This window comes from Mesorhizobium sp. M0340 (assembly GCF_040321535.1).
Lineage (GTDB): Bacteria > Pseudomonadota > Alphaproteobacteria > Rhizobiales > Rhizobiaceae > Mesorhizobium.
Genome location: NZ_JAMYRR010000009.1, coordinates 57672 through 112700, shown reverse-complemented (window position 1 = coordinate 112700; position 55029 = coordinate 57672). Strand labels below are relative to the sequence as shown.

General features: G+C 63.1%; 56 protein-coding genes and 1 pseudogene (2 of these 57 running past the window's edge). 36 read left to right on the top strand and 21 right to left on the bottom strand.

The genetic code is table 11. The annotated features are described in order from the left end of the window. The 6 genes from NKI79_RS15515 to NKI79_RS15490 all read left to right on the top strand — a co-directional run. On the top strand, window positions 1-520 hold the 3' portion of the coding sequence (locus tag NKI79_RS15515; protein ID WP_352802513.1) for a DUF6600 domain-containing protein. The gene continues 842 nt to the left of window position 1, outside the view; 520 of the gene's 1362 nt are visible here — the last part of the coding sequence; the start codon falls outside the window, past its left edge; the stop codon is at window positions 518-520. Between the two features lie 230 nt (window positions 521-750). Beyond that, window positions 751-1806 carry a LacI family DNA-binding transcriptional regulator gene (locus NKI79_RS15510; RefSeq protein ID WP_352802510.1) on the top strand — a complete coding sequence of 352 codons (1056 nt, stop codon included), beginning with the start codon at window positions 751-753 and terminating at the stop codon, window positions 1804-1806. A gap of 69 nt (window positions 1807-1875) precedes the next feature. Beyond that, a complete protein-coding gene (locus NKI79_RS15505) occupies window positions 1876-3129 on the top strand; it encodes an ABC transporter substrate-binding protein (protein WP_352650371.1) in 1254 nt (417 codons plus the stop codon). Between the two features lie 621 nt (window positions 3130-3750). Further along, window positions 3751-4677 carry a carbohydrate ABC transporter permease gene (locus NKI79_RS15500; RefSeq protein WP_254817448.1) on the top strand — a complete coding sequence of 309 codons (927 nt, stop codon included), beginning with the start codon at window positions 3751-3753 and terminating at the stop codon, window positions 4675-4677. After that, a complete protein-coding gene (locus NKI79_RS15495) occupies window positions 4677-5534 on the top strand; it encodes a carbohydrate ABC transporter permease (protein ID WP_352802507.1) in 858 nt (285 codons plus the stop codon). Before NKI79_RS15500 ends, NKI79_RS15495 begins: the two co-directional genes overlap by 1 nt. A 27-nt stretch (window positions 5535-5561) precedes the next feature. Next, on the top strand, window positions 5562-7544 hold the full coding sequence (locus tag NKI79_RS15490) for a glycoside hydrolase family 127 protein (RefSeq protein WP_352802504.1): 1983 nt from the start codon (window positions 5562-5564) through the stop codon (window positions 7542-7544). Here the strand turns inward: NKI79_RS15490 and NKI79_RS15485 are convergent. Next, entirely contained in the window at window positions 7531-8271 is a 741-nt protein-coding gene (locus NKI79_RS15485) for a gamma-glutamylcyclotransferase (RefSeq protein WP_352802501.1), read from the bottom strand. The two genes, NKI79_RS15490 and NKI79_RS15485, sit on opposite strands and share 14 nt — an antisense overlap. Window positions 8272-8482: 211 nt before the next feature. Continuing rightward, window positions 8483-9865: an FAD-binding oxidoreductase gene (locus tag NKI79_RS15480; protein ID WP_352802498.1), complete on the bottom strand. Its 1383-nt coding sequence runs from the start codon at window positions 9863-9865 to the stop codon at window positions 8483-8485. Between the two features lie 226 nt (window positions 9866-10091). Here NKI79_RS15480 and NKI79_RS15475 point away from each other — a divergent pair, with 226 nt between their 5' ends. Next, window positions 10092-11099: an AraC family transcriptional regulator gene (locus NKI79_RS15475; RefSeq protein WP_352802496.1), complete on the top strand. Its 1008-nt coding sequence runs from the start codon at window positions 10092-10094 to the stop codon at window positions 11097-11099. Between the two features lie 121 nt (window positions 11100-11220). On the opposite strand, the gene efp is transcribed toward NKI79_RS15475, so the two are convergent. Then, window positions 11221-11787, bottom strand: a complete 567-nt coding sequence (efp, locus tag NKI79_RS15470; RefSeq protein WP_023674374.1) for an elongation factor P — start codon at window positions 11785-11787, stop codon at window positions 11221-11223. Between the two features lie 114 nt (window positions 11788-11901). Between efp and epmA the strand changes: the two genes are divergently transcribed. Together epmA and NKI79_RS15460 are read left to right on the top strand one after the other, a co-directional pair. After that, window positions 11902-12948 (top strand): EF-P lysine aminoacylase EpmA, encoded by a 1047-nt coding sequence (epmA, locus tag NKI79_RS15465; RefSeq protein ID WP_352802493.1) that lies wholly within the window; start codon window positions 11902-11904, stop codon window positions 12946-12948. Between the two features lie 322 nt (window positions 12949-13270). Next, window positions 13271-13945, top strand: a complete 675-nt coding sequence (locus NKI79_RS15460) for a DUF8692 domain-containing protein (RefSeq protein ID WP_352802491.1) — start codon at window positions 13271-13273, stop codon at window positions 13943-13945. A 12-nt stretch (window positions 13946-13957) separates the two neighbouring features. Here the strand turns inward: NKI79_RS15460 and NKI79_RS15455 are convergent, their stop codons facing one another. Together NKI79_RS15455 and NKI79_RS15450 are read right to left on the bottom strand one after the other, a co-directional pair. Further along, window positions 13958-14269, bottom strand: a complete 312-nt coding sequence (locus NKI79_RS15455) for an ABC transporter permease (RefSeq protein WP_352479932.1) — start codon at window positions 14267-14269, stop codon at window positions 13958-13960. Further along, on the bottom strand, window positions 14263-14403 hold the full coding sequence (locus tag NKI79_RS15450; protein WP_352479933.1) for a hypothetical protein: 141 nt from the start codon (window positions 14401-14403) through the stop codon (window positions 14263-14265). The genes NKI79_RS15455 and NKI79_RS15450 overlap by 7 nt, the downstream gene beginning before the upstream one ends. Window positions 14404-14423: 20 nt before the next feature. Here NKI79_RS15450 and NKI79_RS15445 point away from each other — a divergent pair, with 20 nt between their 5' ends. The 7 genes from NKI79_RS15445 (at window position 14424) to lpxK (ending at window position 20674) form a co-directional block, all read left to right on the top strand. Then, window positions 14424-14915: an FAD-dependent oxidoreductase gene (locus tag NKI79_RS15445; RefSeq protein ID WP_352802489.1), complete on the top strand. Its 492-nt coding sequence runs from the start codon at window positions 14424-14426 to the stop codon at window positions 14913-14915. Window positions 14916-15077: 162 nt separating this feature from the next. Next, on the top strand, window positions 15078-16421 hold the full coding sequence (locus tag NKI79_RS15440) for a TldD/PmbA family protein (protein ID WP_352479936.1): 1344 nt from the start codon (window positions 15078-15080) through the stop codon (window positions 16419-16421). Beyond that, window positions 16408-17214, top strand: a complete 807-nt coding sequence (locus NKI79_RS15435; protein ID WP_352802486.1) for a 3'(2'),5'-bisphosphate nucleotidase CysQ — start codon at window positions 16408-16410, stop codon at window positions 17212-17214. The genes NKI79_RS15440 and NKI79_RS15435 overlap by 14 nt, the downstream gene beginning before the upstream one ends. 74 nt (window positions 17215-17288) lie before the next feature. Then, window positions 17289-17534, top strand: a complete 246-nt coding sequence (locus NKI79_RS15430) for a DUF4170 domain-containing protein (protein ID WP_023674378.1) — start codon at window positions 17289-17291, stop codon at window positions 17532-17534. A 5-nt stretch (window positions 17535-17539) separates the two neighbouring features. Beyond that, entirely contained in the window at window positions 17540-18319 is a 780-nt protein-coding gene (locus tag NKI79_RS15425; protein ID WP_023717166.1) for a lysophospholipid acyltransferase family protein, read from the top strand. Then, entirely contained in the window at window positions 18316-19632 is a 1317-nt protein-coding gene (waaA, locus tag NKI79_RS15420) for a lipid IV(A) 3-deoxy-D-manno-octulosonic acid transferase (RefSeq protein WP_254817457.1), read from the top strand. Before NKI79_RS15425 ends, waaA begins: the two co-directional genes overlap by 4 nt. A 1-nt stretch (window position 19633) precedes the next feature. After that, a complete protein-coding gene (gene lpxK, locus NKI79_RS15415) occupies window positions 19634-20674 on the top strand; it encodes a tetraacyldisaccharide 4'-kinase (RefSeq protein ID WP_352479938.1) in 1041 nt (346 codons plus the stop codon). Between the two features lie 248 nt (window positions 20675-20922). On the opposite strand, the pseudogene NKI79_RS15410 reads toward lpxK, so the two are convergent. Both NKI79_RS15410 and NKI79_RS15405 read right to left on the bottom strand, forming a co-directional pair. After that, window positions 20923-21150, bottom strand: a pseudogene (locus NKI79_RS15410) (DUF2093 domain-containing protein); the annotation flags it as partial. 220 nt (window positions 21151-21370) lie between these two features. After that, window positions 21371-22306, bottom strand: coding sequence for a LysR family transcriptional regulator (locus NKI79_RS15405; RefSeq protein WP_352479939.1), 936 nt, complete (start codon window positions 22304-22306; stop codon window positions 21371-21373). Window positions 22307-22396: 90 nt separating this feature from the next. Here NKI79_RS15405 and NKI79_RS15400 point away from each other — a divergent pair, with 90 nt between their 5' ends. Further along, window positions 22397-23290 (top strand): DMT family transporter, encoded by an 894-nt coding sequence (locus NKI79_RS15400; RefSeq protein ID WP_352479940.1) that lies wholly within the window; start codon window positions 22397-22399, stop codon window positions 23288-23290. Window positions 23291-23414: 124 nt separating this feature from the next. Continuing rightward, complete coding sequence (locus NKI79_RS15395) at window positions 23415-24170, top strand: hypothetical protein (protein WP_352479941.1); 756 nt, start codon at window positions 23415-23417, stop codon at window positions 24168-24170. A 34-nt stretch (window positions 24171-24204) separates the two neighbouring features. Here NKI79_RS15395 and mutL read toward each other — a convergent pair whose 3' ends face one another. Beyond that, the gene (gene mutL / locus NKI79_RS15390) at window positions 24205-26055 is read right to left on the bottom strand and encodes a DNA mismatch repair endonuclease MutL (RefSeq protein WP_352802664.1); all 1851 of its coding nucleotides are present in this window, start codon (window positions 26053-26055) and stop codon (window positions 24205-24207) included. 602 nt (window positions 26056-26657) lie between these two features. After that, on the bottom strand, window positions 26658-27560 hold the full coding sequence (locus NKI79_RS15385) for a LysR family transcriptional regulator (RefSeq protein WP_352479942.1): 903 nt from the start codon (window positions 27558-27560) through the stop codon (window positions 26658-26660). A 103-nt stretch (window positions 27561-27663) separates the two neighbouring features. Between NKI79_RS15385 and NKI79_RS15380 the strand changes: the two genes are divergently transcribed. After that, window positions 27664-28653 (top strand): zinc-dependent alcohol dehydrogenase family protein, encoded by a 990-nt coding sequence (locus tag NKI79_RS15380; RefSeq protein WP_352479943.1) that lies wholly within the window; start codon window positions 27664-27666, stop codon window positions 28651-28653. Between the two features lie 22 nt (window positions 28654-28675). On the opposite strand, the gene NKI79_RS15375 is transcribed toward NKI79_RS15380, so the two are convergent. Beyond that, window positions 28676-29578 carry a LysR substrate-binding domain-containing protein gene (locus NKI79_RS15375; protein ID WP_254817464.1) on the bottom strand — a complete coding sequence of 301 codons (903 nt, stop codon included), beginning with the start codon at window positions 29576-29578 and terminating at the stop codon, window positions 28676-28678. A 91-nt stretch (window positions 29579-29669) separates the two neighbouring features. On the opposite strand from NKI79_RS15375, the gene NKI79_RS15370 reads away from it, so the two are divergent. The 6 genes from NKI79_RS15370 (at window position 29670) to NKI79_RS15345 (ending at window position 36144) form a co-directional block, all read left to right on the top strand. Continuing rightward, window positions 29670-31220, top strand: coding sequence for a trimethylamine methyltransferase family protein (locus tag NKI79_RS15370; RefSeq protein ID WP_352802481.1), 1551 nt, complete (start codon window positions 29670-29672; stop codon window positions 31218-31220). A gap of 41 nt (window positions 31221-31261) precedes the next feature. Further along, window positions 31262-32911, top strand: coding sequence for an ABC transporter substrate-binding protein (locus tag NKI79_RS15365; protein ID WP_352802479.1), 1650 nt, complete (start codon window positions 31262-31264; stop codon window positions 32909-32911). A 105-nt stretch (window positions 32912-33016) separates the two neighbouring features. Further along, a complete protein-coding gene (locus tag NKI79_RS15360) occupies window positions 33017-33496 on the top strand; it encodes a DUF3828 domain-containing protein (RefSeq protein WP_352802476.1) in 480 nt (159 codons plus the stop codon). A 4-nt stretch (window positions 33497-33500) separates the two neighbouring features. After that, window positions 33501-34052, top strand: a complete 552-nt coding sequence (locus NKI79_RS15355; protein ID WP_352650334.1) for a hypothetical protein — start codon at window positions 33501-33503, stop codon at window positions 34050-34052. Between the two features lie 11 nt (window positions 34053-34063). Further along, the gene (locus NKI79_RS15350) at window positions 34064-35248 is read left to right on the top strand and encodes a mandelate racemase/muconate lactonizing enzyme family protein (RefSeq protein ID WP_352802473.1); all 1185 of its coding nucleotides are present in this window, start codon (window positions 34064-34066) and stop codon (window positions 35246-35248) included. 110 nt (window positions 35249-35358) lie between these two features. Beyond that, window positions 35359-36144 (top strand): alpha/beta hydrolase, encoded by a 786-nt coding sequence (locus NKI79_RS15345; protein WP_352802470.1) that lies wholly within the window; start codon window positions 35359-35361, stop codon window positions 36142-36144. Between the two features lie 14 nt (window positions 36145-36158). On the opposite strand, the gene queF is transcribed toward NKI79_RS15345, so the two are convergent. Continuing rightward, a complete protein-coding gene (gene queF / locus NKI79_RS15340; RefSeq protein WP_023674394.1) occupies window positions 36159-36620 on the bottom strand; it encodes a preQ(1) synthase in 462 nt (153 codons plus the stop codon). Between the two features lie 114 nt (window positions 36621-36734). Here queF and NKI79_RS15335 point away from each other — a divergent pair, with 114 nt between their 5' ends. After that, a complete protein-coding gene (locus tag NKI79_RS15335) occupies window positions 36735-38780 on the top strand; it encodes an oxidoreductase (protein WP_352802468.1) in 2046 nt (681 codons plus the stop codon). A 140-nt stretch (window positions 38781-38920) separates the two neighbouring features. Here the strand turns inward: NKI79_RS15335 and NKI79_RS15330 are convergent, their stop codons facing one another. Further along, window positions 38921-39328: a hypothetical protein gene (locus tag NKI79_RS15330; protein WP_023674396.1), complete on the bottom strand. Its 408-nt coding sequence runs from the start codon at window positions 39326-39328 to the stop codon at window positions 38921-38923. A gap of 117 nt (window positions 39329-39445) precedes the next feature. Between NKI79_RS15330 and NKI79_RS15325 the strand changes: the two genes are divergently transcribed. Both NKI79_RS15325 and NKI79_RS15320 read left to right on the top strand, forming a co-directional pair. Next, the gene (locus tag NKI79_RS15325) at window positions 39446-39874 is read left to right on the top strand and encodes a MarR family winged helix-turn-helix transcriptional regulator (protein ID WP_254817473.1); all 429 of its coding nucleotides are present in this window, start codon (window positions 39446-39448) and stop codon (window positions 39872-39874) included. Next, window positions 39861-40136, top strand: a complete 276-nt coding sequence (locus NKI79_RS15320) for a type II toxin-antitoxin system Phd/YefM family antitoxin (RefSeq protein WP_254817474.1) — start codon at window positions 39861-39863, stop codon at window positions 40134-40136. The genes NKI79_RS15325 and NKI79_RS15320 overlap by 14 nt, the downstream gene beginning before the upstream one ends. A gap of 5 nt (window positions 40137-40141) precedes the next feature. Here NKI79_RS15320 and NKI79_RS15315 read toward each other — a convergent pair whose 3' ends face one another. Further along, window positions 40142-42214: a putative bifunctional diguanylate cyclase/phosphodiesterase gene (locus tag NKI79_RS15315; RefSeq protein WP_352802465.1), complete on the bottom strand. Its 2073-nt coding sequence runs from the start codon at window positions 42212-42214 to the stop codon at window positions 40142-40144. A gap of 263 nt (window positions 42215-42477) precedes the next feature. Between NKI79_RS15315 and NKI79_RS15310 the strand changes: the two genes are divergently transcribed. Together NKI79_RS15310 and tdh are read left to right on the top strand one after the other, a co-directional pair. Further along, entirely contained in the window at window positions 42478-43665 is a 1188-nt protein-coding gene (locus NKI79_RS15310) for a glycine C-acetyltransferase (protein WP_352802463.1), read from the top strand. Between the two features lie 53 nt (window positions 43666-43718). Further along, window positions 43719-44753 (top strand): L-threonine 3-dehydrogenase, encoded by a 1035-nt coding sequence (gene tdh, locus NKI79_RS15305; protein ID WP_352802460.1) that lies wholly within the window; start codon window positions 43719-43721, stop codon window positions 44751-44753. 67 nt (window positions 44754-44820) lie between these two features. Here tdh and NKI79_RS15300 read toward each other — a convergent pair whose 3' ends face one another. Continuing rightward, window positions 44821-45258, bottom strand: a complete 438-nt coding sequence (locus NKI79_RS15300; protein WP_352802663.1) for a MarR family winged helix-turn-helix transcriptional regulator — start codon at window positions 45256-45258, stop codon at window positions 44821-44823. Window positions 45259-45412: 154 nt separating this feature from the next. Here NKI79_RS15300 and hmgA point away from each other — a divergent pair, with 154 nt between their 5' ends. Genes hmgA through NKI79_RS15275 form a run of 5 tightly spaced genes read left to right on the top strand, consistent with a single transcriptional unit; the run spans window position 45413 to window position 49556 of the window. Further along, complete coding sequence (gene hmgA, locus NKI79_RS15295; protein WP_352802458.1) at window positions 45413-46726, top strand: homogentisate 1,2-dioxygenase; 1314 nt, start codon at window positions 45413-45415, stop codon at window positions 46724-46726. Between the two features lie 10 nt (window positions 46727-46736). Next, on the top strand, window positions 46737-47636 hold the full coding sequence (locus NKI79_RS15290; protein WP_352802455.1) for an MBL fold metallo-hydrolase: 900 nt from the start codon (window positions 46737-46739) through the stop codon (window positions 47634-47636). A gap of 48 nt (window positions 47637-47684) precedes the next feature. Then, window positions 47685-48707 carry a fumarylacetoacetate hydrolase family protein gene (locus NKI79_RS15285; RefSeq protein ID WP_352802452.1) on the top strand — a complete coding sequence of 341 codons (1023 nt, stop codon included), beginning with the start codon at window positions 47685-47687 and terminating at the stop codon, window positions 48705-48707. Continuing rightward, window positions 48704-48997, top strand: a complete 294-nt coding sequence (locus tag NKI79_RS15280) for a hypothetical protein (protein ID WP_352802449.1) — start codon at window positions 48704-48706, stop codon at window positions 48995-48997. The genes NKI79_RS15285 and NKI79_RS15280 overlap by 4 nt, the downstream gene beginning before the upstream one ends. A gap of 4 nt (window positions 48998-49001) precedes the next feature. Continuing rightward, window positions 49002-49556, top strand: coding sequence for a DinB family protein (locus NKI79_RS15275; protein WP_352802446.1), 555 nt, complete (start codon window positions 49002-49004; stop codon window positions 49554-49556). Here the strand turns inward: NKI79_RS15275 and NKI79_RS15270 are convergent, their stop codons facing one another. The 3 genes from NKI79_RS15270 to hppD form a co-directional block, all read right to left on the bottom strand. Then, window positions 49557-49934, bottom strand: a complete 378-nt coding sequence (locus NKI79_RS15270; RefSeq protein WP_254817486.1) for a type II toxin-antitoxin system VapC family toxin — start codon at window positions 49932-49934, stop codon at window positions 49557-49559. It lies immediately after the preceding gene. Continuing rightward, window positions 49931-50155: a type II toxin-antitoxin system Phd/YefM family antitoxin gene (locus NKI79_RS15265; protein WP_254817725.1), complete on the bottom strand. Its 225-nt coding sequence runs from the start codon at window positions 50153-50155 to the stop codon at window positions 49931-49933. Before NKI79_RS15265 ends, NKI79_RS15270 begins: the two co-directional genes overlap by 4 nt. 69 nt (window positions 50156-50224) lie before the next feature. Then, on the bottom strand, window positions 50225-51340 hold the full coding sequence (gene hppD / locus NKI79_RS15260) for a 4-hydroxyphenylpyruvate dioxygenase (RefSeq protein ID WP_352802443.1): 1116 nt from the start codon (window positions 51338-51340) through the stop codon (window positions 50225-50227). Window positions 51341-51493: 153 nt separating this feature from the next. Between hppD and NKI79_RS15255 the strand changes: the two genes are divergently transcribed. Further along, the gene (locus tag NKI79_RS15255; RefSeq protein WP_352802440.1) at window positions 51494-51961 is read left to right on the top strand and encodes an Lrp/AsnC family transcriptional regulator; all 468 of its coding nucleotides are present in this window, start codon (window positions 51494-51496) and stop codon (window positions 51959-51961) included. A 9-nt stretch (window positions 51962-51970) separates the two neighbouring features. Here the strand turns inward: NKI79_RS15255 and NKI79_RS15250 are convergent, their stop codons facing one another. The 4 genes from NKI79_RS15250 to aztA form a co-directional block, all read right to left on the bottom strand. Beyond that, window positions 51971-52309 (bottom strand): protein tyrosine phosphatase family protein, encoded by a 339-nt coding sequence (locus NKI79_RS15250; RefSeq protein WP_254817489.1) that lies wholly within the window; start codon window positions 52307-52309, stop codon window positions 51971-51973. 182 nt (window positions 52310-52491) lie between these two features. Further along, a complete protein-coding gene (aztC, locus tag NKI79_RS15245; protein WP_352802438.1) occupies window positions 52492-53433 on the bottom strand; it encodes a zinc ABC transporter substrate-binding protein AztC in 942 nt (313 codons plus the stop codon). A gap of 22 nt (window positions 53434-53455) precedes the next feature. Further along, entirely contained in the window at window positions 53456-54331 is an 876-nt protein-coding gene (aztB, locus tag NKI79_RS15240; protein ID WP_254817491.1) for a zinc ABC transporter permease AztB, read from the bottom strand. Further along, window positions 54331-55029, bottom strand: partial view of a zinc ABC transporter ATP-binding protein AztA gene (gene aztA, locus NKI79_RS15235; protein WP_352802435.1) — the 3' portion only. Its footprint extends 108 nt past the window's final position; only the last 699 of its 807 coding nucleotides appear in the window; its start codon lies off the right edge, out of view; the stop codon is at window positions 54331-54333. The genes aztB and aztA overlap by 1 nt, the downstream gene beginning before the upstream one ends.

Here is a 55029-nt window from a genome sequence, read left to right as displayed (position 1 = left end):
AACGACCGAGCAGGCCAAGCCCGAAGAAACCGCCAAGCCTGAGAAGCCGAAGGTCGGGGAGCAGCCGGCCACCGAGCAGCAGCAGGCCGAGCCCGGCAAGGCGGCCAAGCCTGAGAAGCAGAAGACCAAGAAGCAGCCGGCCGCCGAGCAGCAGGCTGAGCCCGAGCAGGCAGCCAAGCCTGAGAAGCAGAAGACCAAGAAGCAGCCGGCCGCCGAGCAGCAGCAGGGCGAGCCGGAACAGGCGGCCAAGCCTGAGAAGCAGAAGACCAGGAAGCAGCCAGCCGCCGAGCAGCAACAGGCCGAGCCGGAACAGACGGCCAAGCCTGAGAAGCCGAAGACCAAGAAGCAGCCCTCCGCCGAGCAGCAGGCTGAGCCCGAGCAGGCGGCCAAGCCTGAGAAGCAGAAGACCAAGAAGCAGCCCGCCGCAGAGCAGCAGCAGGCCGAGCCCGAGCAGGCGGCCAAGCCCAAGCCGCAGAAAAAGGAAAACAAGGCGTGCGATCCGCAGACTGAGAGCTGCTAGCCATACGGGTAGACTGCGGCACCGCGATTATTCGATCGCGGTGCCCGTCGTGGACTAGGGGAGACATTCAACCATGCCATCCCCTCTTGCCATCCTTGCATCCTTCCCCTAATCTTCCCTTTGAGAAAACCTTTTCCCAACTCTGCCGGCATCCGCTGACTTCACCAATCAGCACCTCGCAGGCCGGTAAGAGAAAAGCTTTTCTCACCTGGGAGGATCATATCCAAATCATGGCGTCCGATGCGCAGCCAACGCCCGCCAAGCAGCCCGTCACCTTGCGTGAGGTGGCAGCCCTTGCCGGCGTCAGCGTTGCCACGGCCTCAAAGGCACTGAACGGGCAGGGGCGGATGACGGCCGAGACGCGGACCCGGATTCGCGAGACGGCGCAGCGGCTCGGCTTTCGCCCGAACAGCCTGGCGCAGAGCCTGCTCAGGCGGCGCTCCTTTACCGTCGGGCTTTTGACCAACGATACCTATGGCCGCTTTTCGCTGCCGCTGATGGCCGGCGTTTCCGATGCGCTGGTCGATGCCGGCGTCTCGGTGTTTTTGTGCAATGTCGAGGACGACCCGCGACTTGCCCAGCTGCATGTCGATGCCATGCTCGACAAGCGCGTCGACGGCATCATCGCCACCGGCAAACGCATCGACCGCCACCTGCCGGTCGACCTCGCCAATCTCGGCATTCCGGCGATCTATGCCTTTACCGAGCCCGATCCAAACGCCATCGCTTTCGTGTCCGACGATGCCGGCGGGGCGCGGCTGGCGGTCGAGCACTTTTGCCGGCTCGGGCGGCGGCGCATCGCCCATGTCAGCGGCCCGGCGAGCTTTGCCGTGGTGCACGCCCGCGCGCAGGCCTATCGCGCGGTGCTGGCCGAGAACGGCCTGCCGATCATGGAGCCGCTGCTCGGCTCGTGGTCGGAGGCGTGGGGGCATGAGGCGGTGGCAAAATTGTTCGACGGCGAGGGGTTCGACGGCACGCGCGAAAAGCCCGATGCCGTCTTCTGCGGCAACGACCAGATCGCGCGCGGCGTCATCGACGCCTTGCGCGAACGCGGTATCGGCGTGCCGGACGAGGTCGGCGTCATCGGCTTCGACAATTGGCAGATCGTCGCCGAGGCGACCCGGCCGCCGCTGACCTCGGTCGACATGAATCTCGCAGCACTTGGCCGCGAGGCCGGCCTTGCCCTGCTTTCGCTCGTCGGCGGCGAACCCGCTTTGCCGGGCATCAGAAAACTGCCGTGCCGGCTGGTGGTGCGTCAGTCATGCGGCCGTCCGCCGGACGGCTGAAACGAAACGGGCCGTGTCGATTGCAAAGCGCTGGGGCGCGGTCGAGTTAAAACCATGTGGAGGAGAAGCATGAGAACCACCATTACCGGGCTCGCCATTGCCGCGAGCATTTTCGGCACGCTGGCGACAGTCGGCCCGGCCGCCGCCGACACCGCCAACATCTGGGTTCGCGCCGACGGCTCGAACTTCATGCCGCGCATCGTCGATGCCTTCAACAAGGGGCATCAGAACCAGATCAAGCTGGACATCATCCCCAACGCCGAAATCATCCCGAAATATGGCGCCGCCGCCGCCGGCGGCACCGCGCCGGATGCACTCTCGCTCGACCTGATCTACACGCCGTCCTTCGCCGCCGCCGGCCAGCTGGAGGACATCACCGACTGGGCGAAATCGCTGCCCTATTTCGCCAGCCTGTCGCCGGCGCATGTCAAGACCGGCACCTATAAGGGCCGCATCTACGGGCTGCCGTTCTCGGCGGATTCCTCGGTGCTGATCTGGAACAAGAAGCTGTTCAAGCAGGCCGGCCTCGACCCGGAAAAGGGCCCGACCAACTGGGCCGAGATCGAGAGCGACGCCGAAAAGGTCAACGCGCTCGGCGGCGACATCAAGGGCTTCTACTTCTCCGGCAATTGCGGCGGCTGCAACATCTTCACCTTCACGCCGCTGATCTGGGCCTCGGGCGGCGACATTCTGACGGAGGACGGCTCCAAAGCGACGCTGGACACGCCGCAGATGCGCGGCGCCATCGACCTCTACCGTTCGATGGTCAAGAAGGACCTGGTGCCTTCAGGCGCGCAGACCGACACCGGCTCCAACTTCTTTGCCGCCTTCGCCACCGGCAACATCGGCATCTCGCCGTCCGGCGCCTTCGCCATCGGCGCGCTGAACACGCAATATCCCGACATTGACTACGGCATCACGTTCCTGCCGGGCAAGGACGGCGGCTGGTCGTCGTTTGCCGGCGGCGACAATTTCGTCGTCACCAAGGGCACCACTAAGGTCGCGGTGGTGAAGGAGTTCCTCGATTTCGCCTATTCGCTCGAGGGCCAGACCATCCTGGCGAAATACGGCAGCCTGCCGGTGCGCGGCGACATCGCCAACGAGGCGCTGAAGGATCTCGACCCGCGCTACAAGGTCGCCGCCGAGGCCATGGCCAAGGGCCGCACGCCCTATTCGGTGGTGTTCAACGACCTGATCAACTCGGCCAACGGTCCGTGGAACCAGATGATGAACGAAGTCTTCTTCGGCGAAGACGTCGACGGCGCCATCGCCAACGCGCAGGAGACCATGCAGTCGATCATCGATTCGGCGCCGCAGAAGTAAAGCGCCACCTCCCCCTCGAGGGGAGGTCGGACCGCAGGTCCGGGTGGGGTCATCGCGGCAGTGCTCGACGCTCCTTTGATGTCGGCGCGCTTCGCGGAGGACCCCACCCCCGGCAACCCCTTAACCTCCCCTCGAGGGGAGGTCGGACCGCAGGTCCGGGTGGGGTCGTCGCGGCAGTGCTCGACGTTCTTTTGATGTCGGCGCGCTTCGCGGAGGACCCCACCCCCGGCAACCCCTTAACCTCCCCCTCGAGGAGAGGTCGGACCGCAGGTCCGGGTGGGGTCATCGCGGCAGTGCTCGACGCTCCTTTGATGTCGGCGCGCTTCGCGGAGGACCCCACCCCCGGCCTTCGGCCGGACCCTCCCCTCAAGGGGGAGGGGGACGTAGCGCCAATGGAACAACAGGCATGAGCACCATCGCAGTACGCCGTTGCAATGCTGGCTCCCCCTTCTCCCCTTGTGGGAGAAGGTGGCCGAGCGAAGCTCGGTCGGATGAGGGGTGCTCCAGCTTGGCAATATGGCTGAAATCGCCGCCGCCTCACTCCTTCCAACACCCCTCATCCGTCTCGGCGCTGCGCGCCGATCCACCTTCTCCCACAAGGGGAGAAGGAGAAGGGAAGCCATGACCACCATCACAGCAATCTCCGCCCCGACGCGCCCCCGCAAACTCGTTGGCGCCGGCCGCCGGCAGTGGATCGGCCTGCTCTATGTCGCGCCGGCCGTTGCGCTTGTCGTCGTCTTCTTCATCGTGCCGCTTTGCATGACGGCCTGGATGTCGCTGCACAACTGGCCGCTGATGGGCGCGCACAGCTTTGTCGGGCTCGACAATTACTGGGCGATCCTGCGCGACACCCGCTTCTGGAACGCGCTGAAGTTCACCGGCTACTACACGGTGGTGGTCACGATCGCGATCTTCGCCGTCGCCTTTCCGCTGGCGCTGTTCATCGAAAGGCCGCGGCAGCTGACCGGCTTTTACCGCACGTCCTTCTTCATGCCGGCGGTCATCGGTTTTGCCTCGGCCAGCCTTTTGTGGTCGTGGCTGCTCAATGTCGATTCCGGCCTGTTCAGCCCGGCCGCCTTCGAGCTTGGCCTGACCGAGAAGAAATTCAACCTCTTGGCGACCTTCCAGCCGGCCTTCTGGTCGATCATCGCCATGGTGGTGTGGAAGGTGGCGGGCTTCACCATGATCATCCTGATGACCGGCCTGCAGTCGATCCCGCCGGATCTACAGGAGGCGGCGATGATCGACGGGGCAGGGCCATTCGCGCGGTTCCGGGCGATTACCTTGCCCTTGATGCGCCGCACGCTGGCGCTGGCGCTGATCCTGTCGGTGGCCGGCTCGATCCTCGCCTTCGACCAGTTCTACATCATCCTGCGCGGCGGCCCGCGCAACCAGACGCTGACCGCCGTCTACTGGATCTTCAACCAGTCCTTCGTGTCGTTCAAGCTCGGCTATGGCGCGGCACTTTCGATGGTCCTGCTGGTCATCCTGGTGGCGCTCAGCCTCATCCAGCTGCGGCTGCTGCGCCAGCCCGAGGGGGTCGACTGATGGCGCAGGCAAGGAGCCGCAAACGCCGCATCGGCATGCAGATTGCCGAGCACTCGACCGGCATCATCGCGTCCATTCTGTTCCTGGCGCCGATCGCCTGGACGGTGCTTTCGGCCTTCAAGCCGGCGCAGGAGGCACGCCAACCGCCGCTGCCGCCCTGGCCGACCAGCGGCATCTCGCTCGAGAACTACGCCACGCTCAACACCTTCGGCGATGGCCTCTGGCTGCCGGCGCAAAACAGCATCTACGTCTCGGTCATGACCGTGCTGCTGTCGGTGATCGTCAGCGTGCTCGCCGGCTACGGTTTCTCGCGCTTCCGTTTTCCGCTGAAGAACCTGCTCTTCGTCGTCATCCTGTCGACGATCATGATCCCGTTCCAGTCGATCCTGACGCCGATCTTCCTGGTGCTGACAAAAATCGGCCTGCACAACACGCTGACCGGGCTGGTCTGCGTCTATGTCACGCTGCAGCTGCCGTTCTCGATCTTCATGATGCGCAACGCCTTCGACGCGGTGCCGCGCGAGATAGAGGAGGCCGCGCGTATGGACGGCGCCAACAATGTCACCATGCTCTTGAGGGTGATGCTGCCGCTGGTCTGGCCGGGCATCGTCACCATCGCGCTGTTCGCCTTCCTCGGCGCCTGGAACGAGTTCTTGGCAGCCCTCGTGCTGATGACCGACCAGTCCAAATTCACGCTGCCGATCATGATGACCGCACTCCAGTCCGGCCGCTTCGGCGCCATCGACTGGGGTGCCGTGCAGGCCGGCGTCACCGTGATGATGGTGCCGTGCCTCGTGCTCTTCCTGCTGCTGCAGCGCTTCTACATCCGCGGCCTGATGGCAGGGGCCGTGAAGTGACCAATCGAACCGAACCGGAGTAAATTGATGACCGCATCGCAATCCGCCAGTCAGGGCGCCAAGCCGAAACTCGCGTTCCGACCGCTGCCGGTGCCGCAGGTCGACGTGCGCGGCTTCTGGGGCGACCGCGTCGATGCCGTCGCCTCGAAGACCGCCGGCATCCTCTATGACCGCTGCGTCGAGGCGCGCATGCTCGAGCAGATCGATCCGGACCGGCCATCGCCGGGCGTCGTCATCCCGTTCCACTCACCCTCGCCGGACGAGGCAGCCACCGCCGGCAACGAGTTCACCGGCTCGACGGTGACCACGCAGATGTTCTGGGACTCGGATTGGGGCAAGACCATCGAGACCGCCGCCTATTCGCTCTACCGTCGCCGCAACGAGGGGCTGGAGAAGAAGATCGACGCCGTCATCGATATGTACGGCAAGCTGCAGCAGCCCGACGGCTATCTGTCGAGCTGGTACCAACGCATCCAGCCAGGCCTGCGCTGGACCAATCTGCGCGACTGCCACGAGCTCTATTGCGCCGGCCATCTGATCGAAGGCGCCGTCGCCTACTACCAGGCCACCGGCAAGCGCAAGCTGCTCGACATCATGTGCCGTTATGTCGACCATATCGCCGAGACGTTCGGTCCCGAGCCCGGCAAGAAGAAGGGCTATTGCGGCCATGAGGAGATCGAGCTGGCGCTGGTCAAGCTGGCGCGGGTGACCGGCGAGCGCAAATATATGGAGCTTGCCAGATACTTCATCGACCAGCGGGGACTTGAGCCGCATTATTTCGACGAGGAGGCGCGGGCCCGCGGCGCCGACCCGAAGGCGTATCATTTCAAGACCTACGAATACAACCAGTCGCATAAACCGGTACGCGAGCAGGACAAGGTCGTCGGCCATGCGGTGCGGGCGATGTATCTCTATTCGGGGATGGCCGACATCGCCACCGAATATGGCGACGACACGCTGCGGGTGGCGCTCGACCGGCTGTGGGACGATCTCATGACCAAGAACCTCTACGTCACCGGCGGCCTCGGGCCGTCCTCGCACAATGAGGGTTTCACCGCCGACTACGACCTGCCCAACGACACCGCCTATGCCGAAACCTGTGCTTCGGTCGGCCTGGTGTTCTGGGCGAGCCGCATGCTCGGCATGGGTCCCAATGCGCGCTATGCCGACATCATGGAGCGGGCGCTTTACAACGGCTCGATCTCGGGGCTGTCGCTCGACGGCTCGCTGTTCTTCTACGAAAATCCGCTCGAAAGCCGCGGCGCCCACCACCGCTGGAAATGGCATCGCTGCCCGTGCTGCCCGCCCAATGTCGGGCGCATGGTCGCCTCGATCGGCAGCTATTTCTATGGCCTGTCGGACGACGCACTCGCCGTCCATCTCTATGGAAACGGCACGGCTCGTTTCGATATCGCGGGCCGGCAAATAGAGCTGACCCAGACCAGCAATTATCCTTGGGACGGTGCGGTCTCGATCTCCGTCGAACCGGAAGCGCCGACCGCGTTCACCTTGCACCTGCGCCTGCCGGGCTGGTGCCGCAAGGCAACGCTCAAGGTGAACGGCGCCGAGGTCGATCTGGATGACATTACCAGCGACGGCTATGCCGCGGTCCGCCGCGAATGGCGCAAGGGCGACCGCGTCGAGCTCGCCCTCGAAATGGCGGTCAACCGTCTATACGCCAACCCCCAGGTGCGGCAGGATATCGGCCGCGTTGCACTGGCACGCGGGCCGCTGATCTATTGCGTCGAGGAGACCGACAATTCCAGCCAGCTGCACCGCATCGCCCTGCCGCGAACGGCCGACATCGAGGCGCATCAGCAGCCGAATCTTCTGGGCGGCGTCGTGACACTTTCGGCGATCGCCAAAAAGGAGGCTTTCGAAAACTGGCAAGAGGGGCTCTACCGCACCGAACCGCCGGCGGTCGAGGAGGCAAAAGTCACCGCCGTGCCGTATTTCGCCTGGGACAACCGCGACCCCGGCGAGATGCTGGTCTGGCTCAGGGACGAATGAAGCCCGGCGGCAGCGCCCGACCGATCTCCTCGGCCACAAGTTCCTGCAACTGCCAGAGATTGCGGTCGCGGATGCCACAGGCGTCGAGATGGCGAATGGTCTCGAACAGATATTCGGCGCCCGAACCCCAATGGCCGACGGCGTTGGCCAGGGTCGCCGCTATCGCTCGCTTGTCGAGTTTGCCGGCATAGCGCGGATTGGCGCGATCGACAACGAAACCAAGCGCTTGGCCCATGCCGTCGGCTGTCCTGACCTGCAGCCAGCGTGGCACGTTGACGGAGGGCAGGATGGTCATCTCGCGGCGCAGCAGCGCTTCGAGATTGGCCGCCACGGGCTCGGCGATCTCGAACACCATGCCCTGGCATTGGCCGCCGCGGTCGAGCGCCATCATCAGGCCGGGCTGCTCGACCGTGCCCCTGAAGCGCTGCACCATAAAACAGAACGAACGGTGCCAGCCCGTCGCCACGGCCCGTTCGCCACCCCTGACCTCGCCGGCCGGCTTCCACAGCAGCGAGCCATAGGCGAACAGCTTCACCGGCCCGGCCGGCGCGCCGGCCAACACCTCGTCGCGAATGCGCGCGTAATCGGCATCCGTCATGTAAACCATGCCCGGCGTCGGCCCGGCATCCTCGACCGCACGCAAGGTACGGGCGACCAGCGCCTCGGTCAGCGCCATCGGCGTCTTGCGCGGCGAACGCCGTGATGCGGCGGAAATGACCTTGCTCATCCTCATGCTCTCAGCCTTGCTGCCATGTTGCCGAAGGCTGAAGGATTCTCAAGGGCCGAGTACACCGGCGCGGTATCGGGATTCGAACTGTCGTGTCCAACAGCTTGACTGGATTCGACGATATACCCAGCGGGCTTAAGCGCGTCGACTGAACCCGTTTCAGCGCGACGCGCTTGAGTGCGGAGGCTGATCTGGCCGGTCGCCGCCGCCGTCAAGCAGCCGGCCGGATGTTTTGGTTCACCCGGAAGAGGTTGTTTGGGTCGTATTTCTTCTTCAGCGAGGCCAGGCGCTCATAATTATCGCCATAAGCCGCCTTGAGCCTTCCTTCGCCCTCGTCATCCATCATGAAGTTCAGGTAGGCGCCACCCAGATCGAACGGATGCACGGCCTCCCAGTAGGCCTTGGTCCAGCGGGTCACCGGCCCGGCTTTCTGTGGGTCCGGATCGATCCCGGCGATGACCATCGACCAGGTCGCATCCCGGTAATTCCAGGGTGTCTCGTCTTTGCCGACGCGATGGACCGCGCCGTCGATCGGGTAGAGGTGCATGAGTGATAGCTCGCTCGGCGTCTTCGCCGCCTGCTCGAGATGGGCGTCGATCGCCTCGTCGGACAGCGTCTTGACGAAATCGCCCCGCCAGTACCACTGCATCCCCTTCGGGTAGAGCCCATCGAACATGCTCTGCACCGCGGGATAGGGCATCGTTCCCATCCAGTTGAACCAGGGCGCGGGCAGCGCATCGAGCAGCGGGGCCAGCGCCTCTCGGCCTTTTTCCTCCGGGCCGTTGTAGCAGCACATCAGCAGGCACATCCGCTTTCCCCAAAACTCTTCCGGGAAGGGTGCGCTCGAGAGGACGGTCTTGAGCCCAAGAAAGATCCCAAGTTCTTCGGGCGCGTTCGGCAGGAACTCGCGATAATGCTGCATGATGGTGCGGGCGTGGCGCTGATCCCATGCGATCGGCCCCGCAAAGACCATGCTGACCTGGTGGAGCTTGAACACAAAGCTGGTGACGATGCCAAAATTGCCTCCGCCGCCGCGAAGCGCCCAGAACAGGTTGGAGTTCCGCTCCTTGCTTGCTGTGACGAAGCTTCCATCGGCAAGCACGACATCGGCTTCGACTAGATTGTCGATGGTCAGGCCATATTTGCGCGTCAGATAGCCGTGGCCGCCGCTCAGCGTCAGTCCGGCGACCCCGGTTGTCGAGATGATGCCCGCCGGTACGGCCAGGCCAAAGGCATGGGTGGCATGGTCGACGTCGCCCTGAGTGCAGCCCGGGCCTACCCGCGCCGTACGGGCATCCGGATCGACGCGCACACCGTTCATCGCCGACAGGTCGATCACCAGACCGTCGTCGCAACTCCCCAATCCTGGTCCGTTATGGCCGCCGCCACGTACCGCAACCAGCAAATTGTTGTCGCGGCCGAAATTCACCGCTGTGATCACGTCGGCGACGTCGACACAGCGGGCGATGATCAGCGGCCGCTTGTCGATCATGCCGTTGTAGAGCTTGCGGGCCTCATCATAGCCGGCGTCGCCGGCGCGGATGACTTCGCCCCGCAGGCTTGCTGCGAATTTGGTGATGTCTTCATCGTTCATGACATTCCTCCCTGTTATTGGACCTGTCGGCCGGCCGACGAAACGCTAATCCCGTCCGCTGTTCCCGCAAATGTCACATCGTCCATTTCTGTTGCCCGATCGTTCAGAGTAGGATTAGACCGGATGGATGGTTGCTCGGGCGGCCATATTGCCGGATAGTTCGAGATGCCTGGCGGAAAAACTCGTTGTCAAAGGGAGTAGCCGATCGTTTCCGGAGGTGTAGTGCATGGATGTCCTTTCCGATGTGCTCCGGGCCGTTCGCCTCACCGGTGCGATCTATTTCGACGTCGACGCCAGTTCTCCCTGGGTTGGCGAGTCGCCGGGCACCGCCGACATTGCCGCCGCCGTCATGCCGGAGGCAGAGCACATCATTTCTTTTCATGCCGTGATGTCGGGGTCGTGCTGGGCCGCGCTGGCGGACGATTCTGTCCCCCCGGTGCTCGTGAACGCCGGTGATGTCGTTGTCTTCCCCGGTGGTGTTCCGAATGTGTTGAGCTCCTCGCCGGGGGCGCGGGGCGAACGCAATATGGCGATGTATTATCGGCCGATAGACGAGAGCCTGCCGTTCGCGGTGATCCATGGGGGCGGGGGAGACGAGCGGACCCGGTTCATTTGCGGGTATCTTGGCTGCGATGCGCGTCCCTTCAATCCTCTCCTCGCCGCATTGCCGGCCATCCTGTGTGCCCGCAAGCCCGCCGATGGAAGCAGCTGGGTTATCGACCTTTTTCGGCTGGCGCTGGCCGAAGGTGGCAGTGGGCGGGCGGGCTGTGAAACGATCCTCGCCAAGCTGAGCGAGCTGATGTTTGTCGAGATCATCCGCCGCCATCTCGAGACCCTCCCCGACGATTCGCGCGGCTGGCTGTCAGGCCTGCGGGATCCACATGTCGGCGAGGCGCTTCGGCTTATTCACGCTCGCCCCAGGGAGGAATGGACATTGGACCGGCTCGCCCGCGAAGTGGGGCTCTCACGCACAGCGTTTGCGAGCCGCTTTACCCACTATGTCGGGGTCTCGCCAATGCACTATCTTGCCCGCTGGCGTCTGCAACTGGCGGGACGTCTGCTCGAACGGCCCGGAATGAGCATCGCCCAGGCGGGTGCCGAGGTCGGCTACGAGTCGGAAGCCGCCTTCAATCGCGCCTTCAAAAAGTTCGTCGGCATTCCACCTGGCACCTGGCGAAAGGGAAGGTCGGCATTGCTCGAGGCTCACAGATTGCCCGCTGGCGCCGTGCAATAGGAAAGAACTGCCAGGGAGTTGACGCTTCGGTCTGCGTGCAGCGTCCCAATACTCGAAAGCCCCTGGCACAAAGCGGTAGACGATGACCGGCCGCCGCGACGCTTTCGGCGAGCTTCGCGCCTCAATCCTTCGCGCGCTCGACATAGGCGCCATCGGCCGTCATCACCACCACGCGGGTGCCGGCGCTGATGTGTGGTGGCACCAGGGTGCGCACGCCGTTGGACAGCGTTGCCGGCTTGTAGGACGAGGATGCCGTCTGGCCCTTGGTCACCGGCTCGGTCTCGACCACCTCGAAAGTGGCACGCTGCGGCAGCACCAGCGAGATGGCGATGTTGTTGTATTGCGAGATCTGCACCGGCATCCCTTCCACCAGATAAGGCGCCATGTCGCCGACCACGCTTTCCGGCACCGCGACCTGATCATAGGTCTCCGGGTTCATGAAGTGAAAGCCTTCGCCGTCGCGATAGAGGAACGTGTGCTCGCGCTCCTCGACATAGGCGCGCTCGACCTGCTCGGTGGTGCGATAACGCTCGGAAACCTTTACCCCGTCGGAGATGCGCCGCATGTCGAGCTGGGTGACCGGCGTACCCTTGCCAGGATGAATGTTTTCGGCAAAGAGGATCACATAGAGCTTGCCGTCCTTTTCGACGACGTTGCCTTTGCGTAAGGAGCTGGCGATGACCTTCACGGGTTTCCATCCTGATAAAATTTGTTGGCGCAAATCGGCTGGAGAGGCCGTTGCGTGCGGCCTAGCGCATCTTGGCCGCAATCGCCAGCCCTCTGTGCAATTCCCCTGAAGCCGATGACCGCCGCTTCGCCGTGGTGGACGCCGCATGTCCACGCCGACCGCCGGCCGCGGCTGATCCTGCGCAACGCCATTGCCGCCGGCATGCGCGACTGGTTCGCCCGCCGCGACTTCGTCGAGGTGGAGACATCGGCCCTGCAGGTGTCGCCCGGCAATGAAGCGCACCTGTCGGCCTTTGCCACCGAGGCGATCGGGCCGGACGGGCAGCGCCAGCCGCTCTATCTCCATACCTCGCCGGAATTCGCCTGCAAGAAGCTGCTTGCCGCCGGCGAAGAGCGCATCTTCAGCCTCGGGGCTGTGTGGCGCAACCGCGAGTGCGGCCCCTTGCACCATCCTGAGTTCACCATGCTCGAATGGTACCGGGTCGGCGAGACCTATGAGAGCCTGATGCGCGATTGCGCCGAGCTTGTCGCGCTGGCCGCCGAACGGGCGGGCGCAAAGCGTCTTAGCTTCCGCGGCCGCGAGGCCGACCCGTTTGCCGAGCCGGAACGGTTGAGCGTCGCCGAGGCCTTCATGCGCCATGCCGGCATCGATCTGCTGGCGACGGTAGCAGCCGACGGCAGCACCGACCGCGAGGGCTTGCATGCCGCCCTGGTCCAGGCCGAATTGCGGACCGCGCCCGACGACAATTGGGCCGATCTGTTCAGCCGGGTGATGGTCGAAAAAATCGAACCGGCGCTGGGGCAGGGGTGTGCCACAATCCTCTATGGCTACCCGATCTCGGAGGCGGCATTGGCCCGGCCGAGCGCCGACGATCCACGCACCGCCGAGCGCTTCGAGCTCTATTGCTGCGGCGTCGAGCTCGCCAACGCCTTTGGCGAATTGACCGATCCGGCCGAGCAGCGCCGGCGCTTTGCCGCCGAGATGGACGAGAAGCAGCGCGTCTATGGCGAACGCTACCCGGTCGACGAGGATTTCCTCGCCGCGCTCGCCATCATGCCGCAGGCGAGCGGCGCGGCGCTCGGCTTCGACCGGCTGGTAATGCTCGCCACCGGCGCGCTCAGGGTCGACGACGTGATCTGGACGCCGGTGGCTGGTCCCTGACGATAGGTTGGGCTGACCGACGCGTCAGATTTGGACCAATTATATATCAGGCTAGGCGCCGCTGGCTCCGTCGGCCAGAAGATTAGCGACGACGAGCATCGACAGACTCATCATCAGCGTGCCGGCGGCGGTGATTGCCGGGGAGAGCTTTTCGCGCGGCCGTTGGCACTGGCCAGGAACTGCACCACGACGACCTGGTCATGGGCGAAGCGCTGCAACCGTTCCGTGTGTTGCCGCGATCATGGTGGGCCGGCATAGTGCTGGCGGAGTTCGCGGCGCAGCGGAGCTAGCGGCCATCGTACTCAGAATGGGCCTGGGCACAATGCCAGACAAGAACGCGCTGGACGCAAAGCATGGCGGCGAAGGGACAATGTCCTGGCGCTTGGTCATACTTGCGGCCGCAGCGATTAACGTTGTGATGCTCTTGGCCGCGCTGTTCGTCGCGCAAATTCTTGGTCTGGACGCTACGATCTTCTATCGAGATCCATCTGCAGCCGCCGACGTCGGCTTCTATACGGGGTGGATTTCGTCTCTAGGTGCCTCATTATGGATCGGCACCGGCGCTGCGACCCTGTTTGCTGGTCGGCTCACGCGCCGATTGGATTGTACTTTTCTCGGCGGCCTTACCCTGGTCTTGGGCCTCGATGACCTGTTGTTGATCCATGAGGACGTGCTGCCCGTTGTTGCGATACCAGAGATTGTTCCCATGATTGCCTATGCCGTCGCCGGGTTGTTCTGGTTCTTTCGGCTGCGACGGAAGACATTCGAGGGCACGATCGTATTTGTGGCCGCAGGCTTCCTACTCGCGATGTCAGCAGCCATCGACCAGCTGGGAGAGCTGTTTCCAACCCCGGATTCGGCGGTCGACATCGCCGAAGACGCCGTCAAAGAGCTTGGCATCTTTCTTTGGGCGGCAGGTGCTGTCGGGTACGCGGCGATGGTGACACGATTGGGCCGCCCGTGGGTGGATCCAGCCGATCCCAACTCTACAGGCTGACTGCCGCACACGCTATGAGCCAACGGCGGTGATCACCACCGGCACGATCAGCGGCGACAGCAGCAGCGGCATGACGATGCGGCGGCCGGGAAACTTTTCGTCGGAAAGCGCAATCGCTGCAAACGTGCCGAGTGTCGTCGCGATCAGCGTCGTCCCGAACGCAACGATCAGGCTGTTCCCGATCGCTGATTGCCAGCGTTGGGTGCCGAGCACGACCGCGTACCAGCGCGTCGAAATCCCCTCCAGCGGAAAGATGAAGAAGGCGCCGCTGTTGAACGACAAGGGAACCGGAACGAGGATCAGGAGGAGAAACAGGATCACCATGCGAGGCCCTTGGGCACGGAGGCGATGAGGCAGGCGAGGGGGAAGCCCAGTATCAGCGTGGCCAGCGTCTCCGCCGCGGCGACGAAGAATGTGGGCATGAACACCTGCAGGAAGATCGCCTGCTCCGGCGGCACTCTTTCAATGCCTCCAATTCGTGCGCCAATCGCTTCCGGCGGCCACCCGCGCCAATGCGCTGGCGCTCGCCGGTCTGCTGGCCGAGGCCCTGACGGCCTGGGAGGAGGTGGTGGCGGACGCTGACCTGGCAGACTTGCCGCGCTCCAACGGCTGTCTCTACTTGTATCGTCGCGAGAGCGATTTCGCCAAGGCCGCTGGGGGCAGGGCGCTGCGCGCCGGGTTTGGCGTCCATCAAGAGGTTCTGATGCCGGAAGCGGTGGCTGCGCTGGAGCCCGGCCTGCCCGCGACCGGGGCCAGCGGTCTGTACTTCCCGGACTCGATGAATGTCACCGATTCCCGGCCCGTCATCGGTCCGTCGCGCGGCAGCTCCAGGGTGATCCATGCCTTCGGTCATGGTCATCTCGGCCTGACACTCGCGCCGATCACCGTGCGCCTGGTCGCCGAGCTGATCATTGGTCCCGGCGATCCAGCGCGTCTCGCGGCGTTTTCGGCTGATCGCTTCCGCGCCTGATCGATCGAACATTTCGCCGTCGGGTTGCGATCAGGAGTCGCGCCGACCTGGGCTGGATGCCCCCTGATTGTCCGCTTCTCCCATTGCAGAAGCCGCGCCGGGACAATAGATGGTGCATCGACGGCTGCCCTTCAGCCGGCCGGAAATAACAGGATCATGCGCATGACCGATACGCTCGACGCAGCGAAACTGACCGATCGCGTCGCAGCCCTGGTCGAGGCTGCCAAACGGGCCGGCGCCGATGCCGCCGATGCGGTTGCGGTGCGCGGCCGTTCGACCGGCGTGTCGGTGCGGCTCGGCAAGGTCGAAGGCACAGAGGCGTCCGAGAGCGAAGACGTCTCGCTGCGTGTCTTCGTCGGCAAGCGGGTAGCGAGCGTTTCGGCAACGGCGGCATCCGACCCCAATATGCTGGCCGAGCGTGCCGTCGCCATGGCCAAAGTGTCGCCCGAAGATCCCTATCAGGGTCTCGCCGATCCGGCCTTGCTGGTCAAGACGCCGCGCGACCTCGATCTCTTCGACGCCACTCAGGTATCGGCCGACCAGTTGAAGGAAGCAGCCCTTGCCGCCGAGGCGGCGGCGCTTGCCGTCAAGGGCGTCACCAATTCGGCCGGCAGTAGCGCCAGTGCCGGGCTGGGCGGCCTCGTGCTCGCCACTTCGCATGGGTTTGTCGGCCATTATGTCGCGTCGCGCTTTTCGCGCTCGACCAGCGTGATCGCCGGCGAGGGCACCGGCATGGAGCGCGATTACGAATTCTCCTCGCGCCAGCATTTTTCCGATCTCGACGCGCCGGAAGACATCGGCCGCAAGGCCGGCGAGCGCGCCGTACGCCGTATTGGCGCGCGCAAGGCTGCGACCGGGCCGGTCGACGTGGTGTTCGATCCGCGCGTGGCGCGCGGCATTGCCGGCCATCTCGCTGGTGCCATCAATGGCGCCGCGGTGGCACGCAAGACCAGCTTTCTGCGCGACATGATGGGCAAGAAGGTGGCTTCGGCCGCAATTACCGTCACCGACGAGCCGCTCCGGCGCCGCGGCCAGGCCTCGCGCCCGTTCGACGGCGAAGGCGTCGAGGGCGAAAAACTGTTCATGGTCGACAAGGGCGTGCTCAACCACTGGTTCCTGTCGACTTCCGCAGCGCGGGAACTCGGCCTCGTCACCAATGGGCGCGGCTCGCGCAACGGCTCGTCGGTCTCCCCGTCATCGACCAATCTTGCAATCGAGCCTGGCGAACGGACGCCGGAAGAGCTGATCAAGTCGCTCAAGACCGGCTTCTACGTCACCGAAGTGTTCGGCCAGGGCGTCGACATGGTGACGGGCGAATATAGCCGCGGCGCTTCCGGCTTCTGGATCGATAACGGCGAGCTGGCCTATCCCGTCGCCGAGGTGACCATCGCCTCCAATTTGAAAACCATGTTCCTCAACATGGTTCCGGCGAGCGATCTCGACCGCAATTTCGGCACTGCCGCGCCCACGCTTTTGATCGAAGGAATGACCCTTGCCGGAGCTTGATCCGGCCGTCTCGGCCGGCGCTACTGAAGACCTGCAGCTGCTGCTCGACGCTGCCCGCGAGGCAGGGCTCATCGCCATGCAGTACTTCAACAACAATCCGCAGGTGTGGATGAAGGGCGGCACCTCGCCGGTCAGCGAAGCCGATCACGCCGCCGACAAATATCTGCGCGAAACCTTGCTGGCGGCCCGGCCGGACTATGGCTGGCTGTCCGAGGAAACCGTCGACGACCCGGTAAGGCTTATCGCGCGCCGCACCTTCGTCGTCGATCCGATCGACGGCACGCGCGGCTTCCTCGAGGGCTTGCCCACATGGTGCGTCAGCGTCGCGGTGGTCGAGAACGGCCGCACGCTTGCCGGCGTGCTCGACTGCCCGGCGAAGGGCGAAATCTATTGGGCGCTGCCCGGCGAGGGCGCGTTCCTGAATGGCAAGCGCATCAGCGTGCGTCCGCCGGCGGAAACGGCCGAAATCGCCGGACCGAAGCCGATGATCGACCTGCTGCCGGCGAAATGGCACAAACGGCTGAAGCGGGTGCCCTATATTCCGTCGCTCGCCTACCGGCTGGCCATGATCGCCGGCGGCCAGCTCGATGCCACCTTCGTCAAGGCCAACGCGCATGACTGGGACATCGCCGCGGCCGATCTCATCCTGCGCGAGGCAGGCGGCGCCGTGCTCGATCGGCACGGCCGCGCGCCGCTCTATGCCGGCGAAGTGATCCGTCACGGACCGCTCGCCGCCGGCAGCGGCGAACTCCTCGCCGTGCTCGCCGGCGTCATCGCCGGGCTGGACAATTGAACATTATCAATAGTTCCAAAGTCGGCGGCTTTGGTCTAGACCTGTCCCAAACTCACGATATGTGAAGGATCGACATGGCCGCTGAAGACGGAAAGAAACAGCTTTTGCACCTGGTGTTCGGCGGCGAACTCAAGAAGCTGGGCGGCACCGAATTCCGCGATCTCGACGCGCTCGACATCGTCGGCATTTATCCGGACTACCAATCGGCGCACGCCGTCTGGAAGGCCAAGGCGCAAGCTAGTGTCGACAATGCCCATATGCGCTATTTCGTCGTTCACCTGCACCGCCTGCTCGACCCCGAAAACAAGGCTGTCGGTTGACATCGATGAACCATGAAGCGGTCAAGCGTTCAGCCCCGCGGTCGGCGGTCAGACGTCGCAAGCCGAAGACGTTCTGGCGCAAGATCCGCGAACCGCTGGCGCAGTCGCGATTCGTCAAGAATGCGCTTGCCGCGCTGTTTGCGTATTTCGTCCGCCTTGTCCGCTTGACCAACCGCATGGTCGACGGATCGGCCAAGTTTTCCGGCGGCGCCTATGCGCAGCTCGAGCCTGGCATCATCGCGCTTTGGCACGGCCAGCATTTGCTGACCCCGGCCTATTATCCCAAGGGACGGCCGCTGGTTGCCATGGTGTCGCGCAGCGCCGATGCCGAGCTCAACGCGCTGATGGTCGAGAAATTCGGCATCGAGGCGGTGCGCGGCTCTGGCGGGCGTGAAAGCGCAAGGCATCTCGACAAGGGCGGGGCCAAGGCGCTCATCGCCCTCAAAAAGTCGCTCGCCACCGGTAAGAATGTCGCCATGATTGCTGATATTCCCCACGGCACGCCGCGCGATGCGGGGCTCGGTGTCGTCCTCCTGGCGCGGCTGTCCGGCCGGCCGATCCTGCCTGCCGCGATAGCCACCAGCCGCCGCAAGGTGATCGAGGGCAGCTGGGACAAGACGACGATCAACTTGCCCTTCGGCCGCTCCTCGATCGTCGTCGGCACGCCTGTCTTCGTGCCGGCCAACGCCGACGCCGCGGAAATGGAACGCAAGCGCCAGGAGGTCACGGCCTCGCTCAATGCCGCGACTGCCGAGGCCTATCGCCTTGTGGACGGTTCGAAATGAGTATGCGCTGGGCGCGCGCCTTCCTGACGGCATACCGTTTCGCCGGCGCCGCCGCTTACCCGCTGGTCGGACCTTACGTCGCCTGGCGCACATCCAGAGGCAAGGAGGACCGCATTCGCCGGCGTGAACGCTACGGCGTCGCCGGACGCGAGCGCCCCGAAGGCCCGGTGATCTGGATCCATGCAGCCAGCGTCGGCGAGACCATCGCCGTCGTGCCGCTGGTCGAGAGCATTCTCGATTACGGCGTCAACATCGTGCTGACCACAGGCACCGTCACCTCGGCGCAGGTCGCCGAAGAACGGCTGGGCGACCGCATCATCCACCAATATGTGCCGCTCGACCTCAAGCCGGCGGTCAGCCGCTTCCTCGACCATTGGCAGCCGGACCTGGCGATCATCGCCGAATCGGAGATCTGGCCGATGACCATCCTGGAACTCGGCGCCCGCCGCGTGCCGCAGGTTCTGGTCAACGGCAGGCTGTCCGACCGCTCTTTCAAATCCTGGAAGAAGCGCGCCAACATTGCCGAAGCATTGTTCGAAAATCTCGCCCATGTCGTTGCCCAATCGGATCTCGATGGCGAGCGCTTCCTTTCGCTCGGCGCCCGGCCGGTCACCGTGTCCGGCAATCTCAAGGTCGACACCGCGCCGCCGCCGGCCGACGAGCGAGCACTGGCGGCGCTGAAACGCCAGATCGGCGGTCGCCCGACCTGGGCGGCGATCTCGACCCATGATGGCGAAGAGGCGGTCGCCGCCGAAGTTCATGCGATGCTGCACAAGCGCCACCACGGGCTTTTGACGATCATCGTGCCGCGCCATCCCGATCGCGCCGGGCAGCTGGCCGCCCAGATTTCCGGCATGGGCCTGAAGCTGGCGCAGCGCAGCAAGGGCGACAGGATCACTGCCGACACCGATATACTGCTCGGCGACACGATCGGCGAAATGGGGCTTTATCTGAGACTGACGGAAATCGCCTTTGTCGGCCGTTCGCTGACTTCCGAGGGCGGTCAGAACCCGCTGGAACCGGCCATGCTGGAGACGGCGGTGCTTGCCGGCCGCAATGTCCAGAATTTTCGCGAGGCCTATCAGCGCCTGCTCGATAGCGGCGGCGCTAAGCTGGTGCGCGACCGCGATATGCTGGCCGGCGCCGTCAATTTCCTTTTGACCAACGAGGCGGCCCGCCATGAGATGATGGCGGCGGGCGCGGCGACCGTCGACGAGATGCGCGGTGCGCTGGCACATACGCTCAGGTCGCTCGAGCCCTATATCCAGCCGCTGGTCGTCAAGTCGCGCCTGAAGGGCGCGAACGGGCGCTGACGTGACCTCGGAAGCGCCGCCCTTCTGGTGGGAAGAGCCCGACTGGCGGGTCACGGCGCTGTCGCCGCTCTCCGCCATCTATGCGCTTGTCGCCGGTCGCCGCATGCGGCATGCACCGCGCGAAAAGGTCGAGGCGCCGGTGCTCTGCGTCGGCAACTTCACCGTCGGCGGCACCGGCAAGACGCCGGTGGCCATCGCATTGGCCGAGCAGGCCCGGCGCATGCAGCTCAATCCGGGTTTCCTGTCACGCGGCCATGGCGGCTCCTTCGCGCAGCCGCATATCGTCGATCCGCACCACGACGCCGCCAAGCATGTCGGCGACGAGCCGCTGCTTCTGGCCGAACACGCGCCGGTCGCGGTGACGCCGAATCGGGCCGCCGGCGCCAGGCTTCTGCTGGAGAAGCTCGGCTGCGATTTCCTGATCATGGATGACGGTTTTCAGAGCGCGCGCATCCACATCGACTATGCGCTCGTCGTCGTCGACGCGCGCCATGGCATCGGCAATGGCCGCGTCATCCCCGGTGGGCCGCTGCGGGCAAACATCGTCGACCAATTGGTCTTCACCAGCGCCTTGCTGAAAATGGGCGAGGGCACAGCGGCCGATACGGTTGTGCGCCAGGCAGCGCGCGCCGGCAGGCCGATCTTCGAGGCGCATACCGTGCCGAGCAGCAAGGTGACGCTGGCCGGCAGGCGGTTCCTGGCGTTCGCCGGCATCGGTCATCCCGACAGGTTTTTCGACACCGTAAGCGAGGCCGGGGGCGAGCTTGCGCTGACCCGACCATTTCCAGACCATCATTTCTACAGTGCGGACGAGCTTGCCGAATTGGCGGCGACAGCACGTAAAGCCGGGCTTGGCCTCATTACCACCGCCAAGGACGCTGCCCGCCTGCGTCACGGCGCAGCACCGCCAGAATTCCTCGACGGGCTCGATGTGCTGAAGATCGACACTGTGTTCGAGCTTGACCACGTGCCGCAGCGCATTATCGACGAGACGCTGGATGCCTGGCGGCAGCGCAGGCTGAGGGGTCGATCAGCAGCTTGAGCACCGAGGCGGTGTAGGACTGGAATTTGCAGCTTTCCGCCGGTCGAGCGTATTTTGTTCTTGCTTTGTGCCGGCAGCTATGCTACTGACTTCGGTATGGTGATGATTCGCCGGTGACCCGCCTTCGAGCCTGAGGCGGGTTTTTTATTTCAAGATAGGCTCTAAAGTTTCGGTGTTGCCGGCCTGACCCGGGGGGCAGAGGGCGCAGGATCGCAACGGGGCGACTCCCCATCTGCGCTAGACCAGCGTCGGCGGCGCAGTTCCGGATGCGCTTCGATCTCGCGGCGCAGCGAGGCGGCGGCATTCACATAGGGTTCCTGCCTGGCGACACTCCAGTATTTGAGCTCGTCGAGCGGGATGCTCTCGCCGGTCACCGCGCAGCGCACGAAGGCGCCGGGGCTGGTCACCTGGAAGTCGCCATCGAGATAGCGGATGCGGGCTTCCTTGCCGCCGGGACCTTCGAAACGGTTCATCATGGGGTGGTGCCGAAATTCATGACGATGTCATCGCCACAAATTGCGGCGAGGTCAAGCTTGGTTGGCCTTGCCTGGTTCTGTTTCTGGTGACACTTGCTCAAACAAGCCGGCAAAGCGAATGCCAATGCATGTCGCGCAAAGTGTGCGGCGGTTTTGCGCGACATGCATAAACACAAGAACCTGAAGCACGTCGCATGATGCCGGTCGAACGCGACGCGTCTTAGGCATCTCCTTCCTCGGCCGTGATAAACTGCTCGATCTTCTCCGCTGGCAGCCCTGCCTGGACGGCGATGCGCCGGGCGAGCTCGGCGGCGGCTGCGCGCGGCCGCCCCAGCGGCCGGTCGAGCCAGTAGGATATCGGGCTGAGAACGCTGCGTTCGTCGACGGCGACGATGCGGCCCGACTTCAATTGGTCCACCGTCAACGGCGGACGTGCCAGCGCAATGCCGAGCCCGTGCGCGGCGGCGTCGAGCACGAGGTTGTAGTCCTCGAAACGGCGGTCGTGCGGCCGCGGCCGATAGTCCATCTCCTGCGCCGCAAACCAGGCGCGCCAGGCCGAAGCGTCGGAATCGTTGATCACCGGAAATTCGAGCAGCCGGGCAGGATCTCCGCGGCCGATCTCCCTGGCCAATTCCGGCGAGGCGACCGGGAACACATATTCTTCGAAAAGCTGCACCGAGATCCGGCCCGGAATGCGGCCGCGCCCGCAGCGGATCGACAGGTCGATGCCTTCGTCGGCAAGATCGCCCTGGCGGATGTCGACGTCGAGCATGATCCGCAGCTTGGACGGGTGATTCTCCAGCGCCGCCATGCGCGGCATCAGCCACAGCCCGCTGACCGAGGGGATCGAGGTCAGCCGCACCACCGCCGTGCCGCGCGGCTCAACCCAGCGATCCGAATTGCTGGCGATCAGGGCGAAGGCTTCGGTGGTGCGCAGATGCAGGCGGTTGCCTTCGACGGTCAGCGAGACGCCGCGCGCGCCGCGGTCGAAGACTTTCAGCCCGAGCCAACCCTCGAGCTTGGCGATCTGCCGGCTGACGGCGCCATGGGTGATATTGAGCTTCTCGGCCGCAGCCGAAAAGCTGCCGGTCCGAGCCGCGGCGTCGAAGGCGCGCAGCGTTTCGAGCGGCAGCATCGGGTCTAAGCTGTGATCCATAGTCACAGGTGATCCTCGATTTGTTCGTTTGTCAACCGACCCGCAATAGCGTTTCTCTACTTCATGGCATTGGATCGCGAGGACACCCAGATGAGCGCTTACACCGGCACGTTGAATACGACACAGCGCATGGATGCCGCGGCTGCCATCGCGGTGGCGCTGACGGTGGTCGGCTGGGCCTCGGCCTTTCCGGCGATCCGCGCCGGCCTTGCCGCTTTCGGGCCGCTGGAACTTGGCGCGCTGCGCTTTGCCATCGCCGCGGTTCCGGCGGCGATCTTTCTCGCTGTCAAGCGGCCGGCACTGCCCAGGCTCGATGAACTCTGGCGCTTTGTCTTCGGTGGCGCCGTCTTCGTCGCGCTGTACACGGTGATGCTCAATTTCGGTGAACTGACCGTTTCGGCCGGTGCCGCCGGCTTCATCATCAATGTCAGTCCGATCTTCACCGCCATCATGGCCATGGCGCTGCTCGGCGAACGCTTCTCGGGCCTGGCCTGGGCCGGCACATTCCTGTCCTTCGCCGGTATCGGCATCATCGCCATGGGCGAGGGGCAAGGGCTCCATTTCAACAGTGGTGCGCTGCTTGTCCTCGGCTCGGCATTGTGCTCGGCCGTCAACACCATCGTCCAGAAGCCGCTGTTTGGCCGCCACCACCCGCTGACGATCTCTGCCTCGAACATGGTGCTTGGCGCGCTCTGCCTGTCGCCCTTCCTGCCGAGCGGTCTGGCGCAGGCGGCGGTCGCCGACACCGCCGGGCTCGGCGCGGTCATCTTTCTTGGCATCGTGCCCAGCCTCATCGCCTATGCCGCGTGGGCAACAGCACTTTCCCGGCTGCCCGCCGCGCGCGCTTCCAATTTCCTCTACCTGGTCTCGCCGGTCGCGACGCTGATCGGCTTCTTCTGGCTGGGCGAAGTGCCGACAGTGCTCGGCATCATCGGCGGCGCGCTGGCGCTTGGTGGCGTCATCGTGGTGAATTTGAAGAGATGAATCAGATGGTTGAGGCCTTTTGCCGACTCAAACCGGCTACTGACGGCCATTGCGATGCAGACACGAGCCAGGCGGGTGTCTATGTTGATCGCGTTGGCGAAGCGCAGTAAGGGTCGACATGGGAATGCAGTTTATCTCCGCAGTGTTTTTCTTGCTGCTGCTCAGCCAAAAAGCCGCCGCGGGTTGGTATCAGGTCGAAAATTACGAAGGTTTCATTGGGCCTAACCCAGTCCATCTGTCGCTGCAGAGGAATGACAGTTTCGGCAGCGGGATTACGGTCGAGGGGAGCTATTTCTACGACGCGAAGCAAAGCCCGATAGCCGTGTACGGCAAGATCAACGGCACCAGCGTGTCCCTTTGCGAGGTTGCGGACGACAAGGAATTCGACCGGGTCCTGGTCATGGGATCGAAAACGCCCGTCGACACTACTGGATGCCCATTTTCTCTGGACATTGGTGAAAGCGGTGCAACGGGGGCATGGAGCAAGGGTGCGGACAAACATCCCGTTACGCTCAAGAAAGTTGCGAGCCTGGACGATACCGGCGACGGGAAGATTGATGGAACCGTTGAGATCCCGTTCTGGGCGCAGACCGCCACCGATAGATTTGCGGGAATCTACGCGAAAACCGACGCCGGCATTTGCATGGAAAAGTTGCTAGTCATCAGCAAGCGCAGCAAGAAAGTCGTTCAAGAGATCGTTTTCGATGACGAAGATTGCGACGCGGGTATGCTGATGACACCAATCTATATGAACGTTCAAAAACACACGGAAAAAACCGTCGAGATTATTTCTGTAAGCTTTCGCGGCGGCGGCGCCGGCTATAGCATGGACTATGCTTTCTCTCCTAAAACCAAAAAGTATCATAAATTGGTGAACTGAGCGGATGCCCGCTTGGCATTGCGCAGGGTAAGGCTTACCGCCTGCCGAACAGCCTCTCGATATCCGACAGCTTGAGCTCGATGTAGGTGGGGCGGCCGTGGTTGCAGGTGCCGGAGCCGGGCGTCGCCTCCATCTGGCGCAGCAGCGCGTTCATCTCTTCGGGCTTAAGCAGACGGCCGGAACGCACCGAGCCGTGGCAGGCCATGGTCGCGGCTATTTTGTCCAGCCGCTCCTTCAGCGTGTCGACCGTATCGTTGTCGGCGATCTCGTCGGCGAGGTCGCGCACCAGCTGCTGGACGTTGGTCTCACCAAGCATCGACGGCGTCTCGCGCACCGCGACGGCACCGGGGCCGAAGCGCTCGATGCCGAGGCCGAAGCGGGCCAGCGTCTCGGAGTGCATGGCGAGCCGCTCGGCATCTTCCTCCGACAGATCGACGATTTCGGGCAGCAGCAACATCTGTGACGGCACCGCGCGTGAGTGCAGCGCATTTTTCAAGGCCTCATAGACCAGCCGCTCATGCGCCGCATGCTGGTCGACGATGACGAGCGAATCCCTAGTCTGGGCGACGATGTAGTTCTCATGCACTTGTGCGCGCGCCGCGCCCAATGCCGTGCCGAGCAGCGTCTCTGCCGCCTGGTCCTGTCCGGCGCGCGCGTCGGCACTGTGCAGCGGCCCGGCATCGAACGCCGCCTGCTCGTCCTCGCCCAAGCCGCCGCCCATAGCGAGCGGCCGCTGCGGCGAACGGGCCGGATCGAACCCGGCAAAGCCTGAGGCCCGATAGGCGGCCTCGTAACTGCGGTGACCGTTGGCCGGCCCGCCATGCGCATAGGATGCCGCGCCTGGCCGGAACGCCGCCATCATGCCGGCGGCCCCCGTGGTGGCGGCGCGGATGCCGGCATGGGCCAGTGCTTCACGGATGGCGCCGACGATCAGCCCGCGCACCAGCCCCGGGTCGCGGAAGCGCACGTCTGCCTTGGCCGGGTGGACGTTGACGTCGACGATCGCCGGATCGAGCGTCAGGAATAGCACGGTGACGGCATGGCGGTCGCGCGGCAGCACGTCGGCGAAGGCGCCGCGAATGGCGCCGGCGATCAATTTGTCACGCACCGGGCGGCCGTTGACATAGGCGTATTGCTGTAGCGCGTTGGCGCGGGTGAAGGAGGGGACCGAGACATGGCCGGCGAGGTGCACGCCGTCCCGCATCGCGTCGATGGCGATCGCATTGTCCGGAAAGTCGGCGCCCATCACCTGTGCCACCCGGCGCAGCCGGCCTTCCGGGCTGTCGTCGGTCGCCGGCAGTTCCAGCGTCGAGCGGTCCGGGCCGGCCAGAGTGAAGCGCACGGCGGGGAAGGCGATGGCGATGCGCTTGACCACGTCGCCGATGGCCGAGCTTTCGGCGCGCTCGCCCTTCATGAATTTGAGCCGCGCCGGCGTGGCGAAGAACAGGTCGTGCACCTCGACCGTGGTGCCGCGATTGGCGGCGGCCGGCCTGACGGCGGAGACGCGACCGCCGTCGATGCCGATCTCGGCGGCGTTGTCACTGGACACGGTGCGCGAGCGGATCGACAGCCGCGCCACCGAGCCGATCGAAGGCAAGGCCTCGCCGCGAAAGCCGAGCGAGCGGATGTCGTGAATGTCGTCGGCGAGCTTGGAGGTGCAATGGCGCGCGATCGCCAGCGCCAGTTCCTTTTCCGGAATGCCCGAGCCGTCATCGCTGACGCGGATCAGGTTCAGCCCGCCGCCGGCGGTGACGATCTCGACTCTGGTAGCGCCGGCATCGAGCGCGTTCTCGACCAGTTCCTTGACCACGCTTGCCGGACGCTCGATGACTTCGCCGGCGGCGATCTGGTTGATCATCGTTTCGGAAAGCTGGCGGATGGGCATGGCAGCACTATAGGCGGATTCGTGGCCGATGCGGGAGGGGGAGAATAGCGTTGATTGTTGCAAGGCAGGGAGACTGCTCCGTTGCGCTCCGTCCCACCCCCCTCTGGCCTGCCGGCCATCTCCCCCGCAAGGGGGGAGATCGGATGTCGCCTCGGCCTCCGCCAGTCTCCAATGTCTCAAAGGTTGGCGGGACGCATGAACCGCCAATCTCCCCCCTTGCGGGGGAGATGGCCGGCAGGCCAGAGGGGGGTGCTGTCCCGCCACGATGTAGAGATAGGAAAATTGTTGAAGTGAATGGGCTTGGCCCCCAATTGACTTAGTGGATTTAGTCGGGCGAAGGCCAAAATCTGAAGCGAATGGCCGTTGGAGGCGACATTTGGACGTCATCCTAGATTACTTAATGGTAAAGTTCGCTCGATGGATACAGCGTCGAAAAAGTCGTATTGCAAGAGTAATTTTGTTCACTATTGGACGATTATTTCAATATCGCTAACAGTTGTTCTGGTTTACCTCCTGTATATTCGAAATCTTACCATATAGATTATTGTTCAATCGTCGGGTCGTTCTCGAGGAAATCCGCGCAGCTGACCGCGAGCGTGCCTTCAACTCAGGAGCTTGGGCAGCGCTGCCGCCAGTGCATCGACGGCAAGGCGGACTTTCATCGGCAGATGAGGCGTCTGCAACCAAAGGGCATGAACGTCGTAGAGAAACCGGGATTGTTCCGGCAATAGCAGGACAAGCGCGCCTGCCTGGATGCGCCGGCGAACCAGCCAGTACGGCAGCCAGGCGAGCCCCATGCCAGCGGCCGCGGCATCGGCAATGGCATCGAGATCGTCGAGCCGCAATCTGCTGACGGGCCGGATCTCCATCGCGGGCTGGCCGTTGCGCGGAAACAGCCACGGCTGAACGGCGCGCCCGGAACGGCGGTAGATGATCGCGTGATGGCGGCCCAGGTCATCTATTTCCTGCGGCTGGCCGTGCCGGTCGAGATAGGACGGCGACGCGCAGACGACCATGTGCTGGCGCGCGATGCGACGCGCCATTGCCTCGGCCTGGTCCTCCAGGTCGCCCGTTCTAATGGCAAGATCGCAGCCGTCCTCGGCGAGGTCGGCGAGGGTGTCGCTGAACGACAGATCAAGTTCCAGCGCCGGATATTGCTGCGCAAGCCCGAACAGGATCGGGGCAACGCAGCGCCGGCCGAAATGCACCGGCATGAGCACGCGCAGCTTTCCGCGCGGTTCGGCAAGCTGGTCGGCGGCGAGTGCATCCGCGGCCTCCGCTTCGGCAAGCACCAGCCGGCAGCGTTCGTAATAGGCGCGCCCGAAATCCGTCAGGCTTTGGCGGCGTGTGGTCCGGTTGATGAGGCGCACGCTCAGGCGCTCCTCGAGAAACCGGACATGTTTGCCGACCATCGGCCCGGACAGATCGAGAGCGGCCGCCGCGGCCGCGAACGAGCCAAGGTCGACGGCTTTGACGAACACGGCCATGCTCGTAAGGCGATCCATATTCAAAACCTACAGTTTCTGCTGATCTACTCAAGCGGCTATTTATCCGCCTGATCGCCGCTGGCATAGCTGATTCAGTTCAAATATTTTGGAGTTGTGACCGATGGCGCGTGTCGTTCGTTTTCATGAGCTTGGTGGTCCCGAGGTTCTGCGCATCGAGAATGTCGACATGCCTGCGCCCGGGCGAGGCGAGGTCCAGATCCGTGTCAAGGCGTTGGGTCTCAACCGGGCCGAGGCGCTGCTCCGTTCAGGCAGATACATCCAGACCGCGCCCTTACCTTCGGGTCTTGGGCTTGAGGCGGCGGGGATCGTCGAGGTGGTCGGCCAAGGCGTGAGCGGTTTTGCGCCGGGCGATGCCGTCAGCATCGTGCCGCCATTGTCGATGGTCCGCTGGCCTGCCTATGGTGAGATTGCCACATACCCCGCCGAGCTCGTCGTCAAGCACCCGCCGGCGCTGAGCTGGGAAGAGGCCGCCGCCGCGTGGATGCAATATCTCACGGCCTATGGTGCGCTGATCGACATTGCCCAACTTGGCCGGGACGACTTTGTTGTTATCACTGCGGCCTCGAGCAGTGTCGGACTTGCGGCGATCCAGATCGCCAACCTGGTTGGCGCGACCCCGATCGCGGTCACACGGACGTCTGCCAAGAAGCGGGCTTTGGTTGCATTCGGCGCGGCCCACGTCATCGCTTCGGCGGAAGAAGATCTGGAGGCCAGGCTGAAGCAAATCGCCGGCCCGGACGGCGTGCGCGTGGTGTTCGACGCCGTCGGCGGTCCGATTTTCGAGCCTCTGACGGCAGTGATGGCAGCGGGTGGCATTCTCATCGAATATGGCGGCTTGAGCCTCGACCCGACACCCTTTCCGCTACCTGCAGTGCTGGCGAAGACACTGACGCTGCGCGGTTATCTCATGCATGAGATCGTGCGCGATCCGGTCCGGCTGCAGGCCGCCAAGGCGTTCATCCTTGACGGACTAAGCTCGGGTTCGCTGAAGCCGGCAATCGCCAGAACCTTTCCGTTCGACCAGATCGTCGAGGCGCATCGTTATCTCGAAGCGAACGAACAATTCGGCAAGATTGTCGTGACGGTTTGACCGGGGCATTGATGGGATAGCCTCATGCTTGCGCCGCCAGCCAGTCCCGTACCTTGCGGGCGTTGTCGCTGAGCTCGCGGTTCCTCGACCAGATGACATGAAAGCCCTTGCCGGTCGTCATCGTGTGGCCGGTGACGCGCACCAGCAGCCCTGATGCCAGCAGCCGCTCGGCGAGGTGACCCCAGCCGAGCGCGATGCCTTGCCCTTCCATGACTGCCTGGATCACCAGCGCATAGTCGTTGATGCGCAAGCCACGTCCGGCATCGGCGATGTCGACACCGGCCGAGGCGAACCACTCGTCCCAGCTCGCGGCCTCGCGAAACGGCTCTTCGAGATGGATGAGGCGGTGCGATTGAAGGTCCGCGACACGCTCCGGCAGCCCGAACCGGGCCACATAACTCGCGCCGGCGACGGGGAATATCACTTCATCGGCCAGCGGCAGGGAATGATAATCCGGCCATTCCCTGGGCTCGCCGCCGCGGACGCCGAGCGGGATGTCCTCGGCGATGATGTCGAGATCGCGGTCGGCGGTCTGGATGCGCAGGTCGATGCCCGGCAATTCGTCGCGAAACTGCTGCAGGCGCGGCATCATCCAGAATGAGGCGAAGGCGGTCGAGGCGGCGAGCGTCACATGCGCGCCGACGGCGATCTGGCGCAGATCCTCCGCCGACTTGCGAATGTGCGACAGGCCGAGCGAGACGTCGGCATGGAAGCGGTCGCCGGCCTCGGTAAGGCTGACTTGCCGGTGGCGGCGCTGGAAGAGTTTGGCGCCGAGCTGTTCTTCGAGCCCGCGGATCGCATAGGACACGGCAGCCTGCGTCATGCCGAGCTCCCGTCCGGCGGCGGTAAAGCTCGACAGCCGCCCGGCGGCCTCGAAAACGATCAGGCTGCCCGCCGACGGCAGCAGGTGGCGCAAGCTTCGCATAAGCTGACCTTATACAAGAGATCAGGATTTTCCAGCGTCACAGCTGCATTTTGTCTGGCTAGATTGGTCGAGACAGGAAGATGGAGCCTCCATGAACGCACCGGCCGTTGAAGTGAGCGAACATACCAATCGTCGCGCGGGTGGCCGCCTGGGGCGCAAGGCGCTGCGAGGCGCACCCGTTGCGTCATTTCCGACCCTGGTCCGCAAGATTCCGGTGTATCAGATGGTTCCGGACGAGGCGGTGGAACTGATCCACCAGGAATCGCTCTCGATCCTCGAAGAGGTGGGATGCGAGTTCCGCGACGACGAGGCGATCGCAATGTGGAAGGCGGCGGGCGCCGATGTCTCGGAGACAAGGGTCCGCATCGACCGCGCCCTGCTCATGGAGCTCATCTCGAAGGTCCCGTCGGAATTTACGCTCAATGCGAGGAATCCCCAGCGTTCGGTACGTGTGGGCGGCAACAACTCCATCTTCGTGCCGATGTATGGCGCGCCATACGTGCGCGACCTCGACAACAACAGGCGCTACGGCACACTCGCCGACCTCCACAATTTCCACAAGCTCGCCTACATGGCGCCGGCGCTGCACTCGTCGAGCTCGATCATCTGCGAGCCGATGGAAATTCCAGTGCCGAAGCGTCACCTCCACATCATCCATTCGGCGCTGAAGCACTCCGACAAGCCGTTCATGGGCATCGTGACGTCCAGGGATCGGGCCGAAGACACGATGGCGATGGCGGGCATCGTGTTCGGCGAGGACTATGTCCGCGACAACCCGGTGCTGGTGGCGATCACCAACTGCAATTCGCCGCTGGTCTGGGATGCCACCATGCTGGACGCGATGAAAGTCTATGCGCGCCACAACCAGCCGCTGATTCTCGCGCCCTTCGCCCTTTGCGGCGCCTCGACTTCGGCCTCTGCCGTCGGTGCGGTCGCGCAGGTCAACGCCGAAGCGCTGGCGGGCGTCGCGTTCACACAGCTGTTGCGTCCGGGTTCGCCGCAGATCTACGGACAGTTCATGGTGACGGTCGACATGAAAACCGGCGCTCCCATGGGCGGCACGCCGGAGGCGGCCCAGATGATGTATCTCATGGGCGCGCTGGCGCGGAAGTATCGGCTGCCGTGGCGCACGTCCGGTTTCCATGTCGGCTCGAAGCTGAACGACGCCCAGGCGGGCTACGAGGCGAACATGCTGATGCATGCCGCCATCCTTGCCGGCGCCAACTACATCTGGCACTCCGCCGGTTGGCTCGAGGCCGGCCTGACCTGCGGCTATTCGAAATTTGCCACCGACTGCGAGCAGCTTGTCAGCTGGTACAAATATGCTGGCGGGCTGCCATTCGACGATTTCAAGGAGGCTATGGCGGCTATCCGCGAGGTCGGACCGCAGGGCCATTTCCTCGGCACCCAGCACACGCTCGAACATTTCGAGTCCGCCTTCTTCATACCGAGCATCATGGACTTCAATTCGTTCGAACAGTGGAAGGCGGAAGGAGCAAAGGACCACGACACCCGCGGCCGCGAGAAAGCGCGCAACATGCTCGCCGATTACGAGGAGCCGAAGCTCGATGAGGGCATCGCCGATGGTCTCAAAGATTTGATTGCGCGGCGCGAGGAGAAACTGCCGGACAGCGTTAGTTGATAACGGGCGAAGACCCGATGGGAACCATAACGGAGGAAAAAATGACACTCTTCAGAAGCAACGGCGATCGCGTACCGAGCGCCATCGAAGCGATGGCCAGCGAGGCTCGTGCAGGTCGTGTCGACCGACGCGAGTTTCTGGCTCTGGCAAGCGCCTTCGGCGCATCGACGGCCTTTGCCTACGGCATGATCGGTCTTGCCGTGCCGCAGCGGGCTTTGGCTGAAGAGCCGAAGAAAGGCGGCACGCTCCACGTTTCGATGTCGGTGAAGGCACAAAAGGATCCGCGCACCTACGACTGGGTGGAACTCGCGAACATTTCACGCTGCTGGCTGGAGCCGCTTGTCCGCTACACCCGCCAGTTCACTTTCGAGCCGGTTCTGCTCGAAAGCTGGGAGGTCAACGACGACGCCACCGAATACGTGCTGCATGTTCGCAAGGGCATCGCCTGGAACAACGGCGATGCTTTTAGCGCCGAAGACGTGGTCTACAATCTGACGCGCTGGTGCGAGAAGGCTGCAGCCGGCAATTCGATGGCCGCGCGCGTCGGTGCGCTGATCGATGCAAAGACCGGCAAGGCCAGGGAAGGGGCGATCACCAAGGTCGACGACAACACGGTGAAGCTGAAGCTGAACGAACCGGACATCTCGCTGATTCCGAACTTCACCGACTATCCGGCACTGGTGGTCCATCGCAACTTCGACGCCGACGGCGCCAATCCGATCGAGAAGCCGATTGGCACCGGGCCATTCGAACTGGTGTCGTATGCGGTCGGCCAGAAAGCGGTCGTCAAGCGTCGCGAAAATGGCAAATGGTGGGGCGGTGAAGCGCTTCTCGACGGCGTCGAATTCATCGACTACGGAACCGATTTCAATGCGTCCGTAAACGCATTCGACTCCGGCGAAATCGATCTCAACTTCGAGACGCCTGCCGACTTCATAGACATCCTCGACAAGATGGGACTGGTAAAATCGGAGGTCGCGACAGCGACCACGCTCGTCGCCCGCACCAACATCACGAACAAGCCCTATGACGACAAGCGGGTCCGCAACGCCCTCCAGATGGCCGTCGACAACCAGGCGGTGCTCGAACTTGGTTACGCCGGGCGAGGGACAGTTGGTGAAAACCACCACGTCAGCCCGATTCATCCGGAATACTACGCGCTGCCCAAGAAGACCCGGGACGCCGCGGGCGCCAAGAAGCTGATGGCGGAGGCCGGGCAGGCCGACTTCGAGCATGAACTGATCACCGTCGAGGACGATTGGCAAAAGAACACCGGCGACGCGATTGCCGGCCAGTTGCGCGATGCCGGGATCAAAGTGAAACGCACGGTGCTGCCGGGTTCGACCTTCTGGAACGACTGGACGAAATATCCTTATTCCATGACCATCTGGTACATGCGCCCGCTTGGCGTCCAGGTGTTGGCGCTCGGCTATCGCACCGGCGAGGCCTGGAACGAAACCGGCTACTCGAACCCTGATTTCGATGCCAAGCTCAAGCAGGCTCTCTCGCTCATCGACGTCGAGAAGCGCCGCGAGGTCATGAAGGACATCGAGCAGATCCTGCAGGATTCGGGCGTCATCATTCAGCCGTTTTGGCAGAAGCTGTTCAGCCACATGAACGAGAAGGTGAAGAACTACGGTGTCCACCAAACCTTCGAGATGGATCTCCAGAACGTCTGGCTGAACGCCTGAGTTGCCAGCAGAGGACGCGTTGCAGGATTTCATGGACCGCAAGAAAGCCGACGGGCAAGATGCGTGGTACTGATAGCTTCCGTCAGTGAACAATCGGGGACACGCATGAAACTGCCACTTTTTGTTGCCGCGCTTTCGATGGCCTTGCCGGCGGCCGCGTTTGCCGGCCCCGCTGCCAACGCCGTGAAGTTCTTCTATGTCCCGTCGGTCAAATTCGAGGCCGATGCACAATATCGCGACCGCTTCACCGCGCCAGTGACGAAACTGTTCGAACTGAACGACAATGCGGCAAAGAACCATCCGGATGAAGTTCTCTGCATCGACTTCGCCCCTGGTCTCGATGCGCAGGACTATGACGAGAAGACCGTGGCCAAGACGCTGACGCTGGCCGAAACGCTGGATGGCGACAGCGCCGAGGTGACGGCGACCTTCAACCTTTTTCCGGAAGGGGATGATTCCAAACGCGAAATGGTCTGGTCGTTGAAGAAGATCGACGGCCAGTGGAAGGTCGCCGACATCACCTCGAAGACCAGCGGCTGGACGCTGAGTGCGCTCGAATGCCTGGCCGGGCAGTCGCCGGAGTGATGCCGTGCTCCGCTGCCATCCCTGGCTTTTGGCGACTGCGTGCCTGCTGGCCGGATTGAGCAGCGCCGCCGCTCAGGGCCTGTTCGGCGCGCCGCCCGCAAACGCGCCGGCCGACAGTGCGGCACCGCCGAAGGCAGTTTTGCCGCCGGCAGAAAACGCGCCGGCCACACAGCCGGGCTCGCCGACGGCGGTGGTGAAGCCGTTCTACGAGCATGCCGGGCTCGAGGTCGATCCGGCTCAGCGGGGCCATTTCACCGACCCGGCAAAGTCGGTGCTGGACAAGAGCGATGCGCTGCGGAAGTCGGGGCAGGGCGAGTGCCTCGATCCCAACATGGCACTCGACAATTCCGAATACGACAAGGCGGAGATCGACAAGAGCCTGAAGACAATCGAAGCGATCAAGGGCGACGAGGCCAAGGTCGTCGTCGCCTTCGTCGTCGCCGGCAACCCGCACCGGCTGGAGTGGAAATTCAGGAAAGTCGACGGGGACTGGAAAATATCGGACCTACTCTCGGTGACCGGCGAATGGGCGCTGAGCCAATACCAGTGTGAGTGAGAACGGAACCGATGAAGATCAGCAACATCCGCGTCACCCACGTCAACGTCCCGCTCGATGCTCCGTTCTGGTGGACGGCTGGTCTCTACGGCGGCGCCTCGAAATCGATCATCGAGGTCGAGACGGACGAAGGCGTGGTCGGACTGGGCGAGGCGCCATGGTGGCATTTCGGCGAGGTGATCAAGGCCGAGATCGCGCCGGCGCTGATTGGCGCCGATCCGCTCGACATCGCCGACTGCGAGGCGCGCTGTGTGCCGCCCTGGCAGATCACCGCCAACACCGGCGAGAACGCAGCCACGGTGGCGTTCGGCGCCGTCGAACTGGCGCTGTGGGATATAAGAGGCAAGGTCTTCGGTATGCCGCTCTATAAGCTGCTCGGCGGCGCGGTGCGCAAGGACATTCCGTTTTCGGAATATTTCGCCTTTCGCCCCGCTCAAGGCGGAGCCGGCGGCGAGATGACCGCCGAAGCGATCGTCGACTACTGTCTCGGCATGCGAGAACAGCACGGCTCGACGATCTTCGAGGGCAAGCTGATAATGGGCGATCCCGAGCTCGAGATCAGGACAGTGCGCATGCTGCGCGAGGCACTTGGCGACAAGGCGCAGATCAAACTCGATTCCAACATGCAGTGGTCGCTAACCACAGCGCGCTGGGTACTGCGCGAGATCGAGCCGTTCAACATCCGCAATTACGAGGATCCGGTCGCGACCTTCGAGGAGATGGCGGCGCTGCGCCAGCATTCGCGCATTCCGTTCTCCACGCACATCCCGGATCTCAGGCGGGCAGTCGCGCTCGGTGCGCCGGATTACTTCGTCTGCAATTTCGCGGCACTCGGCGGATTGTCGAAAACTCTGAAATTCATCGCCGCCTGTGAGGCGATGGGCAAGGGGTTCTGGTGCTATTCGAACGATCTCGGCATCATGACATCGGCTTATTTGCACGTCGTGGCGGCGACACCGTGGATCACCGAAGCATCGCAGTCGCTGTTTCGCTGGCAGATCGGCGATGTCATCAAGGACGGCCCATTCCGGCAGACCGGCAACACGGTGCGTGTGCCGGAGGGGCATGGCCTGGGCGTCGAACTCGATCCGGCTTCGATGAAGCGCTGGGCGGGCCACTTCGCCGAACACGGGCCGATGGGCCATTTCAGCGACCCGAACAATCCCAGCCGCTACCGGCGGCTGCCGCTCAACTGATGCGAAGTGCACGTGACCGATCGATGAGAAGAGGTCCTGTCGTGGTTGCTTTATTCGCGGCGGTTTGCGTCTTGGCCTGCGCTGTCAGCTGGGAGGCAGGAAGCCGCGCGATGGCCCGCGTGCCTCAGCAAAGCTTCACGCTGCCTGTGGGGTTACCGGTGGAGCGCAGCGTTCTGAAGCAGGAGGGCGCGCCCGACCTTGCCGGTTGGGTGGCGGATCGGCAGGACAGTTGCGGAACAATCGTGCTGTTACACGGACGCGGTTCAAACAAGCTGGCCATGGTTCCAAGAGCGAAGCTGCTTTTCGAAAGCGGCTACTCGATCGTGCTGTTCGATCTGTCGGGACATGGCGAAAGCGGCGGCGATATCAGAGGCTTTGGTTACATCGAACGGCAGGACGCCAGTCGCATCCTCGTCTTTGCGCGGCAACGCTTCCCTGGTCGCAAGGTGGCGGCCATCGGTTCGTCGCTCGGTGCGGCTGCTTTTGTGTTTGGCGCTCAGCAGGAGCATGCCGATGCCTATGTCCTGGAGCAGCTCTACGCGACTTTGCTGGAAACCACGGCGTTGCGAGCGCCCTTGCCTATGTTACGCGACGTACAGGCGACCGTCCTCTTGGCGCAGATGCAGCTCCGCCTTGGCTTCGGGGTAGATGATGTCAGGCCGGTCGATCGCATCGGCACGATTGATCGGCCGATCTTGCTGCTAGCAGGCAATTCGGATCCGTTTGTCGCTCGCAGCCAGACACTGGCGTTGAAAGATGCGGCAGGCGCTCACGCAAAGCTGGTGTGGTTCGACGGCGCGCGGCATGTTGATCTCTATCGCTATGACCAACAGCGGTACCGCGACGCGGTGAAGCCTTTCCTGGAGACCAACCTGTGCCGGACCGGGATCAGATGAGCCGCTCCGTCCGATTAGCCGCGCCCGCGATAGGGGGCGACGCCGGTGTCGGGCAGCCACACACCTTCCGGCGGTGCGCCGGTTTGCCAGAACACGTCGATCGGAATGCCGCCCCGCGGATACCAGTAGCCGCCGATGCGCAACCACAATGGCTTGGTCGCGGCGATGATGCGGCGGCCGATCATGACGGTGCATTCTTCGTGGAAGGCGCCATGGTTGCGAAACGAGGTCATGAACAGCTTGAGCGACTTCGATTCCACCAGCAGCGCATCGGGTGCGTAGTCGATGACGATATGGGCGAAGTCCGGCTGGCCGGTGACCGGGCAGAGCGAAGTAAATTCCGGGCAGGTGAAGCGAACGATGGCCGGCGGGCCGTCGCCGCGCGAAAACGGCACGGTTTCCAGGACTGCCGCTTCAGGGCTCTGTGGCGCCTCGACGTTGGTGCCGAGCTGGGTGAGATTTTTCGTATCGGTCATGAGCAGGTTCCTTGCTGCATGTCGCCCAAAACTGCGCAGCGATTTTGGGACAGCGACATGCGTAAAAACAAAAATTTGCCGCTCATTAGCACAATTTGAAACAGCAGGAAGACGATGACTAGCAACGACCCGCTCCTCCAGCCCTATCAGCTCAAGCATCTGACGCTGAAGAACCGGGTGATGTCGACCAGCCATGAGCCGGCCTATTCAGAGGACGGCATGCCGAAAGAGCGGTACCGGCTCTACCATGCCGAAAAGGCCAAGGGCGGCATGGCGCTGACCATGACCGCCGGTTCGGCGATCGTCTCGCGCGACAGCCCGGCCGCTTTTGGCAATCTGCATGTTTATGACGACCGCATCGTGCCGTGGCTCGCCGAGCTTACCGATGCCTGCCACGAGCACGATTGCAAGGTGATGATACAGATCACCCATCTCGGCCGCCGCACCGGCTGGAACAAGGCCGACTGGCTGCCAGTGCTGTCGGCTTCGCCGGTGCGCGAACCGGCCCATCGCGCCTTTCCCAAGACTATCGAGGACTGGGACATCGAGCGCATCGTCGCCGACTATGCCGCTGCCGCCCAGCGCTGCCAGGCTGCGGGCCTCGATGGCATCGAATTCGAGGCCTACGGCCACCTGATGGACGGCTTCTGGTCGCCGGCCACCAACCAGCGCCACGACGATTTCGGCGGCTCGCTCGACAACCGGCTACGCTTCACCGGCATGGTGCTCGATGCCGTGCGTGCCGCGGTCGGCGAAAAGTTCGTCGTCGGCATCCGCATGGTCGCCGACGAGGATTTCGAGAAAGGCCTGTCGAAACAGGAGGGCGTCGAAATCGCCAGGCGGCTGGCCGGCTCCGGCAAGGTCGATTTCCTCAACATCATCCGTGGCTCGATCGAGACCGATGCGGCGCTGACCAAGGTCATCCCGGTGACCGGCATGCGCTCGTCACCACATCTCGACTTTGCCGGCGAGATCAGGGCGGCGACGAAATTCCCGACCTTCCATGCGGCGCGGATTTCCGACGTCGCCACCGCGCGCCACGCCATCGCTACCGGCAAGCTCGATATGGTCGGCATGACGCGTGCCCACATTGCCGACCCGCATATCGTCAAAAAAGTGATGGAGGGCCGCGAGCACGAGATCCGGCCTTGCGTCGGCGCCACCTATTGCCTCGACCGCATCTATGAGGGCGGCGAGGCGCTGTGCATCCACAATGCGGCGACGGGCCGCGAGGCGTCGATACCGCATATTATTCCGAAAACCGAGGGACCGAAGCGGAAGGTGGTCGTGGTCGGCGCGGGCGCCGGCGGACTGGAGGCGGCGCGCGTCGCCGCCGAGCGCGGGCACCAGGTGACGGTGCTGGAAGCATCGAGCCAGGCCGGCGGCCAGGTGCGGCTGGCAACGCAAAACCCGCGCCGCAAGGAATTGATCGGCATCATCGACTGGCGTCTGGCCGAACTCGACCGGCTCGGTGTCGAGATCCGCTACGATACCTGGGCGGAGAAGGACGACGTGCTGGCGCTGTCGCCGGACGTGGTGGTGGTCGCCACCGGCGGCCTGCCGCAGAACCCGCCTCTGACAGCGGGCGACGATCTCGTCACCTCGAGCTGGGACATCATGGCCGGCAGCGTCAAGCTGGCCGAGAACGTGCTGCTCTATGACGACAACGGCGGCCATCAGGGCATGGGTGCCGCCGAACTGATCGCCAATAGCGGCGCCAGGCTGGAGCTGGTTTCACCAGAGCGCTTCTTCGCCCCGGAAATGGGCGGCATGAATCATGTGCCCTACATGCGCGCCTTCCAGGAAAAGGGTGTCACGGTGACCATCAACACACGGCTACGTTCTGTGCGGCGCGAAGGCAACCAGCTGATCGCCGAGCTTGCCTCCGACTTCGCCGATGGCTGGCGCGGCGAGCGGCGCGTCGACCAGGTGGTGGTCGAGCATGGCACGCTGCCGCTCGACGATCTCTATCTGGCGCTGAAGCCGCTGTCGAAGAACGCCGGCGCGATCGATTACGAAAAACTGGTCAATGGCGGCGACATCTTCCCCGTGCGCAATCCGCAAAGTGGCTTCGTGCTCTTCCGCATCGGCGACGCAGTTGCCTCGCGTAACATCCATGCCGCAATCTATGACGGCATCAGGTTCGGCTTGCGGATCTGAGGAATATTTTGGATTGATTGGTGGCGCGCAGCCCAACCTCCGTACGGAGAGCCACCACGGTACTTTGGTCCGGGCTGCGCGCCGCGCACGCCGCCGGCCATCGCCGGGCACCGTACGATCTTGCGATTGCGGCAGGACGTTCAAAACATCCTGGCGGTGGCCATGCAGAACACGGTGATGACCAGCAGCCCGCCAGCGATGCGTTCGCCTTTTGTCATCTTGGCGCGCAACTGGGTTTGTTTCGCCGCATCAGCGCCGGCCAACTGCCTGCTGGCGGAACCCACCAGTGCGCCCTGAACCCCGGCGGCGATCAACGCCGTCAAGATGCCGAGCGCCAGGACTTTTTCCATCGAGCCGAAAGAGCCGTTGTGGAAGAAATACCACAGCAGCAAACCCGTGAGGAAAACCACGCCGGCCGCGCCCATTTGCGGCCGGAAGAAGCGTTCCGCCCTGATCTCCGGTTCGCGGGCAACCGCGATAGTGGTGCCGGCCCAGAACACACCCGCCATGACGTGAAGGCCGAGGACGATGATGTAGACATATTGCATGACCGCATTTCCTCTCTTGCCCGCCGCCAGGCATATTGATAGATATCAAATGATTAGATGTCAACGCATAAGCTCGAGCCGGTTCCATCGGCTTTGCCCTTGTTCTAGTGTAGGATCATGACGCCCTTTGACCGCCCGCCGATCGGGATGAATCTCGCCCGCACCGCCAAGCTGGTCGCGCAGGCTTTCGACGCTGCCTTGGTCGAAGCCGGCGGCACGCTGCCGGTCTGGGTCACTTTGCTGTCGGTCAAGTCGCGGGAGCTGGCCAACCAACGCGAGCTCGCCGGCATGATCGGCATTCGGGGCGCAACGCTGACCCACCATCTCAACGCCATGGAGACGCAGGGCCTGCTGATGCGCCGCCGCGATCCCGAGAACCGCCGGGTTCACCAGGTGGAGCTGACCCAGGCCGGAGAGGCGTTGTTCCTGAAATTGCGCACGGCCGCGTTAGCCTTCGACAAACGGCTGCGGAAAGGGCTGTCCGACGACAGGCTGGCGGAGTTTGCACAGATGCTGGCTGCGCTGCGGGCCAATGTCGAGAGCTAGAAATAGGCTAGGCAGACGCCATGCGCGAATTTCGCTGAAGGATGCCAGGGCTAAACTCTCGGCGGTGCTCGATCAGGTCATCGCGGGAGAACCGGCCGTCATCACCCGGCGTGGCCGCAAGCAGGCGGTCATTCTGTCGTTCCAGGACTATGAAAAACTGGCGCGTGTGCCCAGCTTTGGACAATTGCTGGCAGCATTTCCCGGTGATGAGGATGACCTTCCGCCTCGGCCCATCAGGTCGGTTCGCAAGGCCGAACCATGACGGATCTACGCCCGGCTGCCCTGCAGCACTGTCAGCCTGGCCTTTTTCGGCGTCCGTGCCACCAGCCATTCACGCACCCTGTCCGGCGGCATCGGGAAAGCGATGGAATATCCTTGCACCTGGTCGCAGCCGATCGCCATCAGCGAGTCGAGCTCGGCTTCGGTTTCGGCGCCCTCGGCAACGATCGAGATGCCGAGACCGCGGGCGAGCTCGGTGAGGGCACGCACGATCTTTGTGTTGCCGCTGTTCTCGTTGATGTTCTGGACGAAGCGGCGGTCGATCTTCAGCCGGTCGATCTCGTTTGGATTGACATGGCTGAGCGATGCGTAACCGGTGCCGAAATCATCGAGCTCAAGATGGATGCCGGCGGCGCGGATGTGCCGCAGCTTTGCCGCGATACCGGTCTTCTCGTCGTCGAGAATGACGGATTCGACGATCTCCAGCGATAGTTTGTGCGCGGGCAGGCCGGTCCTTTCCAGCGTCCCGAACAGGAAGACTTCGAAATCTGTCTCGCGCAGCTCCGAACCGGACACGTTGACGGCGATCCGTCCGAAGGCGATGCCTGCGCGGTTCCATTCAGCTGCTTCGTTGATCGCCTTGGCAATGACGATGCGGCCAATCTCGGACATCAAGCCGCATTTTTCCGCGATTGGAATGAACTCGCCCGGCGCGATCATGCCGCGTTCGGCATGCCTCCAGCGAGCCAAAGCTTCGATGCCACTGATGGTGCCGTCCGACAGCGACATCTGCGGCTGGAAATAGACTTCGAACGCCTTCTCCGAGATGGCGACCCTGATGTCGAGCTCGAGCTGCTTTCGGTTGTCGAGTTCGCGCCTCAGTTCATCGGAGAAGAACGACAAACTGCCGCCGCCCTGCTTCTTGGCGGAATACAACGCCAGATCGGCATGGACGAGCAGATCCTGCGCATTGTCGGCGTCGACAGGATAGACCGCAATCCCCGCACTTACGCCCGGATGGATCGTCGTGCCTCGGAATATGACCGGTTCATTGAGTTTGGCCAGCATGCGCCTGGCGACGATATCGATGTCCTCGGTGCTGCCGGCGTCGTTGAGGACGACGACGAATTCATCGCCTCCGAGACGCACGTTGAGATCCGACGTACGGCACGAATCACGCATGCGTTGCGCAGCCGTCACCAGCACATAATCGCCGGCGGCGTGGCCGAACGTGTCGTTGATCTGCTTGAACCGGTCGAGATCGAACTGCACCACGGCAACCCGTTCACGCTGTCGCTGCGCGGCATTGATCAACGTATCGAAATGCTCGGTCAGGAAGGTGCGGTTGTGCAGGCCGGTCAGCCCGTCATGCACGGCAATAAAGGCCATGGAATTGCGCGCATCGACCAGCTCACGCGTCCTGCGCAGGATGGCGTTCGACATCGGCCTGAAAATGAAAAGCGCCACCAGCACGATGACGCCGATGGTCGAGTAGAACAATGTGCGGTTAAGCTCGAGAAGTGTTTCGGATCGGCGGTCTGCAAAGGCGCTGATGCGCTGGCCAAGTGCGGCATAGCCCGACAATGTTGCGTTGGCAACGGAAGCGTTCAGGTTGACGCGCTCCTCTCCACCTTTGTAGCCACCATTGCCGGCCATGTTGAGCCGCGATTCGAATGACGAGATCAGGCGTTCGCCGTTGGCGATAAGCCCGACCGAGAAATAGTCGAGATGGAACGGCTTGGCGAAAAGCACGCTCTCGATCGATTTGGGATCGAACCTTGCCGGCGACGCCGGATCGGCGGCGGTCCGCTCGAGCAGAAGATCGTAGTTCTTCTCGAACTCTACCGTCGCTTGCTTGAGCGCGCTGATCAGGGCCGGCTGCTGGTCGCGTGAGGCGGTACCGGTCGCGCCGGCAAGGAAGACGATGCGTTGCGACAGGGCTTTTTGTGTGCTGACCACATCGAGCAGCGCCTGGTTGTGTTGCTGGGCCGCCATCATCTGTTGCAGCAGGATGAAGGAGGCCACGACCATGGCGGCGATGATCAGCAGAGCCAGCCAGTAGCCGGATTTGATGAGGAGTATGAGCCTGCCTGAAACGGCGTGCACCGGCTGCTGCGACATTTTCTGAGTCGGCCCTCTCGCCAACGAATTCTTGTGCGACAACCTTTGGCTTCAAAGTGTTAACAGGTTAGAACGGCAACAGGCCGACAGCGGCGACCGTGGCGGGAAATCCGCAAAGTGGTTATTGCAATCTTTCGCAGCACCTCCGCATTTGAACATCGTGGCCCTGCCGTGCCATTGCCGCCACCGAAGCGGTCGCTTTTGCGATGGATTTTTCGTCCGCGCGGCGCGACAGTCCTCATCGATCTCAACAGGGCCTGATCATGACCGCAGCATTCCTCTCCCACATCGACAGCGAGCTTGAAGGGCTGAAATCGGCAGGCCTCTATAAATCCGAGCGGGTGATAACCTCGACCCAATCGGCCGAGATCGAGGTGGGCGGCGAGAAGGTGCTGAATTTCTGCGCCAATAATTATCTCGGCCTCGCCGACAGCGCCGAACTGCGCGAGGCGGCCAAGCAGGCGCTCGACCGCTACGGCTACGGTATGGCGTCGGTGCGCTTCATCTGCGGCACGCAGGAAGAACACAAGCAGCTCGAGGCGACCATTTCTGACTTCCTCGGCATGGAGGACACCATCCTCTACGGCTCCTGCTTCGACGCCAATGGCGGCCTGTTTGAGACGCTGCTCGCCGAGGAGGATGCGGTCATCTCCGATGCGCTGAACCACGCCTCGATCATCGACGGGGTACGGCTGTCGAAGGCAAAGCGCTTCCGCTACGCCAACAACGACATGGCCGATCTCGAAGCGCGGTTGAAAGAGGCGCGCGACTGTCGGTTCCGGCTGATCGCCACCGACGGCGTGTTCTCTATGGATGGCATCATCGCCAATCTGAAGGGCGTCTGCGACCTCGCCGACAAATATGACGCAATGGTCATGGTCGACGACAGCCATGCAGTTGGTTTCGTCGGCAGGAATGGCCGTGGCTCGGCCGAACATTGTGGCGTCGAGGGCAGGGTGGACATCATCACCGGCACGCTCGGCAAGGCGTTGGGCGGCGCGTCGGGCGGCTACACGTCGGGCAAGAAGCAGGTGGTCGACTGGCTGCGCCAGCGCTCGCGCCCCTATCTGTTTTCCAACACGCTGATGCCGGCGATCGCCGGCGCTTCGATCCGGGTGTTCGAGATGATCCGCAATGGCGATGCGTTGCGTCAGCACCTATATGCCAACGCAGCGCGGTTTCGCTCCGAGATGGGCAGGCTCGGCTTTACACTGGCCGGCGCCGACCATCCGATCATCCCGGTGATGCTGGGCGACGCGACGCTGGCGCAGGAGATGGCGGCGCGCATGCTGAAGCGCGGCATCTATGTCATCGGCTTCTCCTTCCCGGTGGTGCCGAAAGGCCAGGCGCGCATCCGCACGCAGATGTCGGCCGCCCATTCCAGCGCCGACATTGACCGTGCGATTGAGGCGTTCGCCGCAGTCGGTCGCGAGCTCGGCGTGATTTCCTGAATGACCGGCAGTCGAAAAGCGATTCCGGATCAAGACCTTCAAGGGACTGCAGAATGTCGAACATGATGAAGGCCCTCGTCAAAGCCAAGGCCGAGCCGGGCATCTGGATGGAAGAGGTGCCGGTGCCGGAGATCGGCCCCAACGACGTGCTGATCAAGGTCCGGAAGACGGCGATCTGCGGCACCGACGTCCACATCTACAATTGGGACCAGTGGGCGCAAAAGACCGTGCCGGTGCCGATGGTGACCGGGCATGAATTCGTTGGTACGGTCGCCGATTTCGGCGCGGCGGTGACCGAATACAAAGTCGGCCAGCGCGTTTCGGGCGAGGGTCACATCATCTGCGGCCATTGCCGCAACTGCCGGGCGGGCAGGGGGCATCTTTGCCGCAACACGCTCGGCGTCGGCGTCAATCGCCCCGGCGCCTTCGGCGAATATCTGGCTATCCCGCAGCACAATGTCGTGCCGATCCCCGACGACGTGCCGGACGAGATCGCCGCGATCTTCGATCCCCTGGGCAATGCGGTTCACACCGCACTATCTTTCGACCTCGTCGGCGAGGACGTGCTGGTCACCGGCGCCGGGCCGATCGGCATCATGGGCGCATTGGTGGCGCAATGCGTCGGCGCGCGAAAAGTGGTCATCACCGACATCAACCCGGTGCGCCTGGCACTGGCAAAAAAGCTCGGCGTCCAGCATGTCGTTGACGCCTCGAAAGAAAAGCTGCGCGATATCATGCCGGCGCTCGGCATGACCGAGGGTTTCGACGTCGGTCTTGAAATGTCCGGTGCCGCACCGGCATTCCGCGACATGATCGATACCATGAACAATGGCGGCAAGATCGCCATTCTCGGCATCGCGCCGACCGGCTTCGAGATCGACTGGAACAAGGTCATCTTCAAGATGCTGCATCTGAAGGGCATCTACGGCCGCGAGATGTTCGAGACCTGGTACAAGATGATTGCGCTGGTGCAGGGTCCTCTCAATGTCAGCGGCCTGATCACCCACCGCATCGGCATCGACGACTATATTTTCGGCTTCGAAGCGATGAAGAGCGGCAATTCCGGCAAGGTGGTCATGGACTGGTGAAGGCCCGAAGGAACACGGTGCGAACTGAAAGCTGTTCCGCCAAGGTGCCTGTAATTCTGGCAGGAACCTAGCTTTTCCCCAATGCCGCCTCCAGTGCTGCCACTCCGCCGACAATGGCCACACGCTCGGCGGGGCTCAATCTTGCCAGCAATTCCCGTTCGAACTCCTTCGCCAGCGGCACCATCTCGCGATAGGCGGCAACGCCAGCCTTGGTCAGCGCCAGATGCTCGACACGGCGGTCTTTTTCGTCAGGCGTCCGGCTGAGCCAGCGGCGCCGTTCGAGCTCGGCGACCGCGCGCGAAACCTTGGTCTTGTGCATGGCCGATTGCTCGCCGAGCGCCGTCGCCGTCATCGTGCCGTGCTGTCCAAGCCCGGCCAGCGTGCGCCATTCGGGCCGGGTCAGTCCGTGACGGTCCTTGTATATCCTTGAGAATTCGCGGCTGACGGCATCGGCAAGCCGGTAGAGCCGGTAGGGCAGGAAGGATTCCAGCTCGAGGATTTCCATGGTTGGCCCTGACTGGGCATGCTGGCGGCTCATGGCGAAATCACCGTTGATGGTTACATTTTCAATGGTTACAAATGAAACCGGTATGGTCAACCCGGAGCATCTTTGCGGATGCGCAAACGATGCTCCGAGTCCATGAATTCGGGAGGGTTCCATGGCCTACTCCTACATGCCGGGTTTCGGCAATGACTTCGAAACCGAGACTTTGCCGGGCTCGCTGCCGCAAGGCCGAAACTCGCCGCAGCGGCCGGCCTACGGCCTCTATGCCGAGCAGCTTTCCGGCTCTCCTTTCACCGCGCCGCGCGGCACCAATGAGCGCTCCTGGCTTTATCGGATAAGGCCGAGCGTCAGGCACACCGGCCGCTTCAAAGCGGCGAATTATCCGCTTTGGAAAAGCGCGCCGAACGTCGGCGACCACCAGCTCGCACTCGGCCAGTATCGCTGGAGCCCGGTGCCGATGCCGAAGGAGCCGACCGATTTCATTGCCGGCATGCGCTCGATCACCACCGCCGGCGACGTGCTCGGCCAGACCGGCATGGCGGCACACGTCTATGTCGCTAACCGTTCGATGGTCGACGATCATTTCTTCAACGCCGACGGCGAGTTGCTGGTCGTCCCGCAGGTTGGAGCCTTGCGCTTTGTCACCGAGATGGGGGTCATCGAACTCAGGCCGGGCGAGATCGCCGTGCTGCCGCGTGGTCTGGTGTTCAAGGTCGAGCTGGTGGATGCCGAAGTGCGCGGCTATGTCTGCGAGAATTACGGCGCCAAGCTGACGCTGCCGGATCGTGGCCCCATCGGCGCCAATTGCCTGGCCAATCCGCGCGATTTCAAGACGCCCTGTGCCTGGTTCGAGGACAAGGAGACACCGTGCCGGCTGATCGCGAAATGGTGTGGCCAGTTCCATGTCACCGAGCTCGACCATTCGCCGCTGGATGTGGTGGCGTGGCACGGCAATTATTCGCCCTACAAATATGATCTTGCGACCTTCTCGCCGGTCGGTGCGATCCTGTTCGACCACCCCGATCCGTCGATCTTCACCGTGCTGACCGCGCCCAGCGGTGAGGAAGGCACCGCCAATATCGATTTCGTCATCTTCCCGCCGCGCTGGCTTGTGGCGGAAAACACTTTCCGGCCGCCCTGGTATCACCGCAACATCATGAGCGAGTTCATGGGCCTCATACATGGTCAGTACGATGCCAAGGAAGAGGGCTTCGTGCCCGGCGGCATCAGTCTGCACAACATGATGCTGGCTCACGGACCCGATGCGTCTGGCTTCGAAAAAGCCTCGCGCGCGGAGCTAAAACCGGTCAAGCTCGACAACACCATGGCCTTCATGTTCGAGACACGCTTTCCCCAGATGGTGACCCGCTATGGCGCCGAGCTCGAAACCCGGCAGGACAATTACATCGATTGCTGGGCCGGCCTGAAGAAGCGCTTCAACGGCACGCCCGAGGGCGACTGGTCTTGAGCGCCGTCGCGTGACGGATCGTCTGGTCCTTCTGGGCTCGAAGGGTGGTCCCGCGCTGCGGCCGGGCGGGCCGTGGCCGAGTTCGTCACTGCTGGAGATTGGCGGCCGCACCATCGTCGTCGATTGCGGGCTGGGCGTAACGCGCGGGCTGACCGATGCCGGCATCAGCCTGAAGGCGCTCGAACTGATCTTCATCACGCATTTGCATTCCGACCATGTGCTGGAACTCGGCCCGTTGATCCACACCGCATGGACGGCCGGCCTGGCAACAAAGGTCACCGTATTCGGCCCGCCCGGCACCGGCTACTATTGGCAGCGCTTTTGCCAGGCGATGGAGTTCGACATCGAGATCCGCATCGCCGATGAAGGCAGGCCGGATCTCCGCGACCTGGTTTCGATCGTCGAGTTTGGTGAAGGCCAGATGGCGCAAGAGCGCGGTCTCGAAATATCGGCGCTGCGCGTCGACCACCCGCCGGTGACGGACTGCTTTGCGCTGCGCTTCGATCATGCGGGGCAAGGCGTCGTCTTTTCGTCGGATACTGCGTTCTTTCCGCCATTGGCGGATTTCGCCCAAGGCGCCGACATACTGGTCCACGAGGCCATGCTGGAAGTGGGTATCGAGCGGCTGGTCGCGAAGACCGGCAACGGCGCAAGGCTGAGGGACCACTTGCTTGCCAGCCACAGCTTTGCCGAGGAAGCGGGCCGCATCGCCAGTGATGCAGGCGTCAAAAGACTGGTCCTCAACCATCTCATTCCCGCCGACGATCCCGAGATCGACGAGGCCGACTGGATTGCCGCCGTCAGGAAAACATGGGCCGGCGACTTGACGATCGCACGCGACGGCCTTGTTGTGGAGCTGGAGCATGATCCCGAAAAGTGGAAACCGGTTTTCGGAAGAGATCATGCGTAGAACAAAAAATCAAAGCAGCACCAAAGCTGCGCCAGGAGAGGAAACCGCATGAAGCTTGCCACATTGAAGGATGGGAGGCGCGACGGAAAGCTTGTCGTCGTCTCGCGCGACCTGACACGGTTCACCGATGCTTGGTTTCTGGTGCGGACGCTGCAGGCCGCGCTTGACGACTGGCTTCGGATCGCGCCGCATCTCGCCGCCATGGCTGAATCGCTAGAGAATAGTGCGGTGCCGTCGGCTCGCTTTCACGAGCATGACGCCCATTCGCCGCTGCCGCGCGCCTACCAGTGGGCCGATGGCTCGGCCTATGTGAACCATGTCGAGCTGGTGCGGAAGGCGCGTGGCGCCGAGATGCCGGCAAGCTTCTGGACCGATCCGCTGATCTACCAGGGCGGCTCGGACGCTTTCCTCGCACCGCGGGACCCAATCCGCATGACCGACGAGACCCTTGGCATCGACATGGAAGGAGAGGTCGCGGTCATAGTTGACGATGTGCCGATGGGCGCAAGCCTCGAAGAGGCGCGGGCAGCGATCCGCCTGGTCATGCTGGTCAACGATGTGACGCTGCGCAGCCTGACCGGACCTGAGCTTGCCAAGGGGTTCGGCTTCTACCAGTCGAAGCCGTCATCGGCCTTTTCGCCGGTTGCGGTGACGCCGGACGAACTGGGCGACGCCTGGGACGGCGGCAAGGTCGCCCTGCCGCTGCTGGTCGATCTCAACGGCAAGCCGTTCGGCCGGGCAAACGCCGGCATCGACATGACGTTCGATTTTCCGGCGCTGATTGTTCATGCCGCAAAAACGCGGCCGTTGGCCGCCGGCACCATCATCGGTTCGGGCACCGTCTCCAACAAGCTCGACGGCGGGCCGGGCAAGCCTGTCTCGGCAGGCGGCGCTGGCTATTCCTGTATCGCTGAGTTGCGCATGATCGAGACTATTGAGGCCGGCGGACCGAAAACGCCCTTCCTGCGCTTTGGCGATACCGTGCGCATCGAGATGAAGGACAGGGGCGGGCATTCGATCTTCGGCGCCATCGAGCAGAAGGTCGAGAAATACGAGGGGGCAAGAGAATGACGGGCGAGACATTCTACCTGCTGTGCGGTGTCTGGGCCCTTGTCATGCTGGCGATCTTCATCCAGGCAATCAGACTGAGCTACCGCATCGAGGCTCGCTCGCCTGACCTGACCAACCGCAGCGGCTTTCCGCGCAAGGCGATGATGTTTCACACCGTCACCAACACGAATGTCGCGCTGGACCAGGAAACGCAAGCCATGCGGCGGCACATGATCCGGCTTCTGCTGATCGTCATCGCCGGATTCGCGCTCATGTGGGCGGGCTTGTCTTTGGTCCGGTCAGCGGCGTGAAGTCATGGACCTGCTGAACCATTTCCGCCGCATGGCAGCTAACAATCTGTGGTCCAACGACCGGCTCTGTCGTGCCGTGCTGCAGCTTGAGCCCGGCGAATTCGAAGCTGAAAGGATAAGCTTCTTCCCATCGATCAAGGCAACGCTGAACCACATCCTGGCGGTCGATTATCTCTATCTTGACTTTCTCGAAGAAGGCGGCGTCGGCGCCGCCGCCCATGACGATTTTGTGCCGTTCAATGATGCCAAGGCGCTTTTTGTTGCACAGGCGGAGGCCGACCGGCGGCTGATCGCCTTTTGCGACCGCCTGTCGGCGGACGATCTCGAGCGCCGCGTTCTCACCGACCGGCGCGAGGACGGCATGATACCGGAGCGGATCGGCGATTTGCTCGCCCATCTCTTCATCCACGACATCCATCATCGCGGCCAGGTGCACGCGATGCTGTCCGGCACCTCGGTGAAACCGCCGCAACTCGACGAGTTCCTCCTCGATTACGATGTGAAACTCAGGAAAGCGGAGGTTGAGCGGCTGGGCTTGCGAGACCAACTGCTTGGATAATCATGCCAAAGCCACATCGTAACGGGCGAAATGCGGGTCGGATGTCAGGATGGTGAGGTTCTCCACTTGCGCCTGCGCAATCAGAAGCCTGTCGAACGGATCACCATGGTGGTGGGGTAGGCCGCCGACGGCGTTCGCGTGCTGGAAGGTTACGGCGAGCGGCTGAAATTGCATCCTTGGAAGCAGCGTTGGCAGATCGTCCGGCGCATTAAGTTTTCTGATCGAACGTTTGATGGCAATTTCCCAGACGCTTGCCGCGCTCGCGAACACCACCGCTTCCGAAGCCAGAATAACGCGGTGGTGCTCGCTGAGACGTCGATCGTCCGAAATCGACCAGAGGATGATGTGTGTGTCGGCGAGAAACGGGCCGACCGTCATTTCACGTACTCATCCCACTCGGGACCGAGTTCATCAAAATCGTCCGCAATCCAGATCTTGCCCTTCAACGCGCCTATACGCGGCAGGGGTTCGGCCACTGCCGGAGCTACGATACGCGCCGCCACCTTGCCGTGGCGTGTGAGCACGATCTCCTCGCCGGCTTCCGCGCGGCTGACGAGTTCCGACAATTTGGCCTTGGCTTCGGCAATAGAAACATTCATGACTCGATCCTTTATGACCATAATTTAGGTCATAATTGATCAAACCACAAGACACCTCGGCCGAGCTGGCTACGCTGCCTTGCCGTCCACCCTCAGCACGCCGCGCTTGATCTGGTCCTGCTCGATCGATTCGAACAAGGCGCGGAAATTGCCCTCGCCAAAACCTTCGTCGCCCTTCCTCTGGATGAACTCGAAGAAGATCGGGCCGATGACGGTTTTCGAGAAGATCTGCAGCAGGATCTTGGTCGTGCCGCCGTCGACCACGCCTTCGCCGTCGATCAGGATGCCGTGCTTCTTCATCCGCTCGATCGGCTCATCATGGCCGTTCACGCGAGCATGGGACATGTCGTAATAAGTCTCCGGCGGACCCGGCATGAACTTCAGGCCGTTTTCGGCCAGCCTGTCGGTGGCGTCGTAAATGTTATCGGTACCGACGGCGATGTGCTGGATGCCTTCGCCATTGTACTTCTTCAGATATTCGGCGATCTGGCTGGTCTCGTCCTTGGACTCGTTCAGCGGGATGCGGATCTTGCCGCAGGGCGAGGTGATGGCGCGGCTGACCAGGCCGGTGATCTTGCCGTCGATGTCGAAGAAATGGATCTGCTTGAAACCGAACAGGTCGCGGTAGAAATCCCACCATCTGTCCATGTTGCCGCGATAGACATTGTGGGTGAGGTGGTCGAGATAGTAGAAGCCGACGCCTTCCGGCCTGGGGTTGCGCTCGCCCAGCCAATCGAACTCGGCGTCATAGGCCGAGCCCTTCTCGCCGTAGGTTTCGATGAAATAGAGCAGCGATCCGCCGATACCGACGATCGCCGGCACATCGAGCGTCTTGTCGTTGCCTTCATAGGGCGTCGCGCCCTTGGCTACCGCATGGTCGAAGGCATGGCTGGCATCGACCACCCGCCACGCCATCGAGGCGGCGCAAGGGCCGTGCTTGTCGACGAATTTCATGGCATGCGAGCCGGGCTCGGCATTGACGACATAATTGATGTCGCCCTGCCGCCAGACGGTGATGTTCTTGCTGCGATGCTTGGCCACCGGCACATAGCCCATGCGGGTGAAAAGCTCGGCGAGCTTTTCCGGCTCGGCATGCGCGAATTCGACGAATTCGAAGCCGTCGGTACCGGCGGGATTGGTTTTGCTGATCTTGGCGGGCGGTGCGTCGTGCGGGAAGGGACCCATGGCATTGCTCCGAAATCTGGCCCGAAATCTGGTATTGGCCGGGTCGGCCATATCTGAGCGCAATCATAGCGCGGAGCGAGTGCAAATTGCTTGCATTCAAACACTTGAAATGGTCAGGTCATGCGCGAATTGTGCACAACGGAGCCGAAATTCATGGATGAGGCGCGCATCGACCAGTTTGACCGCAAGATAATGGCTCTGCTGCAGACCGACGCGCGGCTGACCAACAACGATCTGTCGGAACGGGTGAACCTGTCCGCTTCGCAATGCTCGCGCCGTCGCCAGCGGCTGGAGGAGGACGGCTACATCAAGGGCTACCGGGCGGTGCTCGACCGCGACAAGCTCGGTTTTTCCCTTGTGAACGTCATCTCGGTGACGCTCGCCACTCACAACCGCGACAATGCGCGGCGTTTCGGCGAATTGGTGGCGCGGCTGCCGCAAGTGCAGGAAGCGCACGCGCTGACGGGCGAGATGGACTATATATTGAAAGTGGTGACGCCCGACCTGAAGTCGCTGTCGGAATTCGTCAACAGCGTGCTGCTGCCGCACGAATCCGTGCAGCATGTGAAGACGGCGATCGTGCTGGAGACGCTAAAGGAAACGGGCGCGCTGCCGATCTGAGGGCGAATATCACCCCTTCGACTGCTGGATCAGCCCATAAAGATTGGTGCAGCGGGCGCCGGAACGGCAGTAAGCGAAGACCGGGCCTTCGAGTTCCTCGAGCGCCTCAGCCTGGTCCTCGACATTCTCGGCCGTGATCTGGCCGCTGATGACAGGGATGTAGCGGAAGGCGAGCCCGGCGCCCTCTACCGCCGCCTTGACGGTGTCGGCCGATGGCTGGCCGGGCTGCTCGTCGTCCGGCCGGTTGCAGATCACGCTCTTGAAGCCGGCGGCCTTGATGGTCGCGACGTCCTCGGGCTGGATCTGGCCCGAGACCGAATAGTCCTCGCTGATCTGTCGGTATTCCATGGCGGTGTCCTCGCAATCTGGTTAGCGGCAGTCTTGCCACTCCCTGACCCGGTCGGCAATCCGCGCGAAAAGAAATCCATCCGCGCAGATAGAGATTTCGATGCCGGAAATCCAGCCGGACGGCGCCGCGTGTGCTTGGATGCGCCATACGCCAGCCCGGCTGGGTGAACGAGGTCGATCGCTCAGCTTCCGAGGATCGCGCCTTTGATCTGGGCGATGTTGTTGTGCATCAGGTCGATATAGGTCGCGGCCGGGCCGTCGGGCTGCGACAGCGCATCGGAATAGAGCGTGCCGCCCACCTTGATGCCGGTCTCGCTGGCGATCTGCTCGATCAGCCGCGGGTTGGTGATGTTCTCGACGAAGATCGCCGCCGCCTTGTCCTGCTTCACCTGGCTGACCAGCTTGGCCACGTCGGCGGCGGAAGGCTCCGACTCGGTCGACACGCCTTCCGGGGCCAGGAAGGTCAAGCCATAGGCCTTCTCGAAATAGCCGAAGGCGTCATGCGAGGTGATGACGACGCGCTTCTCTTGCGGGATCGACTGGATTGCCGCCTGCACTTCGCCCTCGAGCGCATCGAGCTTTTGCGTATAGGCAGCTGCATTGGCCATGTAGCTGTCGCAACCCGCAGCGTCGGCCGTGCAAAAGGCGTCGGCGATGTTCTTCACATAGATCTTGGCATTCGCGATCGACTGGAAGGCATGCGGATCGGTGACCGTCTTGCCGCCATCGGTTTCCGCGCCTTCGGCGGCGTCGGCCTCGGCGAATTCGGGTTTGAAATTGATCGGCGTGACCCCCTTTGTCAGCACGGCAATCGAAGCCTTGGTGGCGCTGGCGTCGACCAGGCGCTGCAGAAAACCTTCGAAATGCAGGCCGTTGACCAGCACAATGTCGGCCTTGGCCATGGCCACCGCATCGGCGGGGCTCGGTTCGTAGACGTGGGCGTCGCCGTCCGGCCCGACGATGGTGGTCAGATCGATGCGGTCGCCGCCGACATTCTTGGCGAAATCGGCGATGATCGTGAAGCTGGCGACCACTTTCAACGGCTCAGCAAAGGCCGAGGAAGCGCCGAGGGCGGTTAATGTTATAACGCTCACGGCCAACGCGGCGCGGATCGATTTCAGCATGGACAGTTTCTCCTTGTTGGGATCAGGCAGTTCTGTGGCGGTGATGGACGATGCGGGCGCGCAGGATGCCGCGCGTGCCGAACAGGATCGAGGCGAAATAGACGACGCCGGCGGACAGGATGATGGCCGGGCCGGAGGGCAGTGACGCATGGTAGGACAACAGCAGCCCGGCAATGCAGGAGGCAAAGCCGATCACTGTGGCCAACACGCACATCGGCTCGACGCGCGACGTCCAGAAGCGGGCCGCCGCCGCCGGCAGCATCATCAGCCCGACCGACAGCAAGGTGCCGAGCGCCTGGAAACCACCGACGAGATTGAGCACGACGAGGCCGAGAAAGATGAAATGCACCGGGCTGCCCATCCGGCTGACCGAGCGCAGGAACAAAGGGTCGAGGCATTCGGCGACCAGCGCCCGCCAGAAGATGGCGAGGCTGGCCAGCGTCACCACGACGATGCCGCCGATCAGCGTCAGCGCCTCGTTGTTGAGCGCCAATACGGTGCCGAACAGCACATGCATGAGATCGACGCTGGAACCGCGGATCGACACCATAAGCACGCCGATGGCCAGCGAAATCAGATAGAAGGCCGCCATCGAGGCATCCTCGCGCTGGATGGTGAAGCGCGAGACGGCGCCGGCGCCGAGCGCCACGATGATGCCGGCGATCAGTCCGCCGATAGTCATCGGCAGGATTTCCAGGCCATAGAACAGGAAGCCGGCGGCAGCACCCGGCAGGATGGCATGCGCCATGGCGTCGCCGGACAGGCTCATGCGCCGCAGCATCAGGAACACGCCGACCGGGCAGGCGCCGAGCGACAGCATCATCGAACCGGCGAGCGCCCGCTGCATGAAGGCGTAGTCGGCGAACGGAGCGACGAACAGACCGTAGAGCACGTCCATCACGCCGCCCTCGGCCCCGGGCCGTGATGATGGTCATGGTCATGCCCGTGGCCACTGTGCTGGTGATCATGCTCGCTAGGCTCACACCATGGCGCGTTGTCCTCCCAGGCTTCGTGGAAGCGGCGCGCACGCAACAAATTCTCCGGCCGCAGCGTCTCCTTAGTCTCTCCCCAGGCGATCGGCTGGCGCGCCAGCAGCAGTGTTTCGGGGAAATTCTGCCGCACCAGATCGAGATCGTGGACCACAACCATGATCGTGCGTTCCTCGCCGTGCCAGCGCTTGATCAGCGCGATCAGGTCACCGACCGTCTTGGCATCGACGGCGTTGAACGGCTCGTCGAGGAGGATGAGCTCGGCATCCTGCAACAGCACGCGGGCAAACAGCGTGCGCTGCAGCTGGCCACCCGACAACGTGTCGATCGGGCGCTTCTCGAAGCCGCCGAGGCCGACGGCCATCAGCGCCTCGCTGACCGAGTCGCGATCTTCCCTTGTATAACGGCCGAGCATGCCGCGCCGCGGCCACAGGCCAAGTGAAACCAGGTCGACGACACGGGCCGGAAAGGAGCGGTCGAGCTCCGATTGCTGCGGAAGGTAGGCGGCGCGCACGCCGGGCGCCCGGATCACCGCGCCGGCCATCGGCTTCAGAACGCCGACGATGCCCTTCATCAGCGTCGACTTGCCGGAGCCGTTGGCGCCGAC

What these genes read in the sequence shown, in the direction of transcription:
- NKI79_RS15510 (WP_352802510.1), top strand. Translation starts at nt 751, where the DNA reads ATGGCGTCCGATGCGCAGCCAACGCCCGCCAAGCAGCCCGTCACCTTG.
- NKI79_RS15505 (WP_352650371.1), top strand. Translation starts at nt 1,876, where the DNA reads ATGAGAACCACCATTACCGGGCTCGCCATTGCCGCGAGCATTTTCGGC.
- NKI79_RS15500 (WP_254817448.1), top strand. Translation starts at nt 3,751, where the DNA reads ATGACCACCATCACAGCAATCTCCGCCCCGACGCGCCCCCGCAAACTC.
- NKI79_RS15495 (WP_352802507.1), top strand. Translation starts at nt 4,677, where the DNA reads ATGGCGCAGGCAAGGAGCCGCAAACGCCGCATCGGCATGCAGATTGCC.
- NKI79_RS15490 (WP_352802504.1), top strand. Translation starts at nt 5,562, where the DNA reads ATGACCGCATCGCAATCCGCCAGTCAGGGCGCCAAGCCGAAACTCGCG.
- NKI79_RS15485 (WP_352802501.1), bottom strand. Translation starts at nt 8,271, where the DNA reads ATGAGCAAGGTCATTTCCGCCGCATCACGGCGTTCGCCGCGCAAGACG.
- NKI79_RS15480 (WP_352802498.1), bottom strand. Translation starts at nt 9,865, where the DNA reads ATGAACGATGAAGACATCACCAAATTCGCAGCAAGCCTGCGGGGCGAA.
- NKI79_RS15475 (WP_352802496.1), top strand. Translation starts at nt 10,092, where the DNA reads ATGGATGTCCTTTCCGATGTGCTCCGGGCCGTTCGCCTCACCGGTGCG.
- epmA (WP_352802493.1), top strand. Translation starts at nt 11,902, where the DNA reads ATGACCGCCGCTTCGCCGTGGTGGACGCCGCATGTCCACGCCGACCGC.
- NKI79_RS15460 (WP_352802491.1), top strand. Translation starts at nt 13,271, where the DNA reads ATGCCAGACAAGAACGCGCTGGACGCAAAGCATGGCGGCGAAGGGACA.
- NKI79_RS15455 (WP_352479932.1), bottom strand. Translation starts at nt 14,269, where the DNA reads ATGGTGATCCTGTTTCTCCTCCTGATCCTCGTTCCGGTTCCCTTGTCG.
- NKI79_RS15440 (WP_352479936.1), top strand. Translation starts at nt 15,078, where the DNA reads ATGACCGATACGCTCGACGCAGCGAAACTGACCGATCGCGTCGCAGCC.
- NKI79_RS15430 (WP_023674378.1), top strand. Translation starts at nt 17,289, where the DNA reads ATGGCCGCTGAAGACGGAAAGAAACAGCTTTTGCACCTGGTGTTCGGC.
- NKI79_RS15425 (WP_023717166.1), top strand. Translation starts at nt 17,540, where the DNA reads ATGAACCATGAAGCGGTCAAGCGTTCAGCCCCGCGGTCGGCGGTCAGA.
- waaA (WP_254817457.1), top strand. Translation starts at nt 18,316, where the DNA reads ATGAGTATGCGCTGGGCGCGCGCCTTCCTGACGGCATACCGTTTCGCC.
- NKI79_RS15405 (WP_352479939.1), bottom strand. Translation starts at nt 22,306, where the DNA reads ATGGATCACAGCTTAGACCCGATGCTGCCGCTCGAAACGCTGCGCGCC.
- NKI79_RS15400 (WP_352479940.1), top strand. Translation starts at nt 22,397, where the DNA reads ATGAGCGCTTACACCGGCACGTTGAATACGACACAGCGCATGGATGCC.
- NKI79_RS15395 (WP_352479941.1), top strand. Translation starts at nt 23,415, where the DNA reads ATGCAGTTTATCTCCGCAGTGTTTTTCTTGCTGCTGCTCAGCCAAAAA.
- mutL (WP_352802664.1), bottom strand. Translation starts at nt 26,055, where the DNA reads ATGCCCATCCGCCAGCTTTCCGAAACGATGATCAACCAGATCGCCGCC.
- NKI79_RS15385 (WP_352479942.1), bottom strand. Translation starts at nt 27,560, where the DNA reads ATGGATCGCCTTACGAGCATGGCCGTGTTCGTCAAAGCCGTCGACCTT.
- NKI79_RS15380 (WP_352479943.1), top strand. Translation starts at nt 27,664, where the DNA reads ATGGCGCGTGTCGTTCGTTTTCATGAGCTTGGTGGTCCCGAGGTTCTG.
- NKI79_RS15375 (WP_254817464.1), bottom strand. Translation starts at nt 29,578, where the DNA reads ATGCGAAGCTTGCGCCACCTGCTGCCGTCGGCGGGCAGCCTGATCGTT.
- NKI79_RS15370 (WP_352802481.1), top strand. Translation starts at nt 29,670, where the DNA reads ATGAACGCACCGGCCGTTGAAGTGAGCGAACATACCAATCGTCGCGCG.
- NKI79_RS15365 (WP_352802479.1), top strand. Translation starts at nt 31,262, where the DNA reads ATGACACTCTTCAGAAGCAACGGCGATCGCGTACCGAGCGCCATCGAA.
- NKI79_RS15360 (WP_352802476.1), top strand. Translation starts at nt 33,017, where the DNA reads ATGAAACTGCCACTTTTTGTTGCCGCGCTTTCGATGGCCTTGCCGGCG.
- NKI79_RS15350 (WP_352802473.1), top strand. Translation starts at nt 34,064, where the DNA reads ATGAAGATCAGCAACATCCGCGTCACCCACGTCAACGTCCCGCTCGAT.
- NKI79_RS15345 (WP_352802470.1), top strand. Translation starts at nt 35,359, where the DNA reads ATGGCCCGCGTGCCTCAGCAAAGCTTCACGCTGCCTGTGGGGTTACCG.
- queF (WP_023674394.1), bottom strand. Translation starts at nt 36,620, where the DNA reads ATGACCGATACGAAAAATCTCACCCAGCTCGGCACCAACGTCGAGGCG.
- NKI79_RS15335 (WP_352802468.1), top strand. Translation starts at nt 36,735, where the DNA reads ATGACTAGCAACGACCCGCTCCTCCAGCCCTATCAGCTCAAGCATCTG.
- NKI79_RS15330 (WP_023674396.1), bottom strand. Translation starts at nt 39,328, where the DNA reads ATGCAATATGTCTACATCATCGTCCTCGGCCTTCACGTCATGGCGGGT.
- NKI79_RS15325 (WP_254817473.1), top strand. Translation starts at nt 39,446, where the DNA reads ATGACGCCCTTTGACCGCCCGCCGATCGGGATGAATCTCGCCCGCACC.
- NKI79_RS15320 (WP_254817474.1), top strand. Translation starts at nt 39,861, where the DNA reads ATGTCGAGAGCTAGAAATAGGCTAGGCAGACGCCATGCGCGAATTTCG.
- NKI79_RS15315 (WP_352802465.1), bottom strand. Translation starts at nt 42,214, where the DNA reads ATGTCGCAGCAGCCGGTGCACGCCGTTTCAGGCAGGCTCATACTCCTC.
- NKI79_RS15310 (WP_352802463.1), top strand. Translation starts at nt 42,478, where the DNA reads ATGACCGCAGCATTCCTCTCCCACATCGACAGCGAGCTTGAAGGGCTG.
- tdh (WP_352802460.1), top strand. Translation starts at nt 43,719, where the DNA reads ATGTCGAACATGATGAAGGCCCTCGTCAAAGCCAAGGCCGAGCCGGGC.
- NKI79_RS15300 (WP_352802663.1), bottom strand. Translation starts at nt 45,258, where the DNA reads ATGGAAATCCTCGAGCTGGAATCCTTCCTGCCCTACCGGCTCTACCGG.
- hmgA (WP_352802458.1), top strand. Translation starts at nt 45,413, where the DNA reads ATGGCCTACTCCTACATGCCGGGTTTCGGCAATGACTTCGAAACCGAG.
- NKI79_RS15285 (WP_352802452.1), top strand. Translation starts at nt 47,685, where the DNA reads ATGAAGCTTGCCACATTGAAGGATGGGAGGCGCGACGGAAAGCTTGTC.
- NKI79_RS15280 (WP_352802449.1), top strand. Translation starts at nt 48,704, where the DNA reads ATGACGGGCGAGACATTCTACCTGCTGTGCGGTGTCTGGGCCCTTGTC.
- NKI79_RS15275 (WP_352802446.1), top strand. Translation starts at nt 49,002, where the DNA reads ATGGACCTGCTGAACCATTTCCGCCGCATGGCAGCTAACAATCTGTGG.
- NKI79_RS15270 (WP_254817486.1), bottom strand. Translation starts at nt 49,934, where the DNA reads ATGACGGTCGGCCCGTTTCTCGCCGACACACACATCATCCTCTGGTCG.
- NKI79_RS15265 (WP_254817725.1), bottom strand. Translation starts at nt 50,155, where the DNA reads ATGAATGTTTCTATTGCCGAAGCCAAGGCCAAATTGTCGGAACTCGTC.
- hppD (WP_352802443.1), bottom strand. Translation starts at nt 51,340, where the DNA reads ATGGGTCCCTTCCCGCACGACGCACCGCCCGCCAAGATCAGCAAAACC.
- NKI79_RS15255 (WP_352802440.1), top strand. Translation starts at nt 51,494, where the DNA reads ATGGATGAGGCGCGCATCGACCAGTTTGACCGCAAGATAATGGCTCTG.
- NKI79_RS15250 (WP_254817489.1), bottom strand. Translation starts at nt 52,309, where the DNA reads ATGGAATACCGACAGATCAGCGAGGACTATTCGGTCTCGGGCCAGATC.
- aztC (WP_352802438.1), bottom strand. Translation starts at nt 53,433, where the DNA reads ATGCTGAAATCGATCCGCGCCGCGTTGGCCGTGAGCGTTATAACATTA.
- aztB (WP_254817491.1), bottom strand. Translation starts at nt 54,331, where the DNA reads ATGGACGTGCTCTACGGTCTGTTCGTCGCTCCGTTCGCCGACTACGCC.